Below are 51,427 nucleotides of genomic sequence, written 5' to 3' on the forward strand. Positions count from 1 at the left end.
GACAACCCTACCACCGAGATCGTTACTTATACTGTACAAGGCAACGATGACCGGAAATACTATGTTGATGATTATGCACCTGAAAGCTACCATGAACTTAATTCAAATATTTGCTTTCCGGTATATATCAAGACCTATATCCGAAAGAACGGAGAGGCTTCATATACTATCAATATCCAGAAAGTCGAAGCAGGCAAAGGTGAACATTTCTGATTATTACAACCTCACGGCTGTGGATGCATTTTTCTTAGGATGTATTCATGGCCGTTTTCTTTTCCGAAACCACTTTTATATCTGACATACAGACGCTTTACAGTCTAGTGGGCTCCCTAATCCAAGATAATTATCATTGTTCACTCAGCACAATCAAAATGCTATCTAACATTTAATTTTTTTCTAAAATAACGTATCTGTTTTTGTACTCATTTAAATACAAAAAAGCGATTTTCACTCTGAGCCGTTTAGACTATAATAGCCGAGTTACTCAAAAACCGACTAACAATTTATGTGATTTGAAAATAGATTATGGCCAAAAAAACATTAGATCCTCTTGCATTTAAAAGTATTTTAAAAACACTTAATTCATTTAAAAACTCTCAAAACGGTGTTATTTCCGAGAAGCAGCTCATAGAATCTTTTATAGAATATGATGTTACTGATGAGCAGATGACTAACATTCGCGCTTATCTTGCAACACAGGATATTACAGTACAGAAAATAGCACCAAATGTTTCGGCAAAAAGAGATAAAGCTGTTTCAAACACCGCAGGCTCAATTACTTCAGCCTCAAAGATTTCTCCGGATAAAGCTACTTCCGGAATATCAGGTAGCTCTGTTAATAAGTCTCATGATACCGATTCTGAATCAACCGATGAGTTTGACGATGAGGAAGAGATAAACGATGAAGATATTCTAAGTGATGATGAGTTTTCTGATGATGAGCTTTCTGACGAGGATAAGGATGCCAGAAATATCAACATTGATTCACTTAAAAGCATAGAATCTATTAGCACAGATGATCCGGTTCGAATATATCTTAAGCAGATAGGTATTTATCCTCTGCTTTCAAAGGAAGAAGAGTATGCACTTGCATGCCGCTCAAGAGATGGTGATGCATACGCCAAATCCAGATTGATAGAGTCCAATCTTCGTCTTGTAGTTTCCGTTGCGAAACATTACGTTGGACGTGGAATGAATTTCCTTGACCTCATTCAGGAGGGTAATCTTGGGCTGATGCATGGCATAGATAAGTTTGATCCGGATAAGGGATTCAAACTTTCAACCTATGTTACATGGTGGATCAAGCAGTCTATCATACGTTCTCTTGCAGATCATTCAAGAACTATACGAGTTCCTGTTCATGTTGTTGAACTTATAAACAAGACAAAGCGTATTTCCAGAGAAATGTCTTTGGAACTTGGACATGAACCTTCTCTTGAAGAACTTGCTGAACGTATGGATCTTTCATCAGAACGTATTGCAGAAATTCTTTCTTATGACAATGGTCTTACTTCACTGGACAGCAAGGTTGGTGATGATGAAGATTCAGAGCTTTCAAATTTTGTAAAGGATGATAAAATCATCAGCCCTGAACAGAATGCAAATCATATCATGATGAGGGAAGAATTGGATAAAACACTTTGTGTATTATCCGATAAGGAAAAAACCGTAATTGAATATAGATATGGTCTGATAGATGGACAGGAACGCACTCTTGAGGAGATTGGACAGATGTACGGTCTCACTCGTGAACGAATTCGTCAGATAGAATCCAAAGCTATAAGAAAACTTCAAAATCCAAAATATAAGCGAATGCTTACAGGATTCCTCGAAGACTAATAAAAGCTCCGCAGATTTAATCTGCGGAGCTTTTATTATTATCATTTTTTTATTTATATCTGATTAGATTCCAAACTCCTGTGCCCAATATGTTCTTCCATTCTTAGTTGTTGTGGAAATTGAGCAGGTAGTAAAATCTGATCTAAGGATATTTGCTCTATGTGACTCTGAATTCATCCAGGCATTAACTACTTCATCAGCTGAGTTGTAGCCTTCTGCAAGATTCTCACCATACATGATATCAGGATTTACTGTGTACCAGTCTGATCCATTGGCTCTTGTATGTGAAAACTTATATGTAATCTCTTCAGCTCTTACAGATGCTGCATTTTCAAGTGCTGCACTGTACTTAACTTCTGAAAGACCGTTTGCTATTCTAATCTGGTTAACTTTTGCTAAAGCCTCCGCTTCCATATTGGTCTGAGCAAATGCTGTAAAAGACATCATAACAGTTACGAACAAAACTACTACTAAAGATCTTATACGCTTATTCATCTTATTTTTCCTTTCAAGTGCAACTGGCTGACCTTTCGGTCCCTATAGCTTTGCGTCGCCGGATTTCCCCGGTTTTGCTATTTAAATGATTCAGAATAAAAAGAATGGCACCGGAATTGAATTCCGCTGCCAGTTAACCTAGAACAATCTTTATTAGTTTTGTATTTAACTAAGTATGGAGTTTTTCTCCATGAAGATTGCAACTGGCTGACCTTTCGGTCCCTATAGCTTTGCGTCGCCGGATTTCTCCGGTTTTGCCGAAATGTGATTTAGGTTATATCACACCTTTAAAGAGAATTACCTTTCTATGTTTGTTTCTGTTTTATATCCTCTTTACATTTTCTATTTTATCATTTATTTTTTAAATTGCAATAGATTTTATTAAAAATCAGCTATTAAAAATGTTGTTTTAATTTGTATTATGGCCGATATTTTTAATAAAACTCTATAATTATTACTTTCCGCCATTATATAAATGGTTTTTAATCTTATTAAACTTAATGAAAAAGTAGCTTACTTCAATAAGGCAACAGGACATCCATCCCACAGGATATCCAAATGCTACTAATGCCGGCGTATTGGCTATAAATCTTGTTATTATAAATAGATAAATCTGTCTGACAACAACAAATGTAACAAGCATTATTATCATAGGGCCTTTTGAATCTCCCCTTCCTCGGAGCGCTCCTGCAAGTACATGATTTATACAGTTGAACATAAGAAAGTAAACATTGGTCCTAAGGAAAAGTATCCCATAGCTGATAACACTTTGATCTGATGTAAAAAGCCTCACGGAATGCGCTGCGAATATCCATATGACAGTTGCTATTATTCCTGTAATCAGAAGAATCATTCCTACAGCTATCTTTGTTCCGTCATTTGCACGCTTGACTTTTTCTGCTCCCATATTCTGACTTACAAATGTTGTAGACGCCATGGCCATACTCTGCATTGGAAGCATTATAAACTGATCGATCTTATTGTAGCAGCTCCAGCCTGCCATACAGCTGGATCCGAAGAAATTTATATAGGCCTGAACAAACACATTTGAAAATGCTGTTATAACTGACTGAACTCCTGCAGGAAGTCCCACAAGCATTATCTTTCCTAATGTTGCTCTGTCTATCTGGAGATCATTCCATGTAAGCTTATAAATATCGTTAGTTTTTGTGAGAAGCCTTAACGTTAGAAATGCTGATATAAATTGTGATATGATTGTTGCCAACGCCACTCCCACAATTCCCAGCTTAAATACAATGACAAAAACTAGATCAAGAATAATATTCAGGATACTTGTAAGTATAAGAAAATACAGAGGTCTCCTGGTATCTCCTACTGCACGAAGAATTCCACTTCCAATGTTATAAATAAGCAACCCTGATATACCTGCAAAATATACCCTGAGATATAGTGTTGCCTCACTCATAACATCTTCCGGTGTTGACATAAAATTAAGCATAGGTGTAACACCTAAAACTCCTATTACAGTAAAAATAAGAGATAAAACAAAAGTTGACGCTATAGTTGTTTCAGTTGCAATATGGAGCTTTTCCATGTCTTTAGCACCAAAGTATGTACCAATCACTACTCCTGCTCCAACTGAAAATCCGTTAAAAAAGAAGACCAACATATTTATAATCATCGTAGTTGCTCCTACTGCCGCCAATGCTTCTGTCCCGACAAAATTACCAACTACTATAGAATCGACCGTGTTATATAACATTTGAAATATGTTACCAAGCATCAAAGGCATTGCAAACAGTATTATCTGTGCAATAATATTTCCTTGCGTCATATCCAATGTAGTTGTTGTTTTTCTCACGCCTGCCTCCTTGTGAATCTTGCACCTGGATGAATAATTATAACATTCAACCTCATTTTCCTAATTCTATTATTATCTTTCCTATATTTAAATTTATCTTCGATTTTATCGCAGAAGTGATACTTCCATCAACCTATATTGATATTCTATCTTTTTGAGCAATAAAAAAATGCAGCTGCAAAAGTTTCCACTCTACAACTACACTTTACAGACATATCATTACTGTAATTATTGGCAACAAAAAATGCACCTTCAGGGACTTGAACCCTGGACAAACGGATTAAGAGTCCGCTGCTCTACCAACTGAGCTAAAGGTGCATATCGTGTCGCCGTATCTCAGCGACGCGATATAATATAACCTTTTTATTCGACTATGTCAACTGTTTTTTGATTTTTATTTTGCAGCATCTGCAATAAGACTAATATATCCTGCCGTATCTGCAAGTGTTGCGCCACTTACAGAATCAACAGCATCACTACTATATTTATTATAGCTTCTCTCATACTGTCTGCTTTAAGCTATATAAGTTTTTTCGTAACAAAAAAGCAGAAGGATAGTTCCTTCTGCTCTTCTACACATCAGATTCTATTAATTATAAAATAATCTTAATCATATGTTCCCTGCGGGAATCGAACCCACAACTACAGCTTAGGAGGCTATCGTTATATCCATTTAACTAAGAGAACCTAATTATTCAGACAATTAATATTAGCATATTAAACTATCCAGTTCAACCACGTATTCCTATACTCAATAATGCACCATATAGCTTTGAAGCCAGATTCATGCTACACTTAAGTTCAATTATATTCTATATAGGATTGGTCATAATAATGAAAATTATACATCATACTTTCCTTGGCTTTATTTTTTCCATAATGCTTATATTTATCAACTTTGTAACGAGCTTTGAAGCGGTATGCTATTGGACACCGGATTTTTATAGAAATGAATTTATAAAATATGATGTTACCGGCTCTCTTAAAACATGGATGGGGGAATCCATGAAACTCGACGATATGTGCTATGTTATAGACCAGACTATGGTATATCTTCGTGGCGATCGTGAAAATCTTATCATTGAAACAAATATAAATGGCAAACCTGCTATGTTTTATAATGAAAATGAAAAATCTCATATGGCTGATGTGAGAGATTTATTTGTACTATGTATATTTCTACGAGCTATTTTTATTCTTTCTTGCATAGCCATAGCCGGCTATCTTATAGTTATAGCTAAACCATCCGGATCTTTATATTATCTTAGTCGAGGTTATATACACATCTGTCTCATTATACTATTCATTGTCTCGCTAATCGGTATTCTTGCAGCTGCAGACTTCACAAAATACTTTACAATATTCCATCAGATTTTTTTCAGTCAAGGCAACTGGTTATTTGATCCAAGAGAAAGTCGTATGATAAACATGCTTCCTGAAGGTTTCTTTTCTGATTGTGCTCTTAAAATCACTTTTACTTTTATACGTTCAGTTATAGTACTTCTCGTAGCAAGCATATTGGCAGTAGTATTTACCCACAAAAAAATCTATAAATAACCGGAGCTATATAATGATTCAAAATGAAAATATAAATGCAAGAAAAGCTGTTCTCGTTGGAGCATGCTTAAATAATGATAGCACTTTCGCTACATCTATGAAAGAACTGGAAGGACTTGCTAAAGCAGCAAATATCGAAGTTGTCGCCGACATTACTCAGAATCTTGATTCTCAGGATTCTGCCTACTATATCGGTTCAGGTAAAGTCCGGGAGTTGAAAGCTGCTGTATGGGAAATGGATGCTGATATTGTAATTGTCAACAATCAGCTTTCTCCATCACAGCTTGCCAATCTTGCACACGACCTTGAAGTTGAAGTGATTGACAGAACCAATCTTATTCTCAATATCTTTGCAGATAGAGCAAGATCCAGAGAGGCTAAGATGCAGGTAGACTATGCAAAGCTTCAGTATATGCTTCCTCGACTTGTGGGTCTGCGTCAGAATCTTAGCAGACAGGGAGGTACTGGTGGATCCATGTCCAACAAGGGTTCTGGTGAAACTCAGATAGAGCTCGATAGACGACATATTGAAAAGCAGATGTCTGAACTTAGAAAACAACTCCGTGAGGTAAGCCAATACAGAAATACACAACGCAAAAAAAGACAAAACTCCGGTATACCTCAAGTTGCACTTGTCGGGTATACCAATGCCGGTAAATCCACACTATTAAACAGGATGCTCAGTACCTACTCTCCCGATGACGAAAAGAAAGTAATGGTCAAAGATATGCTCTTTGCCACACTTGATACTACTGTCAGAAAGATAACACCTCCTGATCATCGTGATTTTCTTCTTTCTGATACAGTTGGATTTATTAATGCCCTTCCACATGATCTTATAGATGCCTTCCATTCCACGCTTGAAGAGGCAATAAATGCTGATCTTATACTTGAGATTATTGATTACTCCGATGAAAACTATCAGATGCATATGGATGTAACTGCCAAAACACTTAAAGACCTCGATGCAGGTCACATTCCTGTATTGTTTGTTATGAATAAGTGTGACAGAAAATATCCGGAATCAGAGCTTCCCATTGAACGTGGAGATAAAATATATATATCTGCAGAAAAAGGCATTGGTCTTGATCTTTTGTTAAAAAAGATAGATGAAAAGCTGTTTTCCGGTTTCCTTACCATGGATCTTTTAATCCCCTACACAAAAGGCAGTATTGAACATGACCTTCAGGAAAGGGCCAGAATCATCTGCACTAAATATGAAGATGACGGAATACATATAAAAGCTGATCTTAATCAGGAAATGATAAAAAGATATTCGGAGTTTATTCAATAACATTATGGAACATAACAATTATCTTGAGGGACATATACGTGATTTGTCAGAACGTGCCTTCAATAATGATTATCTTACTCATACAGGCTTTTTGTCTTTATCAGAACTGGCATTTTTTTATTCACTTGTACAATCATCAGGCATTTCTCCACATATGCATATTTTTAATGGATGTCCATTTTTCGTGTATGGAGGCCATGAAGATTCCGAAAGAAGTGTTATATGTTTCCTTCCAAGCTATATGACCCGAGAAGATTTCCACAAAAATGAGATATCTCATGGGGATATTGTGAATTGCATCCACATAACACCTCTAAATAAAAAATTCGCAGACGAATTAACACATAGAGATTATTTAGGAGCTCTTATGAACTTAGGACTAGAGCGTGACCTTATAGGAGATATTCTTGTAGATGAACAATCAGCTTTCGTATTTGTTTTATCAGAAGCCTCTCATATCATTTCGGAAGAACTCTCAAGAGTTAAGCACACCTCTGTTCAATGTAATATAATATCTCCTTCTGAATGCACAGTTAAGACAGTTTTTTCCGCAATAAGCGGATCAGTTGCTTCGGAACGTCTGGATGCCATTCTTTCTATGGTTTTCCATTTGTCACGTGGTAAATCACTAGATATTGTTAAATCAGAAAATGTATTTGTAGACGGAAGAATTCTTACGGACCCAGGTTATACATTAAAACCAGGTGAACGTGTTTCAGTACGTGGATATGGCAAGTTCATATATGAAGGAACAGGTAATTCTACCAAAAAAGGGCGTTTCTACGCTAATGTAAGCCTATATTCATAATTCTTATAAAATAAAGCTCAGTGTTGACATACTTTACGTCAACACTGAGCTCTTTATCAATCGATAAAGTTACTGGTATTTTTATATTTCTCTAATGTCCGTACACAACTATCACTTAAGTGTGAAAACATTAGAACCAAACCACTCGTTTGAAATTTTTTCTACTGTTCCGTCAGCAACCATATCCTTAAGTGCTTCACTTACAGCATTTGCCAGTGCATCATCACCCTTCTTAAATCCAATTCCGTATTCCTCAGCCGCTAGTGTATCCTCAAGAATCTTCATATTTTTTCCTGAAGATGTAATCTGATATCCTGCAACAATACTATCCATACAAACAGCATCGCATGCACCTGACTCAAGATCCATAAGCGCTGTATTATAATCTGCAACCTCTGTAAGTGACCCAAATGATGAAAGGAGATCGGATGCATCATTAATAGCATTTAAACCTGAACTGTCTTTCTGAACTTCTACAGCCTTCCCCTTAAGATCTTCCATTGAAGCTATATCAGAATCACCAGCTACTACAAATACCTGATTGTTAGCCATATATGGTCCAACCCATGTGTATGCATCTTCACGGCCCTGCATGGTAAAACCATTCCATATACAATCAATATTACCAGACTCAAGTTCCATATCCTTCGCATCCCAGTTTATTGGTTGTGGAACATACTCAAGGCCTAAACGTTTCGCAACTTCTTCAGCAAGAGCAAGATCAAAACCTGTATACTCCCCATTATCACCTACAAATCCCATAGGTGGAAACTCCTGATCAAATCCCACTGTAAATTTTCCTGTTGCCGTCTCAACCGCACTTGATGCATTTTCCTCAGTTTTTGATTCATCCTTTGCTGCTTCAGTTACAGCTTCAGTTACAGCTTCAGTTACAGCTTCAGTGCCTGCTTCTGTAGCCTTTGTTGTCTCTGTAGCTGGTTCTGTTGATGTTTTGGATGATCCGCATGCTGCAAGTGATGCTACAGTCATTATTCCGGCAAGTGCAAATACTAAATTCTTCTTCATAAATACCCTCCTCATCACAATCGCCTATTTTTATTTGTAAGGCGATAATCCAAATGCTCACATTAAAAATGCAACCCAAAATGTCTTTATTGAAATAGCACCTTTGATAGCATCTATTCTATAATTCAACACTCTACCATGCTAAAGCGTTGGTGTCAACAAAAAAGTCACTACTTATCACACATGGGATATGCAGTGACTTTAACTTATTTATCTTCTCGATGAGTAATGATTATGATTCTGTTCATAACACAACCAACTAGATATCACTTAGCATTACTCTCACTTTCAGCTTCAGTTTCATCTCCAGCTTCAGTACTATATACATCTGTAACTTTCTTTGTTTTGAAGCCACCCTCTCCTTCAAGGTCATTAGTTGCCTTTGTTTCTTCAACCTTTTCTTCAGTTGATTCTGATTCAGCTGCGACTGCAGACTCCTCTGCTATCTCAGATGCATCCTTTTCAACAATCTTTATCTGACTTTGGATATATCTAAGTACCGCATCATTAACAGCTTCTTCCTTTACCATATCTCCGCCAAACTGCTCAATGAGCTGGACCTTATTCAATTCTCTCCCACTAACAGTACTAAGCTTTTCTACAAGAGCATCTACAACTTCATCGGTTGCGCTTATTCCCTGCTCATCAGCTATATAGTTTATTACAATTCTCTGTCCTGCGTAGTCTGATGCAAAGTCTCTGATTTCATCTTTAAAATCATCAACCGTCATACCATACATTTTGAGCATATCAGAGAGACCATAACCGTACTGTTTTACATTATCAATCTCTGATCTGATAACATATGCCTCCGCATAATCCTTCATTTCAGTAGTAAGCCCTATCTCTGAATTATCTACTATCTGCTGAAGTGCCTGCTGTTGAATATTGTTATCATATGAATAGTCAGCCTGGGTCTGAAGAAGTTTTCTCTGCTCTTCTCTGAATTCATCTACTGTCTTTGCCTCTGTTTCAGCCTCTTCTCCATGCTTCTTGAGCCATTCATCTGTAAGCTCTGCAGTTCTTGAAACCTTGTTTACAGTTACCTCAAAAACAGCAGGCTTGCCGTTAAGCTCTTCCTTGCCATAGTTCTCAGGGAATGTAACATTTACAGTTACTTTGTCACCGGCCTTGGCACCGACAAGTTGATCCTCAAATCCATCTATAAACTGACCTGAACCAAGTGTAAGATCATATTTTGATCCTGTTCCTCCATCAAAAGCTACACCATCAATCTTACCTACATAGTCGATGTTTACTGTATCACCTAGCTCAGCAGGACCATCTACTTCATCCTTATATATCGACATAAGGCTTTTAATCTGATTATCTATCATATCGTCATCTACTATAACCTTTGGTGTAGTCTCAACTGTTATAGTACTAAGATCCACCATCTTGATATATCCCATATCCTTACCCTTTGGCATTTCAGGTACTACTGTATTCTCAAGCTCAGCTATAGCCTTATCCTCCGCTGACAGCTCACTTGCTGTTGCTGTGTCTACAGAAGCAGACTCTGATATCTCTCCTTTTTTTGCTGATCCGCATGCAGCAAGTGATGCTAATGTCAATACTGTTGCTACTGCAAGAATTAACTTATTCTTTTTCATAATTTTCTCCTCATTATTGGGGGATCTCACTTCTTATACAAGATTTTTAACATATGAAATCTTTAAATCCCCGATTACCCCCTAATGTATTCCAAAATCATTCTTATATTTATTTGTTAAATGCTGCAAATGCTTTATATGTATAGTAAACATCCAGCTTTGATGTAACTTCAAAAGGTGCATGCATTGAGAGTACCGGTACTCCAAGATCGACTGTATCAACGTCCATATTAGCTATAAACATTGCAATAGTTCCGCCACCTCCTGCATCTACCTTTCCAAGTTCTCCGATCTGCCACATAACATCTTCTGAGTCCATGTACTTGATAACCTTATGCATGGTTTCTGCAGATGCATCGTTTGAACCTGATTTTCCTCTTGATCCTGTGTACTTTGTAAGAACCGGTCCTCTATTAAGATATGAAGCATTATTAGTTTCATAAACATCAGGGAATGTAGGATCAAATGCGGCATTTACGTCTGCAGAAAGACAAATGGAATTTCTAAGTACATCTCTGACTCTTTCTCCCTCAGTCTCTACAAGATCCTCCATATAATGAAGAAGCATATCTCCTGCCATTCCTGTAACCCCAACAGAACCTATTTCTTCCTTATCTACAAGTACGGTTACTGTTGTATACTCAGGCTTCTTGCATTCTACCTCAGCCATAAGTGCTGTATAAGCACAAACTTTATCATCCTGTCCATATGCACCGACAAGTGAACGATCCAGTCCAACATCAACAGCATGCTGAGCAGGAACCATTGTTATCTCAGCTCTAAGGAAGTCTTCCTCTATGATTCCATACTTTTCATTAAGAATAGAAAGCACTTTAAGCTTAAACGCTTTCTTAACTTCTTTATCCGCAATTGGTGTCGACCCAAGAATTACATTAAGTTCTTCTCCCTTGATTCCGTCAGCAAGTTTTCTCTGATTCTGCTGCTGAGAAAGATGCGGAAGGAGATCTGATACAACAAATACAGGGTCTCCCGGATTTTCTCCTATATTGAGATCCACAGCAGTACCATCCTTAAGCATTACCCTGCCATGCATAGCGAGAGGTGTAACACCCCACTGATACTTCTTGATTCCACCATAATAATGAGTCTTGAAATAAGCCAGCTCATCCTTTTCATAAAGTGGATTTGGCTTAAGATCAAGTCGTGGCGAATCAATGTGAGCAATATTAAAATGAACTCCCTCTATAAGCGGCTTTTTACCAAAGGTAGTCATAATGATATTCTTACCACGATTATTGAAATATACCTTATCTCCGGTTTGGTACTTTTTATTTCTTTCAAATGGCTTGTAACCATTTTCTTCAGCTAAAGCTATTGAATACTTAACAGCTTCTCGCTCAATTTTTGCATTATCCAAAAATGTTTTGTAGCCTTCACAGAATTCTATAGCTTTTTCTACATCTTCGGGACGTTCCATTCCAATGTTCTTGATCTTATAGCAAAGCTTCTCTTCAAGCTTTTGTCCTTCAGTCTTTGTATTTGACATATGCTTTTCCTCTCTTTACTACGTATATTTACACGCATTTAGTACTCATTTTAGTTTCAAAGTACTGCAATATCAACGTATTCTAATGTTTTTATGTGTATAAAATGTGAAAAGGACCGGACAAAGCCGATCCTTTTACTTAAAACCACATCTGTTCTATAGCTGTTTTTCATTTTTTGTATTTTATCAGAGTTTAAATAAACCTGATATTAATATCATTTTACAAAACCAATATCATTTAGAGGCCAATATTTTATGTAAACTTTTGCAAGCATTCTGTCTCTTGCCACCATATTGTACTGTCCCCAGTAACGGGCATCCATTGAATTGTTTCTATTATCTCCAAGAACGTAGTAATGTCCTTCAGGCACTGTCACATCAACCTCAGGGAACATATTTCCATCTACTATCATTGGTTCCGACAAATAGACTTCTTCTTTTGGCACTCCATTCACATATACTGTTCCCACAGGTACCTGAGGCTTACTACCATCAGAATTCATTCCTATGTTTATATTATGAAACTCCGAAGCATCTGCCGTTCCTGTTCTCTTTATCTCTATATGATCTCCAGGCAAGCCTATAACTCTTTTTACATAATATGTTTTCTTATTTTCTTTATCCGGCCTTCCGCACAATGGACATGCATGCTCATCATTTTCTCGGTACATCTGATCATCATTTTTACATGTATAGCCATAAACAAATATGGCAATATCATCTCTCTGAACTTCACCAAATGTATACTGAAGTCTTGATCCGAATACTCTTGCTCCCGGCATGATGGTATTTTCCATTGATCCTGTAGGAATAGTTGAATTTGCTATAATGAAATTATTTATAAAGAATGCCAGTAAACCTGCAACCGCAAATACTTTTATCCAATCAATAATTTCAGAAATTATAGGATTTTTATTTCCTATATCTTTTTTATCGTTCTTATTTGTTAAGGTAGTATCAGAATCATTTTTTTTCTCAATACTGCTTTCAGTGTCTGGTTTCTGAATGGCTGTTTTTTCCTTTCCACCTTCAGAATTCTTTTCCTTAACTACTTCTATTATATTATCAGTCATTTTTCACCTCTAATCATGAGCTTATGATTCGATACATTTTAACAGATTGGTTAATTCAATTCAATTATCCCTATTAAATTGTATTCTTTCATGTTCTCTTTTTATTTCTTCATATAGCTTGTATAATGACCAGTCTTTATTTGTAACTGTCTCTACACATTTTAAATTTATTCTTATATTCTTTTTCTTTAGGTCTGATAAAAATTTCTCCATGGCAATTCTGTCTATTCCGCGCATATAAAGCAACTCTGCATCCTCAGGTAATTCTGCAAGATCTTCACTATCAATGCTTTCAATCTTTATTCTGTTAAAAATAGCAACAGATTTTACTTTTGTCTCTTTACTTTTATCTTTTTTATTTATGTATAGCATACTTTTCATAGATGTTATCTCCTAACCTATAGCTTTACCTTAAGCTATTTCATAATCAGAATCCTATATTGAAAGCACTTGATTACAATGATAGAATCACATTATATCATGGTTTAATTCTATTCTGTTTAGTTTCATAAGAATTTGTATAAGCCCGTTAACACTAATTATATATGAAAGGAGCCGGATATTCGGTACGATTATGCTGTCATTTTTTCTGACAGATAGTTGTAGTTTAATTATGGAAAGACGAGAATGGTATACTCCATCTGCAAATGGTGATGGAAAGATTTATAACTGTTTATACAGAAATGAAAAAATCACTCAAAAGGCAGTTATGATTATCGTTCATGGAATGCAAAGCCATAGCGGTCGATATCTGTCATGGGCTTACGAACTGTCTAATCTCGGATATACTGTTGCTATGCTGGATCTTCAGGGGCATGGCAAATCTCAGAATCATTCCGGCAGTTTCGGTGAAAAAAACGGGTGGATGTATATGCTTCATGATATCCGTCGTCTTATCCTGAAAGTTAAAAAATGGTTCCCGGAACTACCTGTCGTTCTGTTCGGTCATTCTATGGGTTCATTTCTTGTCCGCTCATATATTACTAGATTTCCTGCTGATATCGATGCTCTTATTCTTAGTGGAACAGCCAGATTTAACTATTCTCTTTATTCTGCATATGGCATAGTAAAAGCTGATGTGAAACTTCACGGTGGCATGTATCCTGCAACCAGATATGAACAGATTATGTGCAATTTATTTAACAGAGATATTATTGATCCGGTTAATGATGCAGCATGGTGTTGTACTGTTCGTGAGGTATGTGAGCAGCACTCCGCGGATCCTTTGGCAACAAAGTTTACAATAGGTGCCTATTACGAAATGATAAAAGGGCTTATCTCCGTACGTGAGGATAAGTGGGCTGTTAATGTTCCCATAATACCTATATATATCTTTTGCGGTGGAGCCGATCCTGTGGGAGAGTACGGAAAAGGTCCCGCAGAAGTCTACGCTTGGCTCCATGCAACGGGACATGATGTAGAATTCCGTATTTATCCAAAAAAACGCCACGAAATGATTTGGGAATCAAATCAGGAAGAAGTACGTGCTAACATATATAATTGGTTGAATAAAAAGCTTCCTCAGATAAAACGTCTGAAAGATTCCTTACACTGATTATAAATTCATATTATCCATGCTATAAAAATATATATGAAACTATGGCTATATATCATCCTTTTGAATTAAAATATACATTGTTTATTATATTTATGATTATAAATATCTAGTTTAGGGGAGTTAATTATGTATATTACCTGTTTAGATGTTGAAGGTGTTCTTGTTCCGGAAATATGGATTGCTTTTTCTAAAGCCAGTGGTATTCCCGAACTAAAAAAGACAACTAGAGATGAGCCTGATTACGATAAACTCATGCGTTGGAGACTCGGAATTTTAAAGGAGCATGGTCTTGGACTTAAGGAAATTCAGGATGTGATAGCAACTATTGATCCCCTTCCAGGAGCGAAAGAATTTCTTGATGAACTCCGTTCATTCTCTCAGGTTATACTTATATCTGATACTTTTGAACAATTTGCTTCACCGCTCATGAAAAAACTTGGAAATCCAACATTATTCTGCAATACTCTTGAGGTTAAATCCACCGGTGAAATCACTGGATTCAGAATGAGATGTGAAAAATCAAAGCTTACCACAGTTAAAGCTCTTCAATCTATAGGATATGATACCATTGCTTCAGGTGACAGTTATAATGATCTTGGCATGATTCAGGCTTCAAAATCCGGTTTTTTATTCAGAAGTACAAATAAAATTAAAGCTGATTATCCTGATATTCCTGCTTTTGAAGAGTACTATGATCTTCTTTCAGCTATTCGTGAGGCAATGAAAGATTAATTATACTCATTTGACTTATTATTTGAATCCAATTATCATTTTCTTTTCAAGAATCTTTACTTTCACTTTTTTAAATTCAGTTTATACAATGATATAAAAGAAAAGGCTGATTTTATCAGCCTTTTCTCTATATATGCGCCTAAATTACGCTCTACTATCTTCTATATATTCTAATAATCCTATACACCCCTTTAATATACTTTGAAACACCTTCTCGAACTTTCTTGTATACCACGGATCTTCTATAACAGCATTCTTGGTATCAGTATATTCCATTAGGTAATGTACCTTCTTCTCAGGATCTCCGTCAAACAGACGTGTTAGATTATACATGTTTTCCTCATCCATAGCTATAATGAAATCAAAGTCATGATATTCCGACTTATCCACTCTACGCGCACAATGGTTTCCTATTGGAATCTTGTGAGATTCCAGCGTTTTTTTCATCGGCATATATATCTGGTTTCCTATCTCTTCCATAGATGTGGCTGCAGAGTCAATATAGATTTCCACATTTCCCACAGACTTTTCCATAATCAAATACTTCATTATGTATTCTGCAGATACAGATCTGCAGATATTGCCGTGACAGACGAATAATATTCTAACCATACTTATACTCTTACTTAGACATATAGATTCTGTATTTATAACCAAAATCCATCAACTGCTTTTAGTTTTTGCTATATGATCCTCACCCCACGCCGAAAACTGATCCAGGATAACAATTATTGATTGTCCCTTCTGTGTCAAAGAATATTCAACTTTTGGAGGAATCTGTGGATATTCTTTACGGTTTATAAGTCCGGATTCCTCAAGCTCTTTTAGATTTCTACTCAATGTTTTATATGAAATATCATGTACATATCTTTGAAGTTCATTGAATCTTACAGTTGGATATACTGACAAAGTATAAAGTATAGGCATTTTAAATTTTCCTGATACCAATGACAACGCATAGTCAAAACCGGATTCCGGATTCTGCAACTTTTGCCGGATACTGTTTCTTACTTTTTCAGCATCTTTTACATCAGCCATAGTTTCACCCCCACTTAGCCCTAACATATTCTATAACTTTACTTTTTGTCCATATAATATATGGTTCACGTATATTCTTTTGTATATTCTAACATTTATTTTATTTATTGTTCAATAATTAGTTTTATATTCCTAGTATTTTTTTATCAAAAATTACGTGTTTTTATAATTTTTTATCTCTCTGCTTTTTTTTACAAAAAAAGAGGTGGATAAAATATCCACCTCTTAATAACTATATGTACTGAATTAAAGCTGAGGACCTGCAGATACAAGTGCCTTTCCTGCATCATTACCCTGGTACTTAACAAAATTCTTCTGGAATCTTTCAGCAAGATCCTTTGCCTTCTCTTCCCACTCAGAAGCACTTGCATAAGTATCACGAGGATCAAGAATTCCTGTGTCAACACCAGGAAGCTCTGTAGGAACTTCAAAATCAAAGTAAGGAATCTTCTTTGTAGGAGCCTTGAGAACATCTCCGTTAAGGATAGCATCGATGATTCCACGTGTATCCTTGATAGAAATTCTCTTTCCTGTTCCGTTCCATCCTGTATTTACAAGATAAGCCTTAGCACCTGACTTCTCCATCTTCTTAACTAGCTCCTGAGCGTACTTTGTAGGATGGAGCTCAAGGAATGCCTGTCCGAAGCAAGCTGAGAATGTAGGAGTAGGTTCTGTGATACCACGCTCTGTTCCTGCAAGCTTAGCTGTGAAACCTGAAAGGAAATAATACTGTGTCTGCTCCGGTGTGAGGATAGATACAGGAGGAAGTACTCCGAATGCATCTGCTGAAAGGAAGATAACATTATCAGCCTGAGGACCTGCAGATACAGGATTTACCTTCTTAACATTCTTCTCGATGAAATCGATAGGATATGAAACACGGGTATTCTCTGTAACACTCTTATCTGCGAAATCTAGCTTTCCGTCTTCAGCAACTGTTACGTTCTCAAGAAGAGCATTTCTCTTAATTGCATTGTAGATATCCGGCTCAGCTTCTGCATCAAGGTTGATAACCTTTGCATAGCATCCACCCTCAAGGTTAAATACACCGTTGTCATCCCAACCGTGCTCATCATCTCCGATAAGAAGTCTCTTAGGATCTGTTGAAAGTGTAGTCTTTCCTGTTCCTGAAAGACCAAAGAAAATAGCTGTATGCTCACCGTTCATATCAGTGTTAGCTGAACAGTGCATAGAAGCCATTCCCTTAAGAGGAAGGAAATAGTTCATCATAGAGAACATACCCTTCTTCATCTCTCCACCATACCATGTATTAAGAATTACCTGTTCCTTGCTTGAAACATTGAAAGCAACACAAGTCTCTGAATTAAGACCAAGCTCCTCGTAATTCTCAACCTTAGCCTTTGATGCTGTATATACCACGAAGTCAGGTTCAAATGAAGCTTCTTCCTCTTCTGTTGGCTTAATGAACATATTCTTTACGAAATGTGCCTGCCAAGCTACTTCCATAATGAAGCGAACTGCCATACGTGTATCTTTGTTTGCTCCACAGAATGCATCAACAACAAAAAGTCTCTTACCACTAAGTTCCTTCTTTGCAAGATCCTTAACAACTGTCCAAGTTTCCTCTGTCATAGGATGGTTGTCATTCTTGTAGTCATCAGATGTCCACCAAACAGTATCCTTGGAGTTCTCATCCATAACGATGTACTTATCTTTAGGAGAACGTCCTGTGTAGATACCGGTAAATACATCTACAGCGCCAAGCTCTGTGTCATGTCCAACCTCAAATCCCTCAAGGCCTGCCTTTGTTTCTTCCTTGTAAAGATCTTCATATGAAGGATTGTAAACTATTTCTGTCGTGCCGGTTATGCCATACTTAGTTAAATCAACCTTTGCCATTGTGCTTCTACCTCTTTCTCTCTGATTTTATGCCAGTAATATGAATACATAAAGGGGATTTTTTAACCCTTTAATCCATATATCGGGTAACGCCCTTATATCCTTACCCGCGTATTATTATACACTATTAATAATTAATGTCACTAAGATAATCTAAAATTTAACAATTTCATCGCCTTCATTTTTACCTAATTTTTTAAATGATTTTTGGTAATTTTTTCTTTTTAATTCACTATATTCCATTATTTTACATTATATTTCTCAATTTAATCTATCCTATAAGTATTCCTATACAGTTTATTTATTCAATTTTATCCGCTATAATGAGAGACTTGATATACATATTTATATCTTATCAGCAACTTTTTTTGATTTATATTCTTTCATCATTTTATATATATAATTAATATATAAACTATAACTTTTTACTCTTATTGCCAATTGGAAGGATTTCTTTCTTATGTTAAAAACAATCTTACATATAGATGTTAATTCTGCATTTCTAAGCTGGACAGCTGTTAAGCTTCTTAAAGAAAATCCTAATACTGTAGATTTGCGAACTATACCTTCTGCCATTGGCGGTGATATAGAAACCAGACATGGCATAATTACTGCTAAATCCATTCCTGCCGGTAAGTTCGGAATAAAAACTGCTATGCCTGTAGTAAAAGCTCTTGAGCTCTGTCCTGACCTTGTCCTGGCTAAATCAGATTTCGATACCTACAGAAAATACTCGCATGACTTCATTGATATTCTGAAAAAATATTCTCCTGTAGTTGAACAAGTTTCCATAGATGAAGCATTTATTGATCTTACAGATATGGAACAGACCATAAAGTCTCATATATATGAACAGATTGTTGACGGATCTCTTTCCATAAGAGATAAAACTTCAGGATTTTTATCTGAATCTGAATGTTTTCATATTAAACAGCTACTTACAGAAAATCTCAGCAGCAATTCTAAAGGTATAGATTATGATTATACAAGCAATCAGGATAATACTTCATATAAAGATAGTACTATATTTGGTGATGGTACAAATGTCTCCCTGTTTCAGCTCCTTAACAACTCCTCTGTTTCAAGAGTACAGCTATATAAAGCTTTACCTTTTCCCATAAATGCTGCCGTACTGATAAAAAATGAAATCTATGAAACATTGGGATTTACTGTGAATGTTGGAATTTCTAATAATAAATTACTGGCTAAAATGGCTTCTGACCTCGAAAAGCCTAATAGGATCCATACTCTATATCCTTCTGAGATTCCTTTTAAGATGTGGCCACTACCTATATCAGATCTTTTCGGATGTGGTGGAAAAACAGCTTTAAAATTGGAAAAAATCGGAATTCATAATATTGGAGATGCTGCAAAGATGAACCCCGAAGTCCTTATAGGGTTATTGGGTAAAAATTCAGGTTTATATATTCATTCTGCAGCTAATGGTCTCAGCTATGGAAGTGTTTCAGATCAGGTTGAGGAGGCAAAAAGTATTTCAAATGAACTGACTACTACTGTAGATATAGATACTTCTAATTATTATACAGATGGATTGGATTTAATCCGTAAATTATCAGAACAGGTTTCACGTAGATTAACTAAGCATGGTTTATATGCAAATACGGTCGGATTTAGTGTTAAAACTGATGATTTTAAAAGACGTTCTATTCAAAAGAAGCTATCTGATTCTACTAATTCAATAGATATTATCTATAATTCTGCAGTTGAGCTTTCTAAGGAATTATTGCTTGGTATTAATAGTATAAATAATTCTGATACACACTCATCCTATCCCGAAACCATATATTTATCCACATTAGATTCATCTGATCCACATTTTCCAAAATCTGATAATTCAGACACAATTAACCATGATTCTGCTATTCCTTCCACACAGTCAGGACTTTTTGGTCTTGGATTTAAAGTTAGACTTATGTGTATTTCCACATCCAATTTTGATCACGGTGAATATCACCAAATGACTTTGGATGATTTGATAAATTCTTCGGAAGAGTTGAAAAAAGAAAAGAAATTGCTAAAGAAACGTATTATGAAACAGAAAAAGCATGATGATCTCTCCTCTCTTTTGAAAGCAAAGTTTGGAGATTCTGTTGTTAAGAAAGGTTTTGACTGATTTAAAAAATGCAGAGTAATCATAATTGATTACCCTGCATTTTAATCTAATATAGTCCTTAACCGTTGCCACTATATTCTATGCACTGAATCCGGTAAAACTTATATTCTCGCAGTTTTTCATGATTATACCGGCCATATTCTCAATTGTAATTCTATGAAACGCAACATTTGTGATAGGATTTTCTTCGTCAAAACCAATTATCTCTATTCCATTACAGTCTTTTAGTTTATTATCGTCATCAAGATAACGACCGCATATTTTTACATTTGTAAAACTACAGTCCGATAGTGAAGGTAATTTCTTTGCAGACTCACCATCATCATTATAGTTTACTGAATGAAATAGTATTCGCGAAAATCTGGAATCTCTGACATGAATCCCTTTAACATATCCTCCTCTTTTTTTTGTTGCCTTTATCTCAAATCCACTTGAACTGTTTTTCATGTCACAATCCCAAATATTGACGTTCTCTACCCCACCTGAGATTTCCGAACCTATTGCTATTCCATGACCAAATTTACTTACACAATCAAATATATTAATATTCTTACAAGGAATACCTATAATGTTTCCCTCAGGATTTTTACCTGCTTTTATGGCAATCGCATCATCTCCTGTGCTGAATTCACAGGCAAATATAGTACAATCATGACTCGAATCAGGATTCCAACCATCTCCGTTCCATACTCCCTCAGAGTAGAATTTACAATGATCTGTAATTATATTTTCACTATAAATCATATGAACGTTCCAAGATGCAGCATTTTTTAGATTAATTCCTGATATTCTGACATTTTTGGCATTTGAAATGTTAATAAGCCTTGGCCTGACTCTGCCGGGTAATGTTTCTGCATTTTCATACTTACTTAAATTAAACTTATCAAGATCTAGTTTTTTCTTTTCTTCATCGATTATATTTTGTGCTAAAATTTTTCCACCACTCTCAATAGTTCCCTCACCATGAATTAAAACATTTTCACAATTCAAATCCGAGCTGTGATCCATCGTCCCCATATTAATAAGACTTGAATAACAAAGCATCTCTATGCCTTCGAATCTGCTAGGTATCTTAGGTAGATAATCCCTTGGATTTTCCGTTCCTTTTATAACAGCATTCCTGTCAAGATATATTTCAATATTCCCATGAAGATGTAAAGCTCCTGTAAGATATACGCCTTTGGGAAAATAAATCTGATCTTTAATTCCTGCTTCATCTATAGCCATCTGCAATGACTTGGTATTCATAGTCTTACCGTCACCCACTGCATTATATGGCGACTTGGTAACATCAATCACTCTTTTTTCTTTTGTGGTAATAAACGATGCTTTGTCTAGCTTTACATATTTATTTGTTTTTTTGTTAACTAAATATTCAACTTTTACCCTATACTTATGATTTGGTTTTAAATTATCAAGCATATAATGTGTCTTTGATGTTTCGCCTATCAAATCACCGTCTACATACACCTGATATTTTACTTCTGGGAAAGCATCAAAAGGCTTATACCAAAATATAGTTGATGATGTTGATGTTACTAATGTGTATAGCTTATTTTCCTTCATTTTATTCCTCTATGTACAGGTATTTATATATCTTTAATTTTTAGCTAATCGATGTTATTATACTACAGATTCTTTTTGATGATATTTATTTAATACCGATATATTTCCTTGTCCTGCATTTTACAGTAGATTGCGCTATGATAAAAATTGTTTTCTTTGATATAGATGGAACTCTTCGTCCTTTCGAAACCGGAATAATACCTGTTAGTACTCAAAAGGCAATAAAACGTGCCCATGATTCCGGTCTTATTACTGCTATTGCCACCGGTCGTCATTGGATGGAAATAAAAAATGAAAATCTTATAGAAGGTATGCGCTTTGATGCATTCGTAACATTAGACGGTGAATACTGTTACGTTCTAAATTCAGATATTGTTGATAAAGCAGTACAGAATAACGAACATTATATCCATAACGACGAGTACATATTTGATTCATCCCATTCCGAGAATCCTATCTGTTATTTTGATCCTATAAATGGAAAATGTGTTCAAAAAATACAGATAGCTCCTGAAATGATAAAAACGGTTCTTGATCTTTGTAAAGAGAAATCATTTTCCTGTTTATTCGAAGAAGAACGTTTCATATATGCAAACTTTGTTACAGATGAATTGATGCAGGTCCTTCAAGATATTAAATCAGCACTACCACCATCTATTGATCCCAAACGTGCTTTGGAAAATCCTGTCTTTATGTTGATTCCTGTAATGAATATGGAAGAATCCAAAAAGCTTGAGTCCTTGATACCGGATTGCCAATTGGTTCGTTGGTCTGATGGTCTGAGTTTTGATCTGACCAAAAAGGGTATAACCAAAGTCTCAGGTATTGATTCTATACTTAAGTATTATGGTTTTTCACGTTCTGAGTCTGCTGCAATCGGTGATGGTTGGAACGATATAGAGATGCTTAACTACTGTAATCTTGGTATTGCCATGGGTAATGCTAAACAGGAATGTAAGGATGTAGCCGACTATATCTGCCCTACTTCATTAAATGATGGAATATCTCATGCAGTAGACTACATAATTAATTATAATCTCTCTAACATGATTTAATTTAATCAAAAAAACTGTTATATACCTTCTTTAAGGTATATAACAGTTTTTATTTTTGTATCTCTTCGCCTAAGAAGCATCTTTACTCTACATCTCAGCCTTTTGTTTTTTCTCTTTCTCCTTTAATTCCTTGGCTTCCTTAGACTCTATGGCTGCAGCTTTATCAATCTGACCGAGTTTAACCATTAAATCTGATTTTTTTTCAAGTTCCCTCTTCTCATATTCTATTCCATACTTCTCACTTAACGTTTGTTCATCTGAAAACAAGTTTGTTCCAAGCGCAAGTCTGTTACCTTCAATTTTTACTCCCATAGCGGCAAGTGTTGTTGGAAAATCATCAAAGGTAGTATAGTCTCTTCTAGAATGCGTGCTTACATTCACTGCTGTATTAATATATGCAGTATATACTTTTCTACAGTAATTCTTTGATACACCATTACAGAAATCTCGATCCATAGTTGGATGATCACCACTTATTACTATCGTTGTATTTTCATACCATTCCTGCTCCTTGCACCATTCAATAAATTCTTTAACCTGTTCTGATGCACAATTGAAAACATTAGAGTATTGATCTTCAAAATTATCAGGGCATATCTCACAAATATAACCGTCAGGAAAATGCGTATCAACTGTAAGCAGCGTAACATTAAATGGTTTATCTTCCTTTGACAGTTTTCCTAATTCTTCTTTAGCGTATTCATACAGCTTTTTATCTTCAAATCCCCAATTTACCCAATATGAAGGATCAAACTTAAGTTGTCTTTTCCAATAGCTATAATCTTTAATTTCATAGTTACCGTGACTTTGAAAATATAATTTTCGTCCGCCAAAATAACCTACTGATCCAAGAAGAAATTCCTGGTTATATCCTTCTTTATTTAATATATCTCCCAATGTGACAATATCTGGAAAAAATGATTTTTGTGAGTCCATTGCATTTTTATCTATGGCAATCTTAAGTGGTAAACCTGATGTCTGTGCAAACATGGCCCCCATTGTCCATGTTGATCCGGGCATAGAATATCCACCATTTAATTCATTTTGATCACCGGAGAAATCTTCATTTTCTTTAGCTATATCTGTTAACTCTGGTATGACATTTTCCTTAAACGCACCTCCTGATTTTTCATCAGCAAATGTTATCTCCGTTGATTCAAGATAAAGATATATCAGATTTCTTTTTTTCTCAGGAAATTCAATATTCACACTATTTGGATCTATATAATTGGTATCAATAAAATCTGACTTTTCAAATTGCGATACTATATAGCTACCCAAATTAAGCTCATCCCACGCATTTACAACTGTAAATCCTGTTGTAAAAAATGCTCCTAGAAAAGATACTGCTAATGTATATCCATAAGCTCTCTTTTTTCTATATACTATGAATATACCTATTAAAATCATAGTAACCAATGCTGCAGGAACCGTACAATGCAAAATATACTCTTTAATCATAGCTGTACTCGTTCCCTGCAATGGTGCAACCATATGATATATAATTTCATCTACAGTAAGCTCTGACCATGTTGATGATAACCATTTAACACTGAGTAAAATTAACGTAGAAAAAAACACAAGTATTATCGCTATAATTGTTTCAATGTCCACTAATATACTTTTATGTTTTTGCCAAAATTTTTTCATATACTTTAATCTATTGTTCTTCTTTCTATTCTCTCCCTGTTTTTGTCAATTTGTATACAATTAACGTTGTCTAGTTTAGACATATTTTTAATATGTATCAATATACATATCTAATATCTTTTCACCTTTTAGAATGTAAATTTTTTGTTAATAGTATTGAATTATGTTGAATTCACTTTATTCTTGAATTATATTGATATCTGTTTTATTTTTTGTCATTTCGTATTCTAAGATTTTGACTATTGATTTGTGCTTTACAAGGATTTTTATTATGATACTTACAAATAAAGAATTATTATTTGCGGAGAAACATAGCGATATAACTCACAATGATAAATATATACAATTAAAAGATGTTCCCCGTCATGGTAGTACAAATACATTTGATCATTCCGTCCGGGTTGCACACATGGCATCACATCTTGCAAAATACATCTTTATTGATCAGGACAGTGCCATAAAGGTTGGTCTACTTCATGACTTCTGTCTTGTTGATTACCACAAGGATGATAAAGAAGTACATAATGGTCGTTGGTATTGTTTCTATCATCCAGAGGATGCAGTTACCAATTCTTTGGATGAAGGTTTTATTCTTACACATGTTGAAAAAAAAGCTATTTGGAGCCATATGTTTCCACTTTCTACATGTATTCCAACATCAAGACTTGGATATCTTTTGACATTTTGTGATAAAGTTGTTGCTATACAGGAATCCTTCGCCAATGTACCTGAAGGTTTAATCAAGCTTAAGATTAATCTTAATGAGAAAGGCTTTAGATTTTCATTTCGAAAAAATTGATTCTACCTTTTTTTGTTTTGCTATGTTTATTTATCCCTTATCATCGGATTCATTTTTCCGATAATAAGGGTTGCTTTATGTTTTTATTGTTTTAGAGGTTTATGAGTAAATTAATCAATCCACAGGAAACTATTAGAATTATTCAAAAAAATGATTTTAAATTTCAAAAGCGCTTTGGTCAGAACTTCCTTATTGATGAAGGAGTTCTCTTAAATATCATTACAAGCTCTGAGATTACAAAATCTGATTGTGTTTTGGAGATAGGTCCGGGAATCGGTACTATGACACAGGCTCTTGCAGAGGCAGCTGGTCATGTTATAGCTGTCGAGATAGATGCAAATCTTATCCCTATCCTTAATGAAACTCTTAAAGATTATACTAATGTTACTATAATTCATTCAGATGTGCTTAAACTTGATCTTAATGATATTATCAATACATATAATGACGGAAAACCAATTAAAGTAGTTGCCAACCTTCCTTATTATATTACTACTCCTATTATTATGGGATTATTTGAAAGCAACGCTCCTCTTTATTCTATCACTGTGATGGTGCAAAAAGAGGTTGCTGACCGGATGCAAGCTGTCCCTGGTACGAAGGATTATGGTGCTCTTTCTTTAGCTGTTCAGTACTATTCCAATCCTGAAATTGTTCAGCTTGTTCCACCAAATTGTTTTATCCCTCGTCCCAATGTAGGATCTGCTGTTATTCGTTTGACCAGACATTCTGTTCCTCCGGTTAATGTTTCTGACGATAAGTGGTTATTCAAAATTATTAAGTCCGCATTTGGTCAACGCAGAAAAACTTTACTAAATTCTTTGTCCTCTGGTGCAGGTATACCTAAGGATGCCACTTTGGAAGTTCTTCATAAAATGGATTTAAGTGAGACAATTCGAGGAGAAGCACTATCATTAATGGAATTTGCTACTCTTTCTGACAATCTTATTTCATTTAACATTAATAATTAACTAAAAAAATAACGTACCAATACAATAATTTTTGTATTGGTACGTTATTTTTTATTTTGGTATAAGACCTATGAAATGATAATTATTAGCTTTTAATATTGCTTCTGCATCTTCTCTACCTAATATTGTTTCAATTTGATTAGATACATTAATTAGAGTAATGTTGAATTGATCATAGGAAGTTATCAAGTAAAGCTGACTGTCAATATATGTTAAAAGTGGATATCCTTTATTTAGGTAGTACAGTGCTGAATTCATATCAATACCAGTTGCATTTACGATTATAAAATTCGCATATTCCTTAACACTTCCGATATCTTTTACTAATGGTAGTATATCTGCCATTTTCTCTATTGCTTTTTGCAATTTTACAATCGTATTTTTATCTGCCCTGTTCCATAAAATGATTCCATTCTCATTTGTAACATAACCATAGTCATCATATATTATTTCGTACGCTTTATGCAGACTTCTTGTACTTCCTCTATAATGTCCAAAGGAATATGCATAAAACTTTTCTGTTTTAGCCTCTTTCTCTGCTATTTTAAGATCAATTGATGATGCCTTTTCTAACGAAAACTTCTTAGGAGAATAGCTTTTCAACGTCTTGTTTCCTACATCTTTTGTTTCTATGTACCATATTTTTCCCATGATACTATCATTGTAGTTTTTCAGACCATTAAGTTCTTCATTTTGAATTTTTTTATTTGAAATAATAGTTTCGTTTCCTTCCTGTTGATATTCTCCACGTTCATTTAATCGAAGCTTATCAAATTGTATTCTCAAACCATTGACAGATATGTTGGTAAAATACATTCCATCTTTAGAATAATTTGTTTTCTCTTCTGAATCAGGTCCCACAATATGAATTTCACTTATTGGTACTTCATTTTCAAGTGTATAATTATCAGCTCTTTCCGGATCAATTATTCCATATATCAAATCATCCTGATTAAATCCTAATACTCTCTTATAGGATGAACTTTTAGTTATATCAATTGATTTATTGGTTTCAAGATCTAATAAAGTTATCTTTTTAGAATGGTAGATATCTTCTGATTCGGGATCTTGATAAGCTATATATTGATTTGATGAAGAACTAATAAACTCATCATCATCAAGACCGGATACTATATTTATTACTTCTACACTACTTGTATCAATTCCATATACACTTCCGTCATAATATATATACATCATTCCATCTTTTGAAAGATAGGTGAGCTTTTCTATATTTTCTTTTATTCTTTCATATGATTGTGATAATGCTATAAAATAATTCTCAATTACTGTTTCTTTTGCATTGTCATAAGTATAATAAACGATTCCACACTTACCTTCGTGTCTTCCTCTGTTCATGTATCCATAAACTAGAAAATTTACATTTCCCAAATCATCAACTGATATTATTTTAACATCATGATTATTATAGTTTGCTCTCAATCCGTTATCGGTTTTTGATCTATAGCTAAAAATATTAATTATCTTTGCATCTTTTGACTGATCGTAAAGCCATAACTCCTGATTTGATTTAAAAGCTATAAATTGTTGATTTTCTGATTTTCTTGTCTCCAGATCTTCTTCGTTTGCTATACCTATTATTAATTTTTTGTTTTGATAACTATCTTCATTTCCTTCGAATATTTCATGTGTTTTTCTATCGAAGTCCATAATATAAATCCTACTTGGGTCATATCTCAGAATATAATTATCTTCATTCAAAAAATATTTTTCATTGCCATCATCTATTTTTGATTCATAACTAATCTGAACTTCTGCCATGACACCACTGAATTCTTTAAGTGTCAAATAGTATTCACCTGAAACTTTCATATTTGTGCTGCCCCAGGTAAGCTGATTAAAACTATTATGAAGGTTAACATGAGCTAATGTTGAATTATCTGCAATATCTGTTGTTTCTAAATATTGCGAAATAGCCTTTGCCTCTGTCTTATCAAATGTACACGATGTAAAACTTAGCGCCAATTCTTGCATTTGCTTAGTATAATCATGATCTGTCCATAATATTCTTGTATAATAATTTAACTGCTTCTCTCCTGTATCTAGTGATATCTTTAATAGATACTCCTGCTCTTTTTTAATTAGATTTTGTATTGGAATATTAATCTTTGTATCTTCACTTGATCGGTCAATATCCGTTATTGTTCCATTTTCAATTAAATGATTTAAATCTAAAGATCTAATTTCATACTTCACAGACATAACCATATTATCATATTCTTTTACAATCAGTTCAAGACTACGATTTTCCGGTAAAACTGTAAGCATGTCTCTTGCAGTATTATTACCCATTTCCTGAATATATGCATGCATTGGATTTATCAGATAATTATCCTCTTTCACATACATTATCGGAAGACTTGGCTCATCCATTGAACTATATACTTCATTTGAATGTTCCATTGAAGTATAAGATGTAAAGAAATAAATAAGAAGAGCAGCAAAAAATATGCCGCTCATGATCATTACTTTTTTTATTCTATTTATTGTATGCTTTTTCACTGTTGTACTTTCTCTCTATATCCTAAAGCCTGCTCTAACGCTAACTTCTCTTCGTTGCCTAATTCAACTTCTGTTGTTCCGGCATCTACATCTTTAATATATAAGAAACATCCTTCTCTTGAATGAACAGAATTTATTACAAATCCTGTATTGGTATAATCAAGTAGTGCAATGGCAAAAGACATATTACCACCCATTCCACCAAAAGCATTATATTTAATCAGTCCAAATTTTTGAAATGATGCTCTGATATTCTTATTCAGAATTCTCATTACATCTTTATTTTTTTTATCTTCTTCTTCAAGTATTTCTACATGCCTCTGAAGATCTATAAAGTAATCTTCGAGATTTTCTGCATCCTTTCCTCTCATAAAATAGTCGTACTGTCTATATAGTTTCTTATATTTCGCATTTGCGCTTACAGCGATTATTAACGAAATCATCCCAATCAATAATCCGGATGATCCAATCACAAGTAGAATTATGTCATTATCTATCATACTCTCGTTCTCCTTGATTATTCATCTCTTCCGGAATTTAAAATCATGTACAGTCTATCCAATTCATCTTGTGAATAATACTCTATCTCAAGTTTTCCTTTATCTTTATTTTTTGGAACTATTGACACCTTTGTTCCAAGTTTTGCCTTCATTTTTTTCTCAAGATCCTTATATAATATTTTTAATCTTTTTAATTCCTCTGCTTCAGGTGAAGTACTATTATTTTTCTTTTCTTTTGACAATTTATCTTGTTTTACAAGATTTTCAATTTCTCTAACCGATAGATTTTCTTTAGCACATCTAAGAGCTATCTTCTTTCTTAACTCAGTATCTTCAATAACTAATAATGCTCTTGCATGTCCCTGTGTTATCAATCCTTCCTTTAACATCTCAAGTACATCATCATCAAGTTTCAATAAACGAAGACTGTTTGTAATTGTAGATCTGTTTTTTGATACTCTCGATGCTACTTCTTCTTGTGTCAGACCATAATCGTCAATTAACGACTGATAAGCCAATGCTTCTTCCACTGGATTGAGATCATCACGCTGTATGTTCTCTATGATTGACATCTCTCTGCTTGTTCTTTCATCAACATTTTTAATTATAACAGGTATTTCTTTTAGTCCTGCAATTCTTGCTGCTCTCCATCTTCTTTCACCTGCAACAATCTCATAAAATGCACCATTTTGCTTTACTATAATTGGAGTAATCACCCCGTATTCTTTAATAGAATCAGCCAATTCCTGCAGTTTTTCTTCATCAAAATTCATTCTTGGCTGATTTTTATCAGGTTGAATTCTGCTAAGTTTTATTAAAACTCCACCAGTTTCTTCTGTTTTTATATCTGAATCAATAGAATCAATACTTAGTTCATTGCTGTTTGTCTGATCTTTTAAAACCTGATCATTTTGGATTTCTGTTATTATCTCAACTCTTTCGACTTTGTTTGCATCATATTCATCAATATGACTAAGTCCTACATTATAAGAATCCTCGTTTTTCTTCTCAGCTACTGTTTCAGCAACAGTTTTAAATGTTTTAGGCTTCTTTTGTTCTATATTTCCTGTATTTCCGAATATTGCATTCAAACCTTTTCCAAGGCCATGTTCCTGCTTAGCCATATATTGTATCTCCCTTACTCATAACTTCCGCTGCAAGTTTCCTATAACTATCAGCTCCTGTTGAAGATGATTCATATAATGTTATTGGTAATCCATGACTTGGTGCTTCAGCTAATCTTACATTTCTTGGAATAAGTGTATCATATATATTTCCCTGAAAATTCTGTCGCACTGTTTCAACAACCTGCTGTGATAATTTATTTCTACTGTCATACATGGTAAATACGATTCCCTCTATTACCAGGTTCTGATTGAGTCCCTGTTTTACAATGGAAATAGTATTTAATACCTGATTGAGTCCTTCCAATGCATAGTACTCACACTGTATAGGTATAATTACTGAGTTTGATGCTGTTAAAGCATTTACTGTAATAGTTCCTAAACTTGGGGGACAATCGATTATTATGTAATCGTATCTGTTTCTATAATCAGACAACAATCTTTTGAGTATTAAATTTTTGTCTTCATGCTCTACAAATTCCACATCTACTGCAGCCAAATTCATATCAGCCGGTATTATATCAAGATTATCTGTAACATCGACCAAAATGGCTTCATCCATATTACAATCTCCGGTAAGAACACCATAGATTGTATGTTCAACATCATCTCTTTCGATTCCAAACCCGCTTGTTGCATTTCCCTGGGGATCGAAGTCCAACAATAGTATTTTCTGATTAGCTTCTGCAAGTGTCGCTGCCAGATTAATTGCGGTTGTAGTCTTTCCTACTCCACCCTTTTGATTAGTAATTGCAATTATTCTCCCCATACTTCTCCCAATAAAATTTTTTCTTTTAAAATTCAATAAAATACTCCATAGATAAGTGTATTACAAGCCTTATACTACTTATCCGACTACATTTATATTATATCATTTCTGATATTTTATACTTGAAATAATTTGTGAATTTTATATGAGAATGTTTCACGTGAAACATCAGAATAGTATTAATTTAGATTAATCCAAAGTAACGATATTTTACTTCATAGAATGAATTGTGTCAATTTTGATATTGGTATAAAAAAGATGAAGACCTAATCGATCTTCACCTTTTTTATCGAGATATATTTATTTGTTTTATAGAGGAGTCTTAGAAGGTGTTCCTGCTTTTCTTGGATATAGATTAGGTGTTTTCTTTATCTTCTTTATTACTATTAGTGATCTTTCTGTTTCATTATCTGTTAACTTAAATTCAGATTTTCCTACAACTTGGCCTCCAACTAAATTAATTGCATTAGAAGCATTAGATAACTCCTCTTCTATTTTGCCTGATTTATAAGGTATAAAATATCCATTAATTTTAACAAAAGGTAAGTCATATTCACTTAAAGTAGATAGATTTGCTACAGCACGTGATGTAGCTAAATCAAATTTTTCTCTATATTTAATATTATGTGCAAGATCTTCTGCTCTACCATGAACTAATTCGATTTGTTTAAGGTTAAGTTCATCTATTACTTCTTTTATAAAAATCAACCTCTTATTCAAGGAATCGGATAATACAACATTTAATTCAGGATATATAATTTTCAAAACCAATCCTGGAAAACCTGCACCGGTTCCTATATCTATTAATTTTTTATTTTTCAAAAAATTATAATCAAGCTTCTTATCTTCTACGTCAAGATTATTTATACTCATAGAATCAATAAAATGTTTTACAATCACTTCATGTTCTTCTGTAATTGCAGTAAGATTCATTACTTTATTTTTTTCTACAAGCATATAATAAAACTTGTATAATTGCTCAATCTGTAAATCTGATAGTTTAATACCTATTTTTCCAATATTTTCTGATAAATCTTTAATAAATGTCTCAGTCATTTTATTCCTCCATTTGTAATATCCTCCATAATGTTTCACGTGAAACATTATGGAGGATATTATAATACAATTTCAACAAGTGATTATTTTTTATGTTTATAAGACTCAATATAAATAAGAAGAACACTAATATCGGCTGGACTTACACCACTAATTCTACCAGCCATGCCTACATTATCAGGTTTAATTCTAGATAGTTTTTGTCTGGCCTCTAATCTAAGATTTGTGATTTCATTATAATCAATATCTTTTGGTATTTTTTTACACTCCAATTTTTTAAATGCTTCTACTTGTGCTAATTGTCGTTTAATGTATCCCTCATACTTGATTTCAATATTAACTTCTTCCCTCACACTAAATGGGAGTGAAGGTCTTTCTAAATCAATTTGTCCTATTGATTCATAATTAAGCTCAGGTCTTTTTACTAATTCAGCTAATGATATACCTGAATTAATTATATTCGAACTATGAGTAAATAAAAAATCATTAATAGAATCAGTATTACCAACAAAAGTATTATTTAACCGGTTAATCTCCTGCTCAATTAATTTAATTTTAGCACAAGTTTCATCAAATTCCTCATCTGACACAAGACCAACATCATGACCTATTTTTCTCAACCTTATATCAGCGTTATCTTGTCTAAGTAGAAGTCTATATTCTGATCTACTTGTCATCATTCGATATGGTTCAAAATTCTCTTTTGTCACAAGATCATCTATTAAAACTCCGATATATGCTTGTGACCTATCAAGAACTACTGGTTTCCTACCTAAAATCTTCATTGATGCATTAATTCCGGCCATTAAACCCTGAACAGCAGCTTCTTCATAACCAGATGAACCATTAAACTGGCCTGCTGCAAATAAACCATCGATAGACTTAAACTCAAGAGTTGATTTTAGTTGCGTTGAATCAATACAATCATATTCAATGGCATAAGCATTTCTTACAATATGAACATGTTCAAAGCCTTCCATAGAATGATACATTTCATATTGAACATCTTCAGGCATAGAACTTGACATACCACTAAGATACATCTCATTTGTATAAAGACCCTCTGGTTCGATGAAAATTTGATGACGATTCTTATCTGGGAATTTCATTACTTTATCTTCTATCGAAGGACAATATCTAGGACCAACTCCTTCAATCGAGCCATTAAACATTGGCGATCTTGAAATATTATCTCTAATTATATTGTGAGTTTTCTCATTAGTATAAACAAGCCAGCAATCAATCTGTTCCTTTTGCACTGATTCAAATTTAGTTGAAAAAGAAAAAGGAATAACAGGAACATCACCTTTTTGTACTTCGAATTTTGAAAAATCTAATGATCTTCGATCTACTCTAGCTGGAGTACCTGTTTTAAACCTAAACATACGTACTCCATTATTTTTTAATGAATCAGTAAGATGAGTCGCTGATCTTAAACCATTAGGACCTGTATATTCTATTAAATCACCAGTTAAACATCTGGAATTTAAATATACACCTGTACAGAGTATAACAGCTTTTGCTTTATAAATAGCGCCAGAACTGGTTTTAACTCCGGTAATAGATTTTAATTCAGTACTATTTATATTTACAGTAGTGAGTATTTCTGAAATCTCAGCTTGTCTAATAGTTAGATTTGATTGATTTTCAAGAGTTTTTCGCATTTCTCTTGTATAAGACTGCTTATCAGCTTGAGCTCTCAGGCTGTGAACTGCTGGACCTTTTGATTTATTAAGCATCTTAGATTGGATAAAAGTTTTATCTATATTTTTTCCCATCTCCCCGCCTAAAGCATCAAGTTCTCTAACTAAATGTCCTTTAGAACTACCACCAATATTTGGATTACAAGGCATTAAAGCAATACTATCTACACTTACAGTAAAAACAATTGTTTTAAGACCTAAACGAGCACACGCCAAAGCTGCTTCACAACCTGCATGGCCGGCTCCTACCACTGCAACATCATATGATTCTTGAACAAAAGCCATATATATCTCCTATATCGTAAATTCAATTATTTTCCCATACAAAACTTGGAGAATATTTCATTAATTAAATCCTCTGAAACTTCTTCCCCTAAAATATATCCAAGTTCTTCATACGCTTTCATCAAATCAATAGTAAAGAAATCTTCTGGCATATAATTAGTAATAGAATTAATAACCTCATGCAAAGCCTGATTTGCATTTATGAGACAATTTTTATGCCTCAAATTTGTAATAATAAGCTGATCATTAAAATTGATTCTATTATTAAAAAACATATTTGAAATTTCTGATTCTAATGAATCTATACCAAAATTATTCTTTGCACTTATTGGAATTACCTTTTTACCGGTAAGTTTTTCCAAATCAGCCTGTCCAACCATTGAATCAAGATCACTTTTATTAAGTAAAACAATACATTGTTGATCTTTAACCCTTGATATTATCTTAAAATCAGAATCATCAAGTGCTTTTGAAGAATCAACAACATAAATAATAAGATCAGCATTGTCAGCAGCATCAAGAGCTCTCTCAACACCTATTTTTTCAACAGTATCATTTGTATCTCTTATTCCGGCTGTATCTATAATAGTAAGACTAATACCTTTAATATTAATATGTTCTTCTAATGTATCTCGAGTAGTTCCTTCTATATCAGTTACTATTGCTCTCTCACTCCCAACAAGAATATTCAATAATGAAGATTTACCTGCATTTGGCTTTCCAAGTATAACTGTTCTTATACCTTCTTTAAGTTTTTTCCCATCATCAGCAGACGAAATTAGATTATCAAGATCTTTAATAATTTCAGAAATATGATCATATAGTATAGACCTGAACCCGTCTAGAGTAATATGTTCAGGATCGTCCAATGCAGCTTCAATATAAGCATCATCTTCAAGAATAATTGCTCTAAAATGTTTGATTTTTTCTGAAACACTTCCCCTTAATTGATTTATAGATGCTTTAAGAGCAAAATCATTTTCAGAACTAATAATATCACTTACAGCTTCAGCTTCTGAAAGATCTATACGTCCATTCAAAAAAGCCCTTTTAGTAAATTCCCCAGGCTCAGCTAATCTTGCACCATTTTTTACAACTATTTCCAGTATTCTACGCATCATCAACACGCCACCATGACAATCTATCTCTACAGTATCTTCTCCTGTAAAAGATTTTGGGCTAATCATAGTCATGATAAGAACTTCATCTAAAGCTTGATCACCATCATATATAAATCCATATTTAATTCTATGAGTTTCAGAAATATCTACAGATTTTCCATTTTTTGATTTAATTAACTTTGAAGCAATAAATACAGCATCAGGTCCGCTAATTCTAATTACACCAATACCGGCTTCTGCTGCTGGTGTCGCAAGTGCACAAATTGTATCATTAATCATAAAAAACTCCATCCATCCAATACATTTGTAAACTACTATTAATAATGGATGTATATTAAAAATAAAAGTAATATATTAATATATAGTAGTGGAATAAAATATAGTACTTCCCTAACGAAGTTTTCCACATTATTAAAAACTCAACTAATTCTAATAGTTACCTATATTATTTGCAAGCTTTTAATAAATAGCAACAAAATTCTTTTTTACAAAAATAACCTCCGGGCACAAAGTACCGGAGGTTATCCACAAAAATCAAATTAAATAGAAGTAAATGTGGAATATTATTTTTATTCCTTAGTATTAACATCTATATCAGTTGAAGTGTTCTGAATATCTTTTTTTGAATACAAATCATCTCTTGAATAAGATTTTTTATCTCTTCTCTTCATAAAAATGATTACATGTCTGAAAGGTTCCTCACCTTCAGACTTTGTAGTAACGAAACGATCATTCTGAAGTGCACTATGAATAATACGTCTCTCATAAGGATTCATAGGTTCAAGTGCTACAGCCTTTCTTGTCCTTCTAACTTTATATGCTATATTTCTGGCGAGATTTCTTAATGTTGCTTCTCTCCTTGAACGATAATCTTCAGTATCAAGTTTAATACGAATATAATCTTCCTTATGATTCTTGTTTACAACCAATGAAGTAAGATATTGAAGAGAATCAAGAGTTTGTCCCCTCTTACCAATGAGAACTCCCATATCAGAACCTTCTAGATTAATAAGAAGCTCATTAGTTGAATGATCAAACTTAGATTTAGTATTAACATCCATGTTCATTCCCTTAAGAACATTAGTTATAAACTGTTCAGCATCGTGAATAGCTTCCTCTGCTTCTTCGACAGTAATTGGCTTTATCTCATGCTGCTTCTTTTCATCTACTGATGTATCAAATGAATCAGATAAATTTCTGCTAAACTGTTTATCATGTTTACGAGGTTTTCTTTCAGTCTTTTGATGTTTTTCATTATTAGTAAAAGCAACATTTGTAGAATTATCATTCAATTCACAATTAGATTTCTTATTTGATTTCTTTTCTGTAGAAGATTTATTTACATTTGAGTCCGAATTTTTAGAAGCAACAGTAGATGTATTAGCCTTGATCTTATCGATATCTTTTTCTAATTTTGTTAACTCATTTTCACCTAATGATTCTTTAACAGAAGCTTCTATTATCCAAGGCTTTGCACCAATACCGAATAATCCCATTTTACCTTCTACTATAACATTATAATCCAACCTGTCAGAAGTAATTCCAAGCTGAATCAGGGCTTTTGTTATAGCTTCATCTTTAGTTTTTGCTGAAACTTTAATAGTACTCATATATTCCCTCTTTACTTGTTCTTCTTTTCATTTCTATCATTGTAAAGCTGAACCATATTTGCTTTAGAGGCTAATGAACCTGGCTTTGCGTTTTGGTTATAATAATCGGTTGATTCCTTTGTCTTAACGCTCTGCTTAGCTATAAGCTCTAAACGGTTATTTTCACTTGCTTCTGCTTTTTCTTTAGCAGCTATAATACGTTTTTCAACTGACTTTTCATCTATAGGCGCTAATCCTTTTTTTGCACGTTTAGCATTAGCTCTTGCTAATGATTTTTCAATCATTTCTTTATCAGAGATTCCACTAAAGTATTTATTTAAAAGAAGCTGCTGAAGTATCATAACACCGGATGAGGCACACCAATATAAACCAATTCCGGAAGCAAAAGTAAAACAGAACCACACAGACATAAGAGGCATCATAAGATTCATACTCTTCATCATCTGAGCAGACTGATCATTACCATCAGCCATTGCCTGATTTGCATTTGTCATAAGCTTTGAACTTAGATACTGGAATAAACCAGCTAAAATAGGAATAATCCAGTAAACATTAGGTATTAAGCCCATTGAGCTAGGAGCTGTAGAAAGATTTATACCTAAAAAGTTATTAATTCTTGCAGCTTCAGAAGCTGCAATTTCAATCTTTGAAGAAGCTTCTGGGAAAATTGAAGCTAAATTTGACCACTGAGAAGGATCTAACTTATAGAGAAAATCAATTATAAGATTAGAAATCTGATCAGAAGTATAATCTGTACTTGTTGTTCCGAGATAATGAAGCTGTTTTAAAATTGATTCAAGATTATTATTAGTTCCAAAATCAACTAATTTCTGAGCTGCTGAAGAGCCACCAATAGCATTCAATACATTCTCATAGATTGTATAAACAGATGGAACATATGCAGGAATATTCATTATTATTCTATATAATGCGAATATTACAGGCATTTGAAGTAAAAGTGGTAAACATCCACTCGTCATTGATGTACCATACTTCTCGTAAAGAGCTTTCATCTCCTCCTGCTGAGCCATCATAGAAGCATTATCAGTTTTATTCTTATACTTTTCCTGTATTGCCTTCATCTCAGGCTGCATAAGTTGCATCATACGAGAAGACTTTTGCTGACGAAAACTTGTAGGAAAAAGAATAATCCTCATTACTATTGTAAAAATAATGATTGCAAGACCTATATTACCGATTCCAACATATTCAAGGGATCTGTAAATGGTATTCATGATGAGACCTAATACACTAACTATAAGATTCCAAATTGGACCTATAATAGGTAAAGCTGAAGTATTTTTTGTTAATAAAATCAAAGAAAAACTATCCAAGGAGTACCTCCGGTTAAGGAACAGGATCATAACCGCCTTTTGACCACGGATTACATCTTAAAATGCGCCAGGTAGCCAACAATATACCTTTAATACAACCATACTTTTTTATTGCCTCAATGGCGTATTGAGAACATGTAGGAGTATATTTACAGTGAGCACCAATATACGGAGAAATAAATATTTGATAACACCTGATTAATATAATCAAAAATCTGGAGATCATATTTACCACCTTTTTAATTCATAATTTCAAAATCTAAAATAATAGATATAAAATATAAGAATCCTTATTATCGTCTCACTTCAATTCAAAAAATACGATTTATATCGTTTATAATAAGATATGATGCCTGTCTAAAAGATTTTTATACTGTAATTCCAATTGACCATAATCACAGTAATTTGCTTTAAAACGAATAACAACGATGATGTCTAACCCTTTTTTTACTATATCACTATTCAATCTGAAGATTTCTCTCATCTTACGTGCAAATGTATGCCTAACTACTGAATTTCCAATCTTTTTCGAACAAGATACCCCTAATCTGTTATATGAAAGATTATTTTCCATAACATACATAACCATCGCACTTGAAGCATGAGATTTTCCTTTTTTGTAGGCAATCTGAAAATCCTTATTCTTTTTTATAGAAGGAAATTTTCTCATTTTTCAAACCCCACATCCTAAATTTCTAAACATGAAAAAAGACCGCTGTCAAAAAGCGGTCTCAATCATAATTCTAATAATTATACTGTTAATGCTGCTCTACCTTTTGCTCTTCTGGCAGCCAGTACCTTTCTTCCGCCTGCTGTAGCCATTCTTGCTCTAAATCCATGAACCTTGGCTCTCTGTCTTGTCTTAGGCTGTAATGTCATTTTTCCCTTATGCATACTGACACCTCCTTTTCTGATAATCTTTCAGGACTCCATTGATTTTAAGTTTTCAATGTTGGACTCCTTAATAGCCCTTAGCCCTGAAGCAACTCCAGATCTAGGGTAAACATCGTTTGTATATTATAAAGAAATAGTGATTTTTCGTCAATAAATTTTTTAAAATCTTTATCAACAAAATTATACACATTTCAACAGTATAAACAGAAATCCACATAATGTGTATAAACATGTGTATAAGTGGATATTATGTTAATAAAAAACCTAAGTTTTACGAGCATATGTGGATATATACTGTGTAAAACTTAATCCACAATACACTTATCCACACACATGATTGCTATTTTATCCACACTCTGTTATAATCAAATCTGTGATTTTATCAACAAGGAGATCCTCAAATGAGTGAATTTGAATCAATCCGGAAGAATTGGGATGATATATTGAAAACCATGAAAGAAGAACATGACATATTACCTGTGTCTTTTGAAACATGGTTACAGCCATTAAGATTATTTGATTTTATAAATGGAGAATTACTGATTATTGTTCCTGAAGAAGGATACATCAGATATCTTGATAAAAAATATTCACTATTTTTAAAGGTAGCTATAGAAGAAAAAACAAATATACCTGTAGAAGTACATTTTCTTATTGAAAGTGATGCCAGAGAATATGTAAAAAAATTACAAGGAGCAATAAATGATAAAAGAGATCCCAATATTATATTGGAAGAAACTCTGAAAGAAGCCAACCTAAATCCCGAATATACATTTGATACATTTGTTGTTGGATCAAGTAATAATCTTGCTCATGCTGCATCACTAGCAGTGGCAGAATCTCCTGGTGAAATATACAATCCTTTATATATCTATGGAGGAGCAGGTCTAGGAAAAACTCATTTGATGCACTCTATTGCTCATTTCATATTAAAAAATAACCCTAAGGCTAAAATTAGATATGTTACTTCTGAAACGTTTATCAATGAATTCGTAGATTCCATTAGAAATAAAAACAATATGTCACCGGCTGACTTCAGAAACAAATACAGAGAACTTGATGTTCTTCTCATTGATGACATTCAATTTATAATAGGAAAAGAAGGAACTCAGGAGGAATTTTTCCATACCTTCAATACTTTATATGAAAATAAACGTCAGATAGTAATAGCTTCAGATAAACCTCCGAAAGATATTGATAATCTTGAAGATAGACTTAGATCAAGATTTGAAGTTGGATTAATAGTTGATATCCAAATGCCTGATTTTGAAACAAGAATGGCTATTCTTCGCAAAAAAGAAGAATTAATGCATGTAAATATTGACAACGAAATTATCAAATATATTGCAACCAACATTAAGTCAAACATCAGGGAACTTGAAGGGGCACTTACAAAAATTGTTGCTATGTCAAGACTTAAAGGACAATCAATTGATTTGCCTTTAGCTGAGGATCTTTTAAAAGATCATATAACTCCGGACGGTCCAAAAGAGATTACTCCTGAACTTATTATATCTACTGTTGCCGAACACTTTGGCATTACCAATATTGAAATAGCTTCTCAGAAAAAAAATAAAGAAATAGTCTTTCCCAGACAAATTGCAATGTACCTTTGCAGAACAATGACAGAAGCTCCATTAAAAAATATTGGAGAATATTTGGGTGGTAGAGACCATACAACTATAATGCATGGAATAGATAAGATATCCACAGAATTACGCACAAATGAACAATTGAAATCCACAATTGAAACTTTACAGAAAAAGATATCTCCATGATAATCAGTTTATAAACATTCTATAAAATTGATTTCAACATAGTTATAAAAGTGAAATAACCCACTGATAGAGCCGTAGAAATGACTTTTTCACATTTCCACATCCCCTATTAGTACTACTAAGAATTAAAATAATTAACTAATATAAAGAAAGGCTGTTATATGAAATTACAGTTCAAAAAAAATGATCTGACTAATGCAATCAATATTGTGTCAAAAGCCGTTCCTTCAAAAACAACAATGTCAATTCTTGAATGTATCTTACTAGATGCATCAAATGGAAAAATTCAACTGATAGGAAATGATACTGAATTCGGAATTGAAACAGTTTGTGAGGGCACAATAGTAGAATCGGGAAAAGTAGCTATAGAAGCTAAGATTTTCTCAGAAATTATACGAAGATTACCTGAAACACAGGATATGCAGGTAACAATTGAAACAGATAACAGAAATAACACTATTATTACCTGTGAAAATTCCGTGTTTAAGATTGCAGGCCGTGATGGTAATGAATTTACTGCTTTACCAAAGATTGATAAGACACAGTCAGTATCTCTTTCACAGTTTACATTAAAGCAAATCATTTCTCAGACTATATTTTCTATAGCTATGAATGATAATAATAAGAAAATGACAGGTGAATTATTTGAAATTAAGGATGATACACTAACTGTTACTTCACTTGATGGACACAGAATTTCGATAAGACAGGTAAAGCTCAATAAATCATATGATACTGCAAAGGCAATTGTTCCTGGAAAAGCACTAAATGAACTTGTTAAGATTCTCAGTGGCGGAATTTACGATGAATTAGTCGTTTATTTTTCAAAGAATCATATTATGTTTGAGTTTAACAATACTTTGGTTGTTTCAAGACTCATAGATGGAGAATACTTCCATGTTGCTCAGATGTTGTCAGAAGATTATGAAACAAAAATTGTAGTAAATCGTAAGAACTTACTGGACTGTCTTGATCGTTCTACTATTTTTGTAAGAGACAATGATAAACAGCCGCTTGTTCTTAAGATAGAAGAAAATGTAATGGGATTAAAGATAACAACAGATCTAGGAACAATGGATGCAGAAGTTGCCATTAAAAAGATTGGAAATGATCTTATGATTGGATTTAATCCAAAGTTTCTTGTTGATGCACTCAGAAACATTGAAGATGAGGAGATATCTATCTATATGTCTATTCCAAGATCTCCATGTTTCATAAGAGATGATGACAAGACATATAATTATATGATATTACCGGTAAATTTTAATTCAGATACAGTGTAATTATTAAATGATAATAGAGTCGTTAGAACTAAAGAACTTTAGAAATTATCAATCACTAAAAGTTAATATGAGCTCAGGCACTAATATTTTTTTTGGAGACAATGCTCAGGGAAAAACAAATGTGCTTGAGTCCATATTTTTGGCATCTACTTCAAAATCTTATCGTATAGCCAGAGATAAGGATCTTATACAATTTGGTAATGATGAAGCACATATAAAGATGGAAGTCAGAAAACGTGGAGTTCCATACCGAATTGATATGCACTTAAAGAAAAATAAATCCAAGGGTATAGCTATAGATGAAATTCCTATTCATAAAGCATCTGAACTTTTTGGTATTGCAAATATTGTGAGCTTTAGTCCTGAGGATTTAGGATTGATCAAAGATGGTCCGGCTATTAGAAGACGTTTTATGGATTTGGAATTATGTCAGCTGGATAAGGTTTATTTATATAATCTTACAAGATATAATAAAACACTTAATCAAAGAAATAAGCTTCTTAAAGATATAAAATATAAGCCTTCGCTTATGGATACATTATCTGTATGGGATGATGAACTTACTAAATACGGTCTAAAAATAATAGAAATCCGTAAAAAGTTTATTGATGAACTGAAGGATATAATAATAGGCATACATCATCAGCTGACAGGAGGCGTTGAACAATTAAAAATTAAATATAATGCTAATGTTTCTGAAGAAGACTTTCATGATACTTTGTTACGTATCAGAGATTCTGAATTGAAGCAACAGATTACTTTGGCAGGACCTCATAGAGATGACATACAGTTTCTTATAAATGATAAAGATATTAGAAAGTTTGGATCTCAGGGTCAGCAACGATCAGCAGCCCTTGCTTTAAAATTAAGTGAGATTGAACTTGTAAGAAATAAAATCGATGATGATCCTATACTTTTGCTTGATGATGTTCTTTCTGAATTGGACTCTAAGAGACAAAATTATCTTTTGAATATATTAAGTAATACACAAAATATTATAACTTGTACAGGACTTGATGATTTTGTGAATAATCGTTTTCATATAGATGAGCTGTTTCATGTTGTAAATGGGACAGTTACAAAGATAGATGATAGATCTAAAATTTTATTATAGGTATCGGTATTAACAAGAATAAATATATTGATACATATAAAGTATTATGAGGAAAGAAAATGGCAATAGAAAAAAATGAAAATGAAGATTTGTTAAGAGAAGAAGAGCTTATGAGAGGTTCTTCCGATTATGATGCAGATCAAATTCAAATTCTGGAAGGGTTAGAGGCAGTAAGAAAAAGACCCGGTATGTATATCGGTTCAACTTCTATACGAGGACTTCATCATCTGGTTTATGAGATTGTGGATAATTCAGTTGATGAAGCTTTAGCAGGATTTTGTAATAGTATCCTTGTGACTATTAATCAGGATAATTCAATTACAGTTATAGATGATGGTAGAGGAATACCTGTAGACATACAGAAAAAAGCAGGAAAACCGGCTCTTGAAGTAGTCTTTACAGTTTTACATGCCGGTGGAAAATTCGGAGGATCAGGATATAAAGTTTCTGGTGGACTTCATGGTGTAGGTGCATCTGTCGTAAATGCTCTTTCATCACATTTGGAAGTTTCTGTATATAAGAATGGCAAAATCTATAACATGAAATTTGAAAGAGGTAAGGTTATTCAGGACATGACCGTTATTGGTGATTGTGATCCTGAAAGGCACGGAACTGAGGTGCACTTCCTTCCGGATCCTGAAATTTTTGAAGAAACTGTTTATGATTACGAGACATTAAAAGTAAGATTACGAGAAACTGCCTTTTTGACAAAGGCACTTAAAATTACTTTAAGAGATACAAGGGATGAACAGAAACATGAAAATACTTTTCACTATGAAGGTGGAATAAAAGAATTTGTAACTTATCTGAATAAAGGCAAGGAACCTCTTTATTCTGACGTCATTTATTGTGAGGGAGAAAGGGAAGGTGTTTTTGTTGAAGTTGCAATGCAGCATAATGACTCATATTCGGAAAATACCTATACTTTTGTTAATAATATAAATACTCCTGAAGGTGGTTCACATTTAACCGGATTTAAAAATGCTTTAACAAAAACTCTTAATGATTATGCACGTGAAAATAAGCTTTTAAAAGATTCTGAACCGAATTTAAGCGGTGATGATATTAGAGAAGGACTTACAACTGTAATATCTGTTAAAATTGAAGATCCTCAGTTTGAAGGTCAGACTAAGCAGAAATTGGGAAATTCAGAGGCTCAGACAGCAGTTCAAGGTATAGTAAGTGAACAGTTAACCTATTTCCTTGAGCAGAATCCAGGAGTAGCAAAAGCTATATGTGAAAAATCTGTTTTGGCACAACGTGCAAGAGCTGCGGCAAGAAGAGCAAGAGATCTTACAAGAAGAAAGTCAGCACTGGATGGAGTAGGTCTTCCTGGAAAGCTTGTAGATTGTAATTCTAAAGATCCGAATGAATGTGAAATATTTATAGTTGAGGGTGATTCTGCACTTGGACCGGCTAAGGATGGAAGAAATGTTAACACGCAGGCAGTACTTCCTTTGAGAGGAAAGGTATTAAATGTTCAGAAAGCCAGACTTGACAGAATATATGCCAATGAAGAAATCAAAGGTATGATAACTGCATTTGGGACTGGAATTAAAGAAGATTTTGATATAACAAAGTTAAGATATAACAAGATTATAATCATGACAGATGCAGATGTAGATGGTGCTCATATAGCAACATTGATGCTAACATTCATTTATAATTTTATGCCTGAGCTTATTAAACAAGGACATGTTTATCTTGCACAGCCGCCACTATTTAATATAACAAAGAATAAAAAACATTATTATTGTTACTCGGATGAAGAGTATCAGAATGTCCTTAAAGAAATAGGCGCTGAGGGTGCAGATGTTTCACGTTTTAAGGGACTTGGTGAAATGGATACGGAGGAACTGGCAGAAACTACTATGGATCCTGAAACAAGAACATTATTAAGAGTTAATATGATTGATGATGATAAAGCTGATCTGGATGTGACTTTTACAACTCTTATGGGAGATCAGGTTGAGCCAAGACGTGAATTCATCGAAGAGAATGCTAAATATGTAACAAATCTCGATGTATAATAATTCATTGTGAATATTGTTTTAAATAATCATTCTTTTTTGAGTATATATCAGCTATCTATTACATAACTGATAAAAAAGAAGTATTTTGGAGGAAAAAAATTTGGAACCAAATGTTTTTGACAAGGTTCAGGATGTTGATCTCAAGAAAACAATGGAAAACTCTTATATAGACTATGCCATGAGTGTAATCGTATCAAGAGCTATTCCGGATGTGAGGGATGGACTTAAGCCGGTACAAAGAAGAGTTCTTTACTCTTTACAAACCTTGGGAGTTACACCGGATAAGAAAACTAAAAAGTGTGCAACTATCGTTGGTGAATGTATGGGAAAATACCATCCTCATGGAGATTCATCAATTTATGGTGCACTCGTATATATGGGTCAACCTTGGTCTATGCGTCATGTATTGGTAGATAAGCAAGGAAACTTTGGTTCTGATGATGGAGATTCACCAGCGGCAATGAGATATACTGAAGCAAAGATGTCAAAGCTTGCCGGAGAAATGTTATCAGGAATCAACAAAGATACTGTTGATTTTATGCCAAACTTTTCAAATGAGTATGATGAGCCAACAGTACTACCTGCAAAGTTTCCTAACCTTATAGTAAACGGTGCTACCGGTATAGCTGTAGGTATGGCAACAAATATTCCTCCTCATAATCTTAGAGAAGTAATTAATGCGGTTAATCTGATCATTGATAACAAAATTAATGATAAAGACACAACATTAGATGAGATTATGCATGTAATTCCAGGCCCTGATTTTCCTACAGGTGGAATAATACTTGGAAGAAAGGGAATTGAAGAAGCATATCGTACTGGAAGAGGAAAGATCAAACTCAGGGCAGTGTGCGAAATCGAAGCTATGCCTAATGGAAAGCATCGCATAGTTGTAAAGGAACTTCCATATGTTGTATATCGTTCAAGAGTGATTGAAAATATTGCTGAACTTGTAAAAGATAAAAAAATTGATGGAATAACTTATATAAACGATGCATCTGGTAAGGGATCTACATCAAAAATCAATATAGAACTTCGTAAGGATGCTAATCCAAATGTAGTATTGAATCAGCTTTATAAACATACACAGCTACAGACTACTTTTGGTGTTATTATGCTGTGCATTGTTAATGGTGAACCTAAGACTTTAAATTTGATGGAGTTATTAGAGGAATATCTGAAACATCAGGTTAATGTTTTCAACCGAAGAACCAGGTATGACCTTAATAAGGCAGAGGAAAGAGCTCATATTTTGCAAGCTCTTCTTAAAGCAGTTGATCATATTGATGAAATAGTTCATATAATCAGAGCGGCAGCAAATACTGAAGATGCTAAGGCAAATCTTATTATAAGATTTGGTCTGGATGATGTTCAGGCTCAGGCAATTGTTGACATGCGTCTTAGAGCATTAACAGGACTTGAAAGAAATAAATTAAAGGATGAATATGATGATCTTCAAAAAAAGATTGCATATTATAATGAACTTCTTGAAGAACCAAAGAAAATGCTTGGAGTTATCAAAGATGAGATTAATATTATTTCCGAAAAATATGGCAATGAAAGGATTACTAAGTTTGGATATGACGATTCTATAGATGATGAGGATCTCATTCCGGATGACGATACTGTTATAGCTGCAACAAGACTTGGATATATAAAGCGTATGTCTCCAGAAAATTTCAAGCAGCAGAATCGTGGTGGTAAGGGCATTAAGGGAATGCAGACAATAAATGATGACATAATAGAAGATTTGTTTATGACAACGAATAAGCATTATATTATGTTCTTTACCAATACAGGACGCTGTTTCAGGATAAAGGCATATAAGATTCCGGAAGCATCACGTACATCAAGAGGAACCGCAATGGTTAATCTTCTGCAATTGGCTCCTGATGAATATGTAACAGCATCATTTGCTATAAGCGATGATTATGCAGATTCTGATCAGTATTTATTATTGGCTACAAAAAATGGTACTGTTAAGAAGACACCTATATCACAGTATTCAAATATAAGAAAATCCGGACTTATTGCGATTGCATTAAGAGATGACGATCAGCTAATTGAAGCAAAGCTAATAGATAAAAATGAAGACATCATGATTGGAACGAGAAATGGTATGGCTATTCGCTTTAATGAAAGTGATGTACGTATTACAGGAAGAAGTTCATATGGTGTAAAGGGTATAACTCTGTCAGATGACGATGTTGTTGTCGGTATGCAGAAAATTAGTCAGGGCGAATTTGTTCTTGTTGTATCTGAAAAAGGTATGGGTAAGCTTACCAATGTAAATGAGTTTAAATCTCAAAAAAGAGGAGGAAAGGGACTCATATGTTATAAAATAACAGAGAAAACTGGTAATCTTGTTGGATTTAAGCTTACAGATAAATCAAGAGAGATAATGCTTATTACAAATGAGGGAGTAATAATAAGAATGTCTCTTAAGGATACTAAAGATATTGGCAGAAATACTTCAGGAGTAAAATTTATGAATATAGAAGCAGATTCTAATATAGTTATAGCTTCGATTGCTAAGGTAAGAGAATCAACAACTGAATCTGATATACAAAGTGAAGAAACTGATCAAATAGATGATAAAAATTAAATAAATTTATGAATATTAGTATCAGTTAAAGAAAAGTGCAATATTAAAAAAAGAACTGAAATTTGAGGTGACTCCGAAAAGTTAGACTTTATTAGCGAGACGAGAATGTAAATAATTTTGTGTAAACTAGATATCTAGGATAAGTATCCTCTTGGATTGATGTTAGAATAAATATTAATCCAGGAGGATATTTTTATGGCAAGAACCAGAAAGCTCTCACCAGAGCGCAAAGCAATCATCAACAGTCTCATTGAGCATTATCGTCCAGAAGATGCATAGGATGTGCAGGAAATGCTCAAGGACCTTCTCGGAGATACGCTTCAAGGTATGCTGGAGGCGGAAATGGACGAGAAACTTGGCTATTCCAAGTATGACTACAAGAACAAAGAAACCGACGACAGCCGCAACGGTTACAGCAAGAAAACCGTAGTATCATCCCTCGGAGAGATCAATCTTGACATCCCAAGGGATAGGAAAGGCGAGTTTTAACCCCAGGCTGTTAAGAAGAATCAGACCGACATTTCCAACATCGAAGATCAGGTTCTCTCTATGTACGTCAAGGCAATGACTACCCGCGACATCTCCTCACATCTTCGTGATGTATACGGAGTAGATGCCTCAGCTGAGATGATATCTCACATGACCGATAGGATATTGCCTATCGCTAAAGAATGGCAGAATCGGCCTTTAGAGCGCAAATACGCCATCGTTTTCATGGATGCGGTACATTTTCATGTTTGTGAGGAAAACCAGACCATAAAGAAAGCCGTGTACGTGGCTATAGGCGTCAAACTCAACGGTAACAAGGAAGTTCTTGGTATGTGGGTTGGTGGCAATGAAAGCGCAAAATACTGGCTCGGTGTCCTGAATGAGATAAAGAATCTCGGTGTAGAAGATATCATGATTGTATCTGTAGACGGCCTTACTGGATTTGTCGATGCAATAGGCGCAGTATTTCCCAAGGTCGAGATACAGCGCTGTATCGTACATCAGATCCGATATACCACTAAGTTCGTTAACTACAAGGATTTGAAGCCATTTGTTAAAGATATGAAGGCCATATACCAAGCTCCTACTGCCGACAGAACATGGCGACACCTGAACTTCTTCCAGTATAAAACGTATATCCATGCGAAGATGCCTAAAGTCAGCGATGGTGAAGGTCAATGCCCTACAGTTAGAGCTCCGTGAGCTCGAAAGAACTCCGAGTTCACACTACTCTTTGAATCATGGGTAATGGAACTTGCAAAACATCTTCCGGTAACTGTCGTGGCCAAGCTTGTCGGAGTCCGTGATAATCATTTGTGGCGCTTTATAAAGCGTTACGTTGATGCTGCCAGAGAACTCGAAAATTATTCCGAGGTCGATAGCATCGGCATGGACGAAACCAGCAAAAAAGGCAATAATTATGTCACGGTAATGGTTGATCTCGCAGGTCGAAAAGTAATCTTTACGACTGAAGGTAAGGACCATACCACGGTCGACAAGTTTGTCGAAGATTTCAAGCAACATAATGGTGATCCGGCTAAAGTAAAGCTCGTTACCTGTGATATGTCTTTAGGCTTCCGGAAAGGCGTCAGAGATAACTTTCCTAACAGCAATACCATCATCGATAAGTTCCATGTCATAAAGCATGCCAACGATGCTGTAGATACATTCCGCAAGCAGGAATGCAAGACCAATGAACTCCTGAAAGGAAACAAGTACCTTTGGCTTAAAAATGATGTCAACCTTACTGATGAACAGGCTGCATGGAAATGCGAACTTATGAAGGCGTCCAAACACTTAAAAACCGGAAGAGCTTACTCCATGCGAGTAACACTCCAGGATATTTACGAGCAGTGCTTATCACGTAAAGAAGCAGAGCCAAAGCTTAAAAAGCTATGTTCATGGTTGATACGTTCTCGTTATGGAAAGAAGTATACTCGGTTTGGGAGCAATCTATTAACCGATTTGTTATAAGAATCAAGATAATGAGATAATTCATCAGAAATAAAAATGCGTCTGCTTTTAGGACCTTTAGACTGCAGAATGTCGATATAGTTACAATTCAACACAACATTTTCGCACTTAAGTGTACGCGCTTCTTTGCAGCGGAGGCCGCAACAGTACATCAGTCTGTACATTGCTGGAAAAACTATATTTCTTTTTGGTAGGGTAAAAAAGGAGAACCGTAAAAGGTGAAAGTTCTGTTTGAACCGGCAAAGATAAATCGGATTATCTCTACGGGCACAGAAATAAGATCCCCATTTATATAAAAATGGAAAATGCAGGAATAAAGAATGTGACGCCAGATAGGTGTCTTTTGTTTCTCGTTATATTTAAGCTGAAATGTATCAGCTTCATTTTGATAACACATTTGTGTTTTGGAAATAAAGCTGTCAATTGTAGAAAAGGACTTGTAATCAGAGCGGCGCATAGGTATCATGTAAGACAACAGATGGGGGAAAACCTCAAATGTCGTTGGGTAGAGAGAAGGGACTGGCTTTGGTCGGCATGAGTCCTTTCCCTTTTTTTTTGCAACTGCATCAGTATACAACAAGAATCGAGAATGTTAGACTGATTTCTATATAGAATCAAGTGTAAGACTAAAATAAACTGATGGTATAGTGCTGTGGAATTTAACTTTGCACTTCACGAATAAACTAAAAATAATAAAAAAATATAAAGACAGTTGACATAAATAAGAAAAATTGTTAATATACATAGGCATCTCTTCTAAGAGATTAAAACGAATCCTATACTACCTTGGTAGGGAACGTTTTGTGCCATTTATTGGCACAACTTAAACAACAATGGAGTAGTACTCAAGAGGCCGAAGAGGCGCCCCTGCTAAGGGTGTAGGTCGGATAAAACCGGCGCGAGGGTTCAAATCCCTCCTGCTCCGTTTTAACTTTAGAAAGTTAAAAAAATGTTTGACATTTGGTTTTGGATTTGATAACATAACCGAGTTGCAAAAAACACAACAAAAAGAACCTTGAAAATCAAAGATCGATTAATACACAGACCCTGAAGATTCTTTGAAAAAGAAAATTCAGAGCGGAAGAGTTCGAAAGAACTCGGAAGCAAACGACCAAATATGGTCAAGCGAATTTATTCGCAGTAAAGAAACGGACAGAACGAAAAGCCAAGCTTTAGTTCTGAACAAGGAAGAACTTAAAGAGAGAAATCTCTTAACATTTAAGATGAGAGTTCGATCCTGGCTCAGGATGAACGCTGGCGGCGTGCCTAACACATGCAAGTCGAACGAGTGAGAGATGAAACCTAGTGATTCTCGAGCGAGTGGCGGACGGGTGAG

The 51,427-nt window shown here is 34.2% G+C and carries 42 protein-coding genes, 3 tRNA genes, 1 rRNA gene, 2 pseudogenes and 2 riboswitches; of the genes and pseudogenes, 21 read left to right on the forward strand and 27 right to left on the reverse strand.

Annotation, left to right across the window (positions count from 1 at the left end; translation table 11 throughout):
* The coding region (locus tag BM294_RS16030) for a hypothetical protein (protein WP_175494685.1) at positions 1-213 on the forward strand (213 nt) is incomplete at its 5' end.
* 312 nt (positions 214-525) lie between these two features.
* Positions 526-1,839, forward strand: coding sequence for a sigma-70 family RNA polymerase sigma factor (locus tag BM294_RS13130; RefSeq protein WP_091209183.1), 1,314 nt, complete (start codon positions 526-528; stop codon positions 1,837-1,839).
* A 63-nt stretch (positions 1,840-1,902) separates the two neighbouring features.
* Here the strand turns inward: BM294_RS13130 and BM294_RS13135 are convergent, their stop codons facing one another.
* The 4 genes from BM294_RS13135 to BM294_RS13150 form a co-directional block, all read right to left on the reverse strand.
* Positions 1,903-2,334, reverse strand: coding sequence for a CAP domain-containing protein (locus BM294_RS13135; protein ID WP_091209186.1), 432 nt, complete (start codon positions 2,332-2,334; stop codon positions 1,903-1,905).
* Between the two features lie 15 nt (positions 2,335-2,349).
* A riboswitch (cyclic di-GMP riboswitch) is annotated at positions 2,350-2,423 on the reverse strand.
* Positions 2,424-2,529: 106 nt separating this feature from the next.
* Positions 2,530-2,603, reverse strand: a riboswitch (cyclic di-GMP riboswitch).
* A 185-nt stretch (positions 2,604-2,788) separates the two neighbouring features.
* The gene (locus BM294_RS13140) at positions 2,789-4,156 is read right to left on the reverse strand and encodes an MATE family efflux transporter (RefSeq protein ID WP_242944538.1); all 1,368 of its coding nucleotides are present in this window, start codon (positions 4,154-4,156) and stop codon (positions 2,789-2,791) included.
* Between the two features lie 245 nt (positions 4,157-4,401).
* Positions 4,402-4,474: transfer RNA gene (locus tag BM294_RS13145), tRNA-Lys, on the reverse strand.
* Between the two features lie 297 nt (positions 4,475-4,771).
* Positions 4,772-4,843 (reverse strand) — tRNA-Arg (locus tag BM294_RS13150).
* A 147-nt stretch (positions 4,844-4,990) separates the two neighbouring features.
* Here BM294_RS13150 and BM294_RS13155 point away from each other — a divergent pair.
* From BM294_RS13155 to BM294_RS13165, 3 genes are read left to right on the forward strand one after another with little or no spacing between them, the layout of a single operon-like run.
* The gene (locus tag BM294_RS13155; protein WP_175494686.1) at positions 4,991-5,713 is read left to right on the forward strand and encodes a TIGR01906 family membrane protein; all 723 of its coding nucleotides are present in this window, start codon (positions 4,991-4,993) and stop codon (positions 5,711-5,713) included.
* A 13-nt stretch (positions 5,714-5,726) separates the two neighbouring features.
* Positions 5,727-7,007 (forward strand): GTPase HflX, encoded by a 1,281-nt coding sequence (gene hflX / locus BM294_RS13160; RefSeq protein ID WP_091209192.1) that lies wholly within the window; start codon positions 5,727-5,729, stop codon positions 7,005-7,007.
* A gap of 4 nt (positions 7,008-7,011) precedes the next feature.
* Complete coding sequence (locus tag BM294_RS13165; RefSeq protein WP_091209196.1) at positions 7,012-7,815, forward strand: YlmH/Sll1252 family protein; 804 nt, start codon at positions 7,012-7,014, stop codon at positions 7,813-7,815.
* A gap of 111 nt (positions 7,816-7,926) precedes the next feature.
* Here BM294_RS13165 and BM294_RS13170 read toward each other — a convergent pair whose 3' ends face one another.
* The 5 genes from BM294_RS13170 to BM294_RS13190 form a co-directional block, all read right to left on the reverse strand.
* Positions 7,927-8,841, reverse strand: a complete 915-nt coding sequence (locus BM294_RS13170; protein WP_091209199.1) for an amino acid ABC transporter substrate-binding protein — start codon at positions 8,839-8,841, stop codon at positions 7,927-7,929.
* Positions 8,842-9,107: 266 nt separating this feature from the next.
* Positions 9,108-10,454 carry a trigger factor gene (tig, locus tag BM294_RS13175; RefSeq protein WP_091209201.1) on the reverse strand — a complete coding sequence of 449 codons (1,347 nt, stop codon included), beginning with the start codon at positions 10,452-10,454 and terminating at the stop codon, positions 9,108-9,110.
* Positions 10,455-10,563: 109 nt separating this feature from the next.
* On the reverse strand, positions 10,564-11,961 hold the full coding sequence (locus BM294_RS13180; protein ID WP_091209204.1) for an aminopeptidase: 1,398 nt from the start codon (positions 11,959-11,961) through the stop codon (positions 10,564-10,566).
* Positions 11,962-12,176: 215 nt separating this feature from the next.
* A complete protein-coding gene (lepB, locus tag BM294_RS13185; protein ID WP_091209207.1) occupies positions 12,177-13,034 on the reverse strand; it encodes a signal peptidase I in 858 nt (285 codons plus the stop codon).
* Positions 13,035-13,094: 60 nt separating this feature from the next.
* Complete coding sequence (locus BM294_RS13190) at positions 13,095-13,415, reverse strand: DUF3783 domain-containing protein (protein ID WP_091209210.1); 321 nt, start codon at positions 13,413-13,415, stop codon at positions 13,095-13,097.
* Between the two features lie 232 nt (positions 13,416-13,647).
* Here BM294_RS13190 and BM294_RS13195 point away from each other — a divergent pair, with 232 nt between their 5' ends.
* The gene (locus tag BM294_RS13195) at positions 13,648-14,589 is read left to right on the forward strand and encodes an alpha/beta fold hydrolase (RefSeq protein ID WP_175494687.1); all 942 of its coding nucleotides are present in this window, start codon (positions 13,648-13,650) and stop codon (positions 14,587-14,589) included.
* Between the two features lie 129 nt (positions 14,590-14,718).
* A complete protein-coding gene (gene thrH, locus BM294_RS13200) occupies positions 14,719-15,324 on the forward strand; it encodes a bifunctional phosphoserine phosphatase/homoserine phosphotransferase ThrH (protein ID WP_091209214.1) in 606 nt (201 codons plus the stop codon).
* A gap of 144 nt (positions 15,325-15,468) precedes the next feature.
* Here thrH and BM294_RS13205 read toward each other — a convergent pair whose 3' ends face one another.
* The 3 genes from BM294_RS13205 to pckA form a co-directional block, all read right to left on the reverse strand.
* A complete protein-coding gene (locus BM294_RS13205) occupies positions 15,469-15,936 on the reverse strand; it encodes a low molecular weight protein-tyrosine-phosphatase (RefSeq protein WP_091209218.1) in 468 nt (155 codons plus the stop codon).
* Between the two features lie 51 nt (positions 15,937-15,987).
* Positions 15,988-16,362 carry a winged helix-turn-helix transcriptional regulator gene (locus BM294_RS13210; RefSeq protein ID WP_091209221.1) on the reverse strand — a complete coding sequence of 125 codons (375 nt, stop codon included), beginning with the start codon at positions 16,360-16,362 and terminating at the stop codon, positions 15,988-15,990.
* A 246-nt stretch (positions 16,363-16,608) separates the two neighbouring features.
* Positions 16,609-18,222 carry a phosphoenolpyruvate carboxykinase (ATP) gene (gene pckA, locus BM294_RS13215; RefSeq protein ID WP_091209224.1) on the reverse strand — a complete coding sequence of 538 codons (1,614 nt, stop codon included), beginning with the start codon at positions 18,220-18,222 and terminating at the stop codon, positions 16,609-16,611.
* Positions 18,223-18,682: 460 nt separating this feature from the next.
* Between pckA and BM294_RS13220 the strand changes: the two genes are divergently transcribed.
* On the forward strand, positions 18,683-20,356 hold the full coding sequence (locus tag BM294_RS13220) for a Y-family DNA polymerase (RefSeq protein ID WP_091209226.1): 1,674 nt from the start codon (positions 18,683-18,685) through the stop codon (positions 20,354-20,356).
* A gap of 78 nt (positions 20,357-20,434) precedes the next feature.
* On the opposite strand, the gene BM294_RS13225 is transcribed toward BM294_RS13220, so the two are convergent.
* A complete protein-coding gene (locus tag BM294_RS13225) occupies positions 20,435-21,922 on the reverse strand; it encodes a glycosyl hydrolase family 28 protein (RefSeq protein WP_091209228.1) in 1,488 nt (495 codons plus the stop codon).
* Between the two features lie 137 nt (positions 21,923-22,059).
* Between BM294_RS13225 and BM294_RS13230 the strand changes: the two genes are divergently transcribed.
* Positions 22,060-22,977 carry an HAD hydrolase family protein gene (locus tag BM294_RS13230; protein ID WP_091209231.1) on the forward strand — a complete coding sequence of 306 codons (918 nt, stop codon included), beginning with the start codon at positions 22,060-22,062 and terminating at the stop codon, positions 22,975-22,977.
* A gap of 87 nt (positions 22,978-23,064) precedes the next feature.
* Here BM294_RS13230 and BM294_RS13235 read toward each other — a convergent pair whose 3' ends face one another.
* Positions 23,065-24,627: a sulfatase-like hydrolase/transferase gene (locus BM294_RS13235; RefSeq protein ID WP_091209233.1), complete on the reverse strand. Its 1,563-nt coding sequence runs from the start codon at positions 24,625-24,627 to the stop codon at positions 23,065-23,067.
* 271 nt (positions 24,628-24,898) lie between these two features.
* On the opposite strand from BM294_RS13235, the gene BM294_RS13240 reads away from it, so the two are divergent.
* Positions 24,899-25,426, forward strand: coding sequence for an HD domain-containing protein (locus BM294_RS13240; protein WP_091209236.1), 528 nt, complete (start codon positions 24,899-24,901; stop codon positions 25,424-25,426).
* A 101-nt stretch (positions 25,427-25,527) separates the two neighbouring features.
* A complete protein-coding gene (gene rsmA / locus BM294_RS13245; protein WP_091209239.1) occupies positions 25,528-26,397 on the forward strand; it encodes a 16S rRNA (adenine(1518)-N(6)/adenine(1519)-N(6))-dimethyltransferase RsmA in 870 nt (289 codons plus the stop codon).
* 51 nt (positions 26,398-26,448) lie between these two features.
* Here rsmA and BM294_RS13250 read toward each other — a convergent pair whose 3' ends face one another.
* The 12 genes from BM294_RS13250 to rpmH form a co-directional block, all read right to left on the reverse strand.
* A complete protein-coding gene (locus BM294_RS13250) occupies positions 26,449-28,920 on the reverse strand; it encodes a hypothetical protein (protein WP_091209242.1) in 2,472 nt (823 codons plus the stop codon).
* Positions 28,917-29,363 carry a DUF4446 family protein gene (locus BM294_RS13255; protein WP_442950785.1) on the reverse strand — a complete coding sequence of 149 codons (447 nt, stop codon included), beginning with the start codon at positions 29,361-29,363 and terminating at the stop codon, positions 28,917-28,919. The genes BM294_RS13250 and BM294_RS13255 overlap by 4 nt, the downstream gene beginning before the upstream one ends.
* A 74-nt stretch (positions 29,364-29,437) precedes the next feature.
* A complete protein-coding gene (locus tag BM294_RS13260; protein ID WP_091209247.1) occupies positions 29,438-30,544 on the reverse strand; it encodes a ParB/RepB/Spo0J family partition protein in 1,107 nt (368 codons plus the stop codon).
* Positions 30,537-31,313, reverse strand: coding sequence for a ParA family protein (locus tag BM294_RS13265; protein ID WP_091209250.1), 777 nt, complete (start codon positions 31,311-31,313; stop codon positions 30,537-30,539). Before BM294_RS13265 ends, BM294_RS13260 begins: the two co-directional genes overlap by 8 nt.
* Before the next feature lie 309 nt (positions 31,314-31,622).
* Positions 31,623-32,369: a 16S rRNA (guanine(527)-N(7))-methyltransferase RsmG gene (rsmG, locus tag BM294_RS13270; protein WP_091209253.1), complete on the reverse strand. Its 747-nt coding sequence runs from the start codon at positions 32,367-32,369 to the stop codon at positions 31,623-31,625.
* An 83-nt stretch (positions 32,370-32,452) separates the two neighbouring features.
* Positions 32,453-34,357, reverse strand: a complete 1,905-nt coding sequence (mnmG, locus tag BM294_RS13275) for a tRNA uridine-5-carboxymethylaminomethyl(34) synthesis enzyme MnmG (protein ID WP_091209255.1) — start codon at positions 34,355-34,357, stop codon at positions 32,453-32,455.
* Between the two features lie 26 nt (positions 34,358-34,383).
* Positions 34,384-35,757 (reverse strand): tRNA uridine-5-carboxymethylaminomethyl(34) synthesis GTPase MnmE, encoded by a 1,374-nt coding sequence (gene mnmE, locus BM294_RS13280; RefSeq protein WP_091209258.1) that lies wholly within the window; start codon positions 35,755-35,757, stop codon positions 34,384-34,386.
* A gap of 290 nt (positions 35,758-36,047) precedes the next feature.
* Positions 36,048-37,088: an RNA-binding cell elongation regulator Jag/EloR gene (jag, locus tag BM294_RS13285; protein WP_091209260.1), complete on the reverse strand. Its 1,041-nt coding sequence runs from the start codon at positions 37,086-37,088 to the stop codon at positions 36,048-36,050.
* A gap of 11 nt (positions 37,089-37,099) precedes the next feature.
* Entirely contained in the window at positions 37,100-38,422 is a 1,323-nt protein-coding gene (locus tag BM294_RS13290) for a YidC/Oxa1 family membrane protein insertase (RefSeq protein ID WP_242944539.1), read from the reverse strand.
* Between the two features lie 13 nt (positions 38,423-38,435).
* On the reverse strand, positions 38,436-38,648 hold the full coding sequence (gene yidD, locus BM294_RS13295; protein WP_091209266.1) for a membrane protein insertion efficiency factor YidD: 213 nt from the start codon (positions 38,646-38,648) through the stop codon (positions 38,436-38,438).
* Between the two features lie 108 nt (positions 38,649-38,756).
* The gene (gene rnpA / locus BM294_RS13300; RefSeq protein WP_091209269.1) at positions 38,757-39,092 is read right to left on the reverse strand and encodes a ribonuclease P protein component; all 336 of its coding nucleotides are present in this window, start codon (positions 39,090-39,092) and stop codon (positions 38,757-38,759) included.
* An 80-nt stretch (positions 39,093-39,172) separates the two neighbouring features.
* Positions 39,173-39,316, reverse strand: coding sequence for a 50S ribosomal protein L34 (gene rpmH / locus BM294_RS13305; protein ID WP_029201227.1), 144 nt, complete (start codon positions 39,314-39,316; stop codon positions 39,173-39,175).
* Between the two features lie 401 nt (positions 39,317-39,717).
* Here rpmH and dnaA point away from each other — a divergent pair, with 401 nt between their 5' ends.
* The 8 genes and pseudogenes from dnaA to BM294_RS13340 all read left to right on the forward strand — a co-directional run bounded on the left by dnaA (position 39,718) and on the right by BM294_RS13340 (position 50,091).
* Positions 39,718-41,094 carry a chromosomal replication initiator protein DnaA gene (dnaA, locus tag BM294_RS13310; RefSeq protein WP_091209272.1) on the forward strand — a complete coding sequence of 459 codons (1,377 nt, stop codon included), beginning with the start codon at positions 39,718-39,720 and terminating at the stop codon, positions 41,092-41,094.
* A 161-nt stretch (positions 41,095-41,255) separates the two neighbouring features.
* Positions 41,256-42,377: a DNA polymerase III subunit beta gene (dnaN, locus tag BM294_RS13315; protein WP_091209275.1), complete on the forward strand. Its 1,122-nt coding sequence runs from the start codon at positions 41,256-41,258 to the stop codon at positions 42,375-42,377.
* 7 nt (positions 42,378-42,384) lie between these two features.
* The gene (recF, locus tag BM294_RS13320; RefSeq protein ID WP_091209278.1) at positions 42,385-43,491 is read left to right on the forward strand and encodes a DNA replication/repair protein RecF; all 1,107 of its coding nucleotides are present in this window, start codon (positions 42,385-42,387) and stop codon (positions 43,489-43,491) included.
* 110 nt (positions 43,492-43,601) lie between these two features.
* Positions 43,602-45,521, forward strand: coding sequence for a DNA topoisomerase (ATP-hydrolyzing) subunit B (gene gyrB / locus BM294_RS13325; RefSeq protein WP_242944540.1), 1,920 nt, complete (start codon positions 43,602-43,604; stop codon positions 45,519-45,521).
* Between the two features lie 103 nt (positions 45,522-45,624).
* A complete protein-coding gene (gyrA, locus tag BM294_RS13330; protein ID WP_091209282.1) occupies positions 45,625-48,129 on the forward strand; it encodes a DNA gyrase subunit A in 2,505 nt (834 codons plus the stop codon).
* A gap of 195 nt (positions 48,130-48,324) precedes the next feature.
* Positions 48,325-49,320 (forward strand): annotated as a pseudogene (locus BM294_RS13335) (IS256 family transposase).
* A gap of 12 nt (positions 49,321-49,332) precedes the next feature.
* Positions 49,333-49,446: pseudogene (locus BM294_RS16480) on the forward strand (transposase family protein); the annotation flags it as partial.
* 60 nt (positions 49,447-49,506) lie between these two features.
* Positions 49,507-50,091 carry a transposase gene (locus BM294_RS13340; protein WP_255407205.1) on the forward strand — a complete coding sequence of 195 codons (585 nt, stop codon included), beginning with the start codon at positions 49,507-49,509 and terminating at the stop codon, positions 50,089-50,091.
* Here the strand turns inward: BM294_RS13340 and BM294_RS16880 are convergent.
* Entirely contained in the window at positions 50,037-50,255 is a 219-nt protein-coding gene (locus BM294_RS16880) for a tyrosine-type recombinase/integrase (protein ID WP_091209284.1), read from the reverse strand. The genes BM294_RS13340 and BM294_RS16880 overlap by 55 nt on opposite strands.
* A gap of 671 nt (positions 50,256-50,926) precedes the next feature.
* Here BM294_RS16880 and BM294_RS13350 point away from each other — a divergent pair.
* Positions 50,927-51,016 (forward strand) — tRNA-Ser (locus BM294_RS13350).
* Positions 51,017-51,310: 294 nt separating this feature from the next.
* Positions 51,311-51,427: ribosomal RNA gene (locus BM294_RS13355) — 16S ribosomal RNA — on the forward strand; the annotation flags it as partial.

The sequence above is a fragment of the Oribacterium sp. WCC10 genome (assembly GCF_900113415.1).
GTDB lineage: Bacteria > Bacillota > Clostridia > Lachnospirales > Lachnospiraceae > Oribacterium.

Excerpts from the sequence above, each read along its gene's own strand:
- BM294_RS13130 (WP_091209183.1), top strand. The coding sequence starts at position 526 with ATGGCCAAAAAAACATTAGATCCTCTTGCATTTAAAAGTATTTTAAAA.
- BM294_RS13135 (WP_091209186.1), bottom strand. The coding sequence starts at position 2,334 with ATGAATAAGCGTATAAGATCTTTAGTAGTAGTTTTGTTCGTAACTGTT.
- BM294_RS13155 (WP_175494686.1), top strand. The coding sequence starts at position 4,991 with ATGAAAATTATACATCATACTTTCCTTGGCTTTATTTTTTCCATAATG.
- hflX (WP_091209192.1), top strand. The coding sequence starts at position 5,727 with ATGATTCAAAATGAAAATATAAATGCAAGAAAAGCTGTTCTCGTTGGA.
- BM294_RS13165 (WP_091209196.1), top strand. The coding sequence starts at position 7,012 with ATGGAACATAACAATTATCTTGAGGGACATATACGTGATTTGTCAGAA.
- BM294_RS13170 (WP_091209199.1), bottom strand. The coding sequence starts at position 8,841 with ATGAAGAAGAATTTAGTATTTGCACTTGCCGGAATAATGACTGTAGCA.
- tig (WP_091209201.1), bottom strand. The coding sequence starts at position 10,454 with ATGAAAAAGAATAAGTTAATTCTTGCAGTAGCAACAGTATTGACATTA.
- BM294_RS13180 (WP_091209204.1), bottom strand. The coding sequence starts at position 11,961 with ATGTCAAATACAAAGACTGAAGGACAAAAGCTTGAAGAGAAGCTTTGC.
- lepB (WP_091209207.1), bottom strand. The coding sequence starts at position 13,034 with ATGACTGATAATATAATAGAAGTAGTTAAGGAAAAGAATTCTGAAGGT.
- BM294_RS13190 (WP_091209210.1), bottom strand. The coding sequence starts at position 13,415 with ATGAAAAGTATGCTATACATAAATAAAAAAGATAAAAGTAAAGAGACA.
- BM294_RS13195 (WP_175494687.1), top strand. The coding sequence starts at position 13,648 with ATGGAAAGACGAGAATGGTATACTCCATCTGCAAATGGTGATGGAAAG.
- thrH (WP_091209214.1), top strand. The coding sequence starts at position 14,719 with ATGTATATTACCTGTTTAGATGTTGAAGGTGTTCTTGTTCCGGAAATA.
- BM294_RS13205 (WP_091209218.1), bottom strand. The coding sequence starts at position 15,936 with ATGGTTAGAATATTATTCGTCTGTCACGGCAATATCTGCAGATCTGTA.
- BM294_RS13210 (WP_091209221.1), bottom strand. The coding sequence starts at position 16,362 with ATGGCTGATGTAAAAGATGCTGAAAAAGTAAGAAACAGTATCCGGCAA.
- pckA (WP_091209224.1), bottom strand. The coding sequence starts at position 18,222 with ATGGCAAAGGTTGATTTAACTAAGTATGGCATAACCGGCACGACAGAA.
- BM294_RS13220 (WP_091209226.1), top strand. The coding sequence starts at position 18,683 with ATGTTAAAAACAATCTTACATATAGATGTTAATTCTGCATTTCTAAGC.
- BM294_RS13225 (WP_091209228.1), bottom strand. The coding sequence starts at position 21,922 with ATGAAGGAAAATAAGCTATACACATTAGTAACATCAACATCATCAACT.
- BM294_RS13230 (WP_091209231.1), top strand. The coding sequence starts at position 22,060 with ATGATAAAAATTGTTTTCTTTGATATAGATGGAACTCTTCGTCCTTTC.
- BM294_RS13235 (WP_091209233.1), bottom strand. The coding sequence starts at position 24,627 with ATGAAAAAATTTTGGCAAAAACATAAAAGTATATTAGTGGACATTGAA.
- BM294_RS13240 (WP_091209236.1), top strand. The coding sequence starts at position 24,899 with ATGATACTTACAAATAAAGAATTATTATTTGCGGAGAAACATAGCGAT.
- rsmA (WP_091209239.1), top strand. The coding sequence starts at position 25,528 with ATGAGTAAATTAATCAATCCACAGGAAACTATTAGAATTATTCAAAAA.
- BM294_RS13255 (WP_442950785.1), bottom strand. The coding sequence starts at position 29,363 with ATGATTTCGTTAATAATCGCTGTAAGCGCAAATGCGAAATATAAGAAA.
- BM294_RS13260 (WP_091209247.1), bottom strand. The coding sequence starts at position 30,544 with ATGGCTAAGCAGGAACATGGCCTTGGAAAAGGTTTGAATGCAATATTC.
- BM294_RS13265 (WP_091209250.1), bottom strand. The coding sequence starts at position 31,313 with ATGGGGAGAATAATTGCAATTACTAATCAAAAGGGTGGAGTAGGAAAG.
- rsmG (WP_091209253.1), bottom strand. The coding sequence starts at position 32,369 with ATGACTGAGACATTTATTAAAGATTTATCAGAAAATATTGGAAAAATA.
- mnmG (WP_091209255.1), bottom strand. The coding sequence starts at position 34,357 with ATGGCTTTTGTTCAAGAATCATATGATGTTGCAGTGGTAGGAGCCGGC.
- mnmE (WP_091209258.1), bottom strand. The coding sequence starts at position 35,757 with ATGATTAATGATACAATTTGTGCACTTGCGACACCAGCAGCAGAAGCC.
- jag (WP_091209260.1), bottom strand. The coding sequence starts at position 37,088 with ATGAGTACTATTAAAGTTTCAGCAAAAACTAAAGATGAAGCTATAACA.
- yidD (WP_091209266.1), bottom strand. The coding sequence starts at position 38,648 with ATGATCTCCAGATTTTTGATTATATTAATCAGGTGTTATCAAATATTT.
- rnpA (WP_091209269.1), bottom strand. The coding sequence starts at position 39,092 with ATGAGAAAATTTCCTTCTATAAAAAAGAATAAGGATTTTCAGATTGCC.
- rpmH (WP_029201227.1), bottom strand. The coding sequence starts at position 39,316 with ATGCATAAGGGAAAAATGACATTACAGCCTAAGACAAGACAGAGAGCC.
- dnaA (WP_091209272.1), top strand. The coding sequence starts at position 39,718 with ATGAGTGAATTTGAATCAATCCGGAAGAATTGGGATGATATATTGAAA.
- dnaN (WP_091209275.1), top strand. The coding sequence starts at position 41,256 with ATGAAATTACAGTTCAAAAAAAATGATCTGACTAATGCAATCAATATT.
- recF (WP_091209278.1), top strand. The coding sequence starts at position 42,385 with ATGATAATAGAGTCGTTAGAACTAAAGAACTTTAGAAATTATCAATCA.
- gyrB (WP_242944540.1), top strand. The coding sequence starts at position 43,602 with ATGAGAGGTTCTTCCGATTATGATGCAGATCAAATTCAAATTCTGGAA.
- BM294_RS13340 (WP_255407205.1), top strand. The coding sequence starts at position 49,507 with ATGGACGAAACCAGCAAAAAAGGCAATAATTATGTCACGGTAATGGTT.
- BM294_RS16880 (WP_091209284.1), bottom strand. The coding sequence starts at position 50,255 with ATGTACAGACTGATGTACTGTTGCGGCCTCCGCTGCAAAGAAGCGCGT.